A 57,671-nucleotide genomic window follows, 5' to 3' on the forward strand; every position below is an offset into this window, starting at 1 on the left:
AATGTAGGGAGCGGTGCTGTCGGGAATGTAGGGAGCGACGACGCCGGGAGTGTGGAAGGTGGTGACGCCGGGAGTGTGGAGGGGGAGCATGTGGCGCTGGCATCGCCGGAGATCGGGGCCGCCGAGGGGGCGAGACTCGACTCCACCGAATCCGCCGATCCGCCGTCCGGCTCAGCGATCCGTACGAAGTCTCCCTAGCGCTGGTACCGCGGTCCGTCATTCCGGCGCGCTCTCGGCCGGAATCCATGGACAAACAAAACGGCGGCGCCCTATCGGGCACCGCCGTGGAGCTGGGACGTCCTCAGCCGGCCGGGTTGATCACGAGGATCTGGGCCCAGTAGGCGGCCTGCTCGGGGCCGAGCAGCGGCAACAGGTAGTCGTAGACGATGGACGACATACGGTGCGGAACTCCCTTATTTCTCGACGATGGGGACAAGGTGGGGCGCGCGGGAAGATCGACTTCCCCCGGGCACACTGCGGGCCACAGTAACAGCGCGTGCACGCCCGCGCACTACCGGCGGAAATCGGTCGTTGAGCGGGAGTTCGGGCGCGATTCGCCTACCAAGACGCGACGGGTAGGCGGCGCCCCGGCGGCCCTCGGCGTTGCTGCCCGCGGCGACCCGTCGGGTGGGTGGCGCTCGCTCCGGTTCTCGGCGTTGCTGCCCGCGGCGACCCGTCGGGTGGGTGGCCCTCGCCCGGCCCCCGGCGTTGCTGCCCGTGGCGGAAGTTTCCGGATGGTGGGACCGACCCGGCCGTCCGTTCTGTCTGAAAACTGCCCGATTGTCCCGAATGTCATAGCCGTACGCTCTTGATCTTGAAGGCATGGCTTGCCCGGTGGTTGCGGTGGAAGGTCGCTGCTACCGTCGAAATCGCCGCCGGGATGCCCCGGAAGGTACGAAAGTCGACCGCCCGGTTCCTCTGATCGGCCGTTTACCCGGTCGCAGGTCTCGAGGGCCCGATGCGGTCGATATGGACGGCACGACCCGATGCGCTCGCGGAATTCGGTCATGCAACACCCGGAACCCGTAGCCGAGGGCGTGTCCGACGCGGCGATCCGTCGGTAACTGGCCGGATGGGTGATCGACGTCATAAAGTGTTGCGCGTTGGAAAGTTCCGTTGCTGGGGGTGGTAATGGGGCTGTGGGTGTCAACGAACGTCGGAAAGCAGGTTCTGTCTCTATGCGAGTAGTTCGCAAGCTGGTTGCCGGTGCGCTGATCGCCGGTGCTGCTTCGGTTTTGGGTGTGCTGGGGGCCGGGTCCGCCAATGCGGTCGCGGTTACCCCGCTGCCCGGTGGGATGCAGGTCGATCTGAACCACGGTGATACCCAGTGGGTGCACCAGAATCGCATCGGGCAGGCGCTCTCGGGCCTGCCGCATCCGTCGGCGGCCTCGTTCGGGCAGGCGCTCGACGCGGCATCGGGGCTGTCTTCGCAGTACCCGGACGGGCGCGTGGTGTTCACCGTGTACGGGCCGTTCGACAAGTTGAGCGGCACCATGCTGGCGCTGCAGTAGTTTCAGCGCATACGCGTGGAGCTCCATCAGAGGATCGTGTCGGCGCCGGTCGATTTCGGCGCCGTGCGAACCGAATTCGGGTTGGCCTCGGACTATCCGTCCGAGGCCGTCTCGGAGGCCCGCGACGCGGTCGACGCGTTCGCGGGCGCCCGGGTCGATCGCACCGACATCGCGTTGGTGACGATCGACCCGCCCGGCGCGCTGGATCTGGACCAGGCGCTGTATCTCGAACGCACCCCCACCGGCTTCCTGCTGCAGTACGCGATCGCGGACGTGGGCGCCGTCGTCGCCCCCGACGGGGCGCTGTCCCGGGAGTCACTGTCCCGGGGACAGACCTTCTTCATGCCCGACGGCGCCGTGCCGCTGCATCCACCGGTGCTGTCGGAAGGGTCGGCCAGCCTGCTGCCCGACCAGGACCGACCGGCCGCGCTGTGGACCATCGAATGCGATGAGCGGGCCGAGCCGATCCGATTCTCGGTGCGCCGGGCGCTGGTGCGCTCGCGGGCCCGGCTCGACTACACGGGCGTCCAGTCCGACGCCGACGCAGGCCGCCTGCACCCCTCGATCGCCGCGCTGCCCGAATTCGGGCGGCTGCGCATCGAGGCCGGGCTGGCGCGCGGAGCGATCGGGCTGCGGTTGCCCGCCCAGACCGTGGTGCGCGACGGCCACAACCACGCGCCGAACGGCGACGAGCACTGGCAGCTGATCGTGGAGCCCCGCACCGCCGCCGACGACTGGAACGAGCAGGTATCCCTGCTGACCGGCATCTGCGCGGCCCGAATCCTGCTGGGGGACTTCGGTACCGGGCCCGGTGACGGTTCCGGCAGTGGCGCCGATGTCGGTGACGGCTCCGGCGTCGACACTGGCGACGGCTCCGTCGGCGCTCCTTTCGAGCCGATCGGCGTGCTGCGCACCATGCCCGCACCGCCCCAGTCGGCGATCGACTCCATCCGCCGCACCGCCGCTGCCCTGGGTCTCGACTGGCCCGCCGATGCGTCCGTCGGCCGCATGCTCGCGGGCCTGGACCCGAATTCCCCTGCCGCCCTGGTGCTGATGTCGGAGGCCACCGGCCTGCTCCGCGGCGCCACCTACACCGTGCTGGCGGGCGAGGTCCCGGATGTGGTGCAGCACAGCGGAATCGGCGCCCCGTACGCCCATGTGACCGCCCCGCTGCGCCGCCTGGCCGACCGCTTCGTCACGGAAGTCTGCCTGGCCCGCTGCGCGGGAACCCCGATCCCGCTCTGGGCCCGCGACGGCCTCGCCCCCGCCGCCGACGCCATGCGCCGCAGCGACGGCATCGCCGGAAAACTCGAACGCGCCTGCCTGGACCTCACCGAATCCACGGTGCTCGCCGACCGCTTGGGTGGCGACTTCGACGCCGTCGTGGTCCGCGAGGGCAACGGCACCCGCCCCGCCGAGGTCTTCGTAGCCGACCCGCCGGTCCTCGCCAAATGTGTCGGCTCACCCCCCGAGGGCCAACGCGTCCGCATCCGCCTCATCGAAGCCGACCCCACCAAACGCACGGTCGTCTTCGAATTCCCCGCCCCCTGACACCGCGGCTTCCCGCACTCCCTGCCGGTTCGGTTCCCGCACCCCTGGCATGTTTCCGCACCACTTACCAAGCGCTGTAGCCGGTGCGGGAATCAGCGAGGGGTGCGTGGACGGGCGGGCCGCTTCGGGTCAGTTGCCGTATTTGTGGCGGAGGAAGGTGGCGGCTGCGGGGTATTGCTCGAGGGATTTGCGGGCGGCGTCGGATTCGGCCTCGTAGAGGCCCTCGTAGCCGGTGGTGTCGGTGCCTCGGGTGGCGGCGGTGACGGCGCGGGCGCGGATGGTGTCCATCGCCTCGACGGCGTCGCGGTGGTCGCCGAGGACGGACTGTAGCTTCTTCGCGCGGGAGGACAGCTCCTCGGCGGGGCCGCCGAGCACCGGTGCGGCGGCGTCGGCGGAATAGCGCAATCGCTTGGCGGCCTTGCGGATGTCGTGCATGTGCTCGGTGCGCTCGGACTCCTCGACCTCGGGCTCGTCGCGGACCAGGCGGCGCACGCGGCGGAAGTCGTCACGCAGCACCCCGGAGAAGTGCTTGGCGGCGTCCTTGCGGGCGCGCTTGCGGCGCAGCGGCGGACGGTTGCGCAGTCGATCGAGCCGCTCTCGCAGGCGGGCGTAGCGTTCGCCGTCGAGTTCGTCGACGACGGTGCGATGGGCGGTGGTGTACCGGGTGCGTTCCGCCTTGGCCAGCTGCCGCCCGGCGCGCCGCTGTGCTCCGGTCCGCTCGTCGGCCAGGGCGGTGAAGCGTTCCGCGCGCACCTCGGCGTCCCGGGCCTCCCCGAGTAACCCTGCGAGCCAGCGCAATTCGTCGCGAAGCTCGTCGGTCTCCGAGCGGCGGAGCACCTTCCGGTACGAGCGCAGCACGCTGCGCAGCCGCCGGGTCGCGACCCGCATCTGATGCACCGAGTCCGGAAGGTCTTCGCGCACATCGGGTTCGGCCGACAACAACCGGTCCACGTCGGCGTCGAGGGCGGCGCGGAGGGCGGGACCGGTTGTCGTCGTGCTCATCAGGTACTCCGGAACTTGTCGGTGGCCTCCACCAGATGGTGGGTGATGCCGGGCTCACTGGCGGCGTGACCGGCGTCACCGACGAGGTGCAGCGTCGAATTCGGCCAGGCCCGGTGCAGGTCCCAGGCGCTGACGGCGGGGCACACGATGTCGTGGCGGCCCTGCACGATCACGGCGGGAATGTGGGCGATGCGGTCGATATCGCGCAGCAGCTGGCCGTCGTCGAGGAAGCCGCCGTTGACGAAATAATGGTTCTCGATGCGCGCGAAGGCCAGCGCGAACCGGGGCTCGGCCGTCTCGGCGACCCGATCGGGTTGCGGCAGCAGCGAACTCGTCGCCCCCTCCCAGGTCGACCAGGCGACAGCTGCCGCGGTGGCGACCTCGGGATCGGGGGAGTGCAGCAGTTGGTGGTACGCACTCACGAGATCTCCCTGACGGTCCGATTCCGGCACCGGGGCCAAGAACTTTTCCCACTGGTCAGGATAGACGTAACCGGCCGAACCGTTGTAGTACCAGTCGATTTCCTTGCGCCGCAACAGGAATATGCCGCGCAGCACCAGCTCGGTCACCCGGTCCGGGTGGGTCTGGGCGTAGGCCAGCGCGAGCGTGGAACCCCACGAGCCGCCGAACACCTGCCACCGTTCGATACCCAAATGCGTTCGCAATTTCTCGATATCGGCGACCAGATGCCAGGTGGTGTTGGTCTCGAGGCTCGCGCCGTCGGCGATATGCGGGGCGGACCGCCCGCAGCCGCGCTGGTCGAACAGCACGATCCGGTACGCCTGCGGATCGAAGAACTGCCGATGGAAGGGCGCGGTGCCGCCGCCGGGCCCGCCGTGCAGGAACACCACCGGCTTCCCGGCGGGGTTGCCGCTCTCCTCCCAGTAGATCTGCTGACCGTCGCCGACGTCGAGCATGCCCTCGCGGCGCGGCTCCAGGGGCGGGTACAGCGTGCGCATCAGAACGCGATCCCCGAGGCCAGGTCCGGCAGCTCCAGCGCCTGGATGGCCTGGGTGCGGACGTCCGAGCAGCTCGCGGTGGTGATCCGGTCGACGACCGCCTTGTCGGCGAGCACCCGTCCGTTGATGCCGCCGTTCTGGGCCGCCCACTCGTGGACCGTGATGTTCCAGGCCACCCGGCCCAGGGTCGGGCCCTGCACCCGCCAATCCGACAGCTGCGGCTGGATCTTGTCGCACAGCGCCTTGGCGGCCTGGTCGGGCACGTCGACGGCCCCGGGCGTCGTGGTGCCGGTCGCGGTGGCCGAACTGCTGGTGCGTGCGGTGGTGGTCGCCGATCCGCTGGATCCGGCGGACTCCGGCGATCCGGTCGTGCCGCCCCCACATCCGGCGATCAGTGCGATGGCGGCCACCCCTGCCGCGCCCAGCGCCCCGCGAGTCATCCAACGGCTCTGCGACATCTGTTCCCTCTACTCGTTCATTCTCGGTCGGACACCGAGTCTGCCACCGATCGGCAAGCAACGCCGTTCCCGTGGTTGACGCTGCGCCGGTCCAGCGGCGGAATCACGGGGGATGCCGGTCGTTCAGGTGAGGTTTCGGCGGAGCTGGTCGACGAGTTCGGCGATGAACGGGGCGAAGTGGGCGGCCGGTGCGCCGGGGGACATGTCGATGGTGCGGAACGGGGCGAGGGCCGTGAGCGGGGCGAGGCGTTCGGCGAGGGCGGTCTCGGTATCGGTGACCGTGCTCACCGCGCGCCAGGCGTCGAAGTATTGCTCACGCTGCGGGTCGGCGAGGGTGCGCGCGGACAGGAAGGGGTGCGTGATCACGGCATCGCCCCAGTCGAACAGGTAACCGCCGGTGGCGAAGACATGGCCGGGGAACAGGTCGTTGTGCTCGAGGGTGAGGCGCTGGTATCGGGCGAGTTCGGCGGCGGTGCGCTCGATCGCCGGGCCCAGGCCGGGGGCCTGGTTCTCGTAATGGCGGTAGACATCGATCAGCCGCTCGGGTGGCAGATACGGCGTCCCGGTCTCGCGCAGTTCGGCGACGTGATCCGAAAGACGTTGCTGCAGAGCCGCGTAGGACCGCATCACCTCGTCCCAGCCCGCCGGACGGCCGGGGGCGACGTCGACGCCGTCGATGGGGAACAGCCCGCGGTCGGCCGGGCCCCGGCTCTTGGTGGCGCCGCCGTCCGGACTGATCAGCCAGCCGTTCTCCCGGTGCACCGCAAGGGGTTTCAGCACACTGCCCGGGGCCAGCCGGTCCAGCGTCTGCAGCAGCGGGCCCTCGTGCGCGAATGCCCGGGCGCAGGCCTTCACCCACACCGGCCCGGCATCGGTGGGCAAGAGCGTCAGCAGCGTCCAATCCCGGCGCCGCCGCTCCTCGCCCGGGCCGGTCACCGTGATCCCTTGCGCCACCAGCTCTTTCACCGCCCACCCGAGAATCGGCTCGACGGTTTCCTGCAGCAGAGTGTCGGGTGCGTTCATGCCGATGTCCCCCTGCATCATGATTCGCAAGGTACCGGATCCCGGCCAAAAGCACGCCGGGAATATGGGTGGGAGCACGCCGGGGAAATAAGGGCTGGAGTGTGCCGGGGAGTCGAGGGCGACTGTGCCGGGGAGACGAGCGCGTGTGTGCCCGGGCGCCGGAGGGTGCCCGGGATCGGGGGAGTGTGCCCCGGGAGACGAAGTTGGAGTGGGCCGAGAGGTGGGGTGTGCCGGGGATGGCGGGCGGGGTGTGCCCGGACGGCGTAACGGGGCGGCGGCCGCCCGTATGCACGAGCGGCCGCCGCACTCACACCTCGATCAGAAGCTGTGTTCCGGGGCCGGGAACACTCCGCGGCGCACCTCGTCGGCGTAGGTCGCGGCGGCGTTGCGGAGTTGGTCGCCGAGCTGGGCGAAGTGCTTGACGAACTTGGCGGTCTTGCCGCTGGTGTAGGCGGCCATGTCCTGCCAGACCAGCACCTGGGCGTCGCAGTCGACGCCCGCGCCGATGCCGACGGTCGGGATGGTCAGCTTGCGGGTGACCTGCCCGGCGAGCTCGGCCGGAACCATCTCCATCACGACGGAGAAGGCCCCGGCCTCCTGCACCGCGATGGCGTCGGCGATGAGCTGTTCCGCGCCGTCGCCGCGGCCCTGCACGCGGAACCCGCCGAGGGTGTTGACGCTCTGCGGGGTGAACCCGATATGCGCCATCACCGGGATACCGGCCGCGGTGAGCCGCGCGATGTGCTCGGAAACCCGTTCGCCGCCTTCGAGTTTCACCGCGTGCGCGCCGCCCTCCTTCATGAACCGGGTGGCCGAGGCCAGCGCCAGCTCGGGGGAGGCCTCGTAGCTGCCGAACGGCAGATCCGCGACCACCAGCGCATGCGGTGCGCCGCGCACCACTCCGCGCACCAGCGGGACCAGCTCATCGATGGTGATCGGCACAGTGGTGTCGTACCCGTACACCACGTTCGCGGCCGAATCGCCGACCAGCAGCACCGGAATGCCTGCTTCTTCGAACAACTTGGCCGTCGAGTAGTCGTAGGCGGTCAGCATCGACCACTTCTCACCCGCGGCCTTCATCTGCTGCAGGTGCTGTACTCGCGTCTTCTTGCGGGAAGTCGCCGGTGCGGCACCGTAGGCAGCGGTTTCTCCGGATGCGGACATCATCGTCCCTTTCGTCGTCTCCTCGAGGCCCGTGCGGGTCCCCGGGTTTTCATGACTCGTCCAAACCTGGACGTCTCCCAGTGTGCCACCGCCCCGACACCCCGATTAAGGCGTGCCGACCATGCAATTCGTCACACGGCGAGGTCTGGAAGGATTCTTCGCATGCCCTTGTCGCGTACCGGTCGTTTGACAGCCGTGCTGGCCCTGATCTGTGTGGCCGCCGGCTGCTCCACATCGACGAATGATCAGCCCGCCTCCCCGCCGGCGGGCTCCCCGTCGCCGGCCGGGCTGGAGAAGTTCTACACCCAGGCTCCCCAGTGGAGCGACTGCGAGGGCTTCGGCGACTCGTCGAGCCGGTTCCCCGAGGGCACCCAGTGCGCCCGCGTCACCGTGCCGGTCGACTACGCCAAGCCCGAGGGCGCCACCGCGCAGATCGCGATCTCGCGGATCAGGGCGACGGGGCAGCGCATCGGTTCGCTGCTGTTCAACCCGGGCGGCCCCGGCCAGCCCGGACTGTGGATGGCGCAGCAGGGTCAGGACACCCCGCTCGCGGAGCGGTTCGACCGGATCGGCTTCGACCCGCGCGGCCTGGGCGCGTCCACGCCGCTGATCGCCTGCCTGACCGGCGAGGAATGGGACCGCGAGCGCGCCGAGCCGCCCAAGGACAACACCCCGGCGGGCATCACCGCGGCCGAGGACGAGAACAAGCAGTTCGCCTCCCGCTGCACCGAGCGCACCGGCAACGAACTCCTCGCCCACGTCGGCACCCGCGAGGTGGTGCAGGACATGGACGTGATCCGCGCGGTGCTGGGCGACGAGAAGCTCAACTACGTCGGCTACTCCTACGGCACCCGGCTCGGTTCGGCCTACGCCGAGAAGTTCCCGGACCGGGTGCGCGCGATGGTGCTCGACGGCGCCCTGGACCCGAACGCCGACCCGGTGTCGGAGTCGGTGCAGCAGGCCGCCGGATTCCAGCAGGCCTTCAACGCCTACGCCGCCGACTGCGCGAGCAGGCCGGACTGCCCGCTGGGCGCGGATCCGGCGCAGGCGGTGACCAGGTTCCGCGAACTCGTCGGGCCGCTCTGGGACAAGCCCGCGACCACCGACGACGGCCGCGGTCTCACCTACGGCGACGCGATCACCGGCGTCCAGAACACCCTCTACGCCGACGACAGCTGGAATGTGCTCAGCGCCGGGCTCGCCCAGCTGACCGGCGGGAAGGGCGACATCCTGCTGCGGCTGGCCGACCTGTACGACGGGCGGCGCAAGGACGGCAGCTACGACAACTCGCAGGACTCGTTCATGGCGATCCACTGCGTCGACGACCCCGCGGTGAAGGATCGGGCGGTCGCCGACAAGCAGGACACCGAATACCGCAGGGTTGCCCCGTTCCTCGACGACGGCCACGCCACCGGGCAGGCGCCCCTCGAGCTGTGCGCGTTCTGGCCGGTGCCCAACTCCAGCACCCCGCACCGGATCTCGGCGCCGGGCCTGCCGAAGACGGTCGTCATCTCCACCACCCAGGACCCCGCCACCCCCTACCAGGCGGGCGTGAACCTGGCGCAGGAGCTGGGCGCGGCGCTGATCACCAACCGCGGCACCCGGCACACCGTGTTCCTGTCCGGCGGCGTGTCGTGCGTCGACGACGCGGCGTTCGCGTATTTGACGGATTTGCGGGAGCCTGCGCCCGGCCTCACATGCGGTTAATTAGCTCCACAATGGCTATGTAACACGGATTTAACGCCGGGTGCTTACGCTCGCGCGTATGGATCGCCAGAAGGAATTCGTGCTGCGGACGCTCGAGGAGCGGGATATCCGCTTCGTACGACTCTGGTTCACCGACGTCCTGGGGTATCTGAAGTCGGTCGCGATCGCTCCCGCCGAGCTGGAGGGCGCCTTCGAGGAGGGCATCGGATTCGACGGCTCGGCCATCGAGGGCTTCGCTCGCGTGTCGGAGGCCGATATGGTCGCCCGGCCCGACCCGTCGACGTTCCAGGTGCTGCCGTGGTCGTCCAGCAAGGGCCACCAGCATTCGGCGCGCATGTTCTGCGATATCGCCATGCCCGACGGCTCGCCGTCGTGGGCCGATCCCCGGCACGTGCTGCGGCGGCAGCTGAACAAGGCCGGTGACCTGGGCTTCAGCTGCTACGTGCACCCGGAGATCGAGTTCTTCCTGGTGAAGTCGGCGCTGCAGAACGGCACCCCGGTGCCGGTGGACAACGGCGGCTTCTTCGACCAGGCCGTGCACGACGAGGCGCCGAACTTCCGCCGTCACGCCATCGACGCGCTGGAGTCGATGGGGATCTCGGTGGAGTTCAGCCACCACGAGGGCGCGCCCGGCCAGCAGGAGATCGACCTGCGCTACGCCGACGCGCTGTCGATGGCCGACAACGTGATGACCTTCCGCTACCTCATCAAGGAGGTGGCGATCGACGAGAACGCCCGCGCGACGTTCATGCCGAAACCCTTTGCCGAGCACCCGGGTTCGGCCATGCACACGCATATGAGCCTGTTCGAGGGCGAGCAGAACGCCTTCGCCGACCCCGACGACCCGATCAACCTGTCGGAGACGGCGCGGGCGTTCATCGCGGGCATCTTGGAGCATTCGCACGAGATCAGCGCGGTCACCAACCAGTGGGTGAACTCCTACAAGCGGCTCATCCACGGCGGTGAGGCGCCGACCGCGGCGTCCTGGGGCCGCTCGAATCGCTCTGCGCTGGTTCGGGTTCCGATGTACACGCCGGACAAGCAGTCCTCGCGCCGCGTCGAGATCCGCAGCCCCGATTCGGCGTGCAACCCGTACCTGGCCTTCGCGGTGCTGCTGGCCGCGGGCCTGCGCGGTATCGAGAAGGGGTACACGCTGCCGCCGGAGGCCGAGGACGACGTGTGGTCGCTGACCACCGCCGAACGCCGCGCCATGGGCTTCAAGGAACTGCCGGGCAGCCTGGACGAGGCGCTCAAGGCGATGGAGCGCTCGGAGCTGGTGGCCGAGACCCTCGGCGAGCACGTGTTCGACTTCTTCCTGCGCAACAAGCGCCGGGAGTGGGCGGGCTATCGGGCCCAGATCACCCAGTACGAGCTTCAGGAGTACCTGGATCTGTAAAGGCCCCCGGAGAGCCCTGCGGCACGAAGTGAGAACACTTTCTCCACTGCCGGGGTATGCGGCCACGGTGGCCGGGGCCGACCATGTAATTTGAGAGCATGGTACGGCCACCGACTGCCCGTCCCGCGGTCCCCGGTGCCGGTCGGCTCGGACTGCTCGAGCCGACGGCCGCCGATTCGCTGCGAGAATTGGCCTGGGACAACGTCGATAGCATTCCGTTGCTGTGGGCGCTGTCGCGCGCACCCGATGCCGACCTCGCCCTGCTGACGCTCACCCGCCTGCGGGAGCGGCTCGGGTCCGGGTGGGCGGAGCTCGATGCGGCGCTGCGCACCGAAATCTCGTTACGCGGCAGGCTGTTCGCGCTGATCGGCTCCTCCAGCGCCTTCGCCGATCACCTGGTTGCCGAGCCCGACACGTGGCAGTTGCTGCGCCGCGCGGACCTGCCCAAGCGGGACGAGCTGATCGCGGACCTGCTCGGCGTGGTGCAGGCGGTGCCCGAGGACGGCCCGAATTCCGGGCCCCTGCTGTTTCGCGCGAAGATTGCCGGGCCGGAAGTTATCGCGTTGCTGCGCAAGCGGTATCGCGACGAACTGATGCAGCTGGCCGCCCACGACCTCGCCGCCACCGTGGAGGACGAGCCGGTCCTGCCCTATCAGCAGGTCGGCCGCCATCTCACCGATCTGGCGGATGCGGCGCTGACCGCCGCGCTGGCGGTGGCGGTCGCGCGGGTGTGCCCGGATCAGCCGGTGCCGGTGCGGCTGGCCGTGCTCGCCATGGGCAAATGCGGTGCGCGCGAACTGAATTACGTCTCCGACGTCGATGTGGTGTTCGTCGCCGAACCCGCCGACACCACCGCCACCCGGCTGGCCGCCGAGCTGATGACCGTGGCGGGCAGCGCCTTCTTCGAGGTGGATGCCGCGCTGCGGCCCGAGGGCAAGGCGGGCGCGCTGGTGCGCACGCTGGAATCCCATGTGGCGTACTACAAGCGGTGGGCGAAGACGTGGGAGTTCCAGGCCCTGCTGAAGAACCGGCCCGCCACCGGTGACCTGGCGCTGGGCGAGGAATACCGCGACGCGCTGATGCCCATGGTCTGGAATGCTTCGGAGCGGCCCGATTTCGTCGCCGAGGTGCAGACCATGCGCCGCCGCGTGGAGGATCTGGTGCCCGCGGACCTGCGCGAGCGCGAACTGAAACTCGGCCACGGCAGCCTGCGCGACGTCGAATTCGCCGTGCAGCTGCTGCAATTGGTGCACGGCAAGGCCGACGAGTCGCTGCACGTGCAGGAGACCGTGGAGGCGCTGACGGCGCTCGCCGCGGGCGGCTACGTGGGCCGTGATGACGCCGCGAACCTCACCGCCTCCTATGAGTTCCTGCGCCTGCTCGAGCACCGGCTGCAGCTGCAGCGGCTCAAGCGCACCCACACCCTGCCCGCCTCCGACGACGACGAGGGCATGCGCTGGCTGGCGCGCGCGGCCCACATGCGTCCCGACGGCCGCCAGGACGCGGTCGGCGTCCTGCAGAGCGAGATCAAGCGCAATGCCATGCGGGTGCGGCGGCTGCACGCCAAGCTGTTCTACCGCCCGCTGCTGGAATCGGTGGCCCGCCTGGACGCCGCCGCGCTGCGGCTGAGCCCGACGGCGGCCGTGCGACTGCTGGCGGCGCTGGGCTACGCCGCCCCGGAGAACGCCCTCGGCCATCTCAAGGCGCTCACCGGCGAGGTGGGTCGCAAGGGCCGCATCCAGGCGCTGCTGCTGCCGACCCTGCTGGAATGGCTCGGCGAAACCCCGAACCCGGACCAGGGCCTGCTCGCGTACCGGCGGGTGTCGGAGGGGCTGGAGAACCAGATCTGGTTCCTGCGCGAGCTGCGCGACGAGGGTGCCATCGCGGAACGCCTGATGATCGTGCTCGGCTCCTCGGCGTACCTGCCCGACCTGCTGATCAACGCGCCGGAGACGATCCGGATGTTCGCCGACGGGCCCAACGGCCCGCTGCTGCTGTCGCCCAAGCTCTACGACGTCCGCAACGGCATCCTCGCCGGAGCCGCCCGCTACGACGACCCCAAGCGCGCCATCACGACCGCCCGGTCGCTGCGCCGCCACGAACTGGCCCGCGTCGCCTCCGCCGACGTGCTCGGCATGCTCGACGTGCCGCGCGTGTGCCGGGCGCTGTCGTCGGTGTGGGTGGCGGTGCTCGAGGCCGCGCTGCTGGCGGTGATCCGGGCGAGCGAGGCCGAACTGGGCGGGCCCGCGCCCGCCGATATGGCGGTGATCGGCATGGGCAGGCTCGGCGGCAAGGAGCTGGGCTACGGCTCCGACGCCGATGTGCTGTTCGTCTGCGATCCCCGGCCCGGCGCCGACGAGACGACGGCGGTGAAGTGGGCGATCGGCGTCGCCGAGAAGGTGCAGCGCCTGCTGGGCGCGCCCAGCACCGATCCGCCGCTGCAGGTCGACGCGGGCCTGCGCCCCGAGGGCCGCAACGGGGCCCTGGTGCGGACGCTGGCCGCCTATCAGGCCTACTACCAGCAGTGGGCCCAGCCGTGGGAGGTGCAGGCGCTGCTGCGCGCACACCAGGTCGCGGGCGACCAGGCACTGGGCGTGCGGTTCCTGCACATGATCGACAAGGTGCGCTATCCCGAGGGCGGGGTCTCCGCCGACGCGGTGCGCGAGATCCGCCGCATCAAGGCCCGGGTGGACTCCGAGCGGTTGCCGCGCGGGGCCAATCCGGCGACACACACCAAGCTGGGGCGCGGCGGGCTGGCCGATATCGAATGGACCGTGCAGCTGCTGCAGCTGCGGCATGCGCACGAGGTGCCGTCGCTGCACAACACGTCCACGCTGGAGTCCCTCGATGCCATCGAGCGGGCAGAGCTGCTGGACGCCGAGGATGTGGAATTGCTGCGGGACGCGTGGCTGACGGCTACCCGGGCGCGGAATGCGCTGGTGCTGGTTCGAGGGAAACCCGCCGACCAGCTGCCGGGGCCGGGGCAGCTGCTGTCCGCGGTCGCTCGGGTAGCGGGGTGGCCGAACGACGACGGCAGTGAGTTCCTCGACCACTACATGCGGGTCACCCGACGGGCGAAAACCGTGGTCGAACGGGTCTTCGGCGGGTAGCGAGTTCCGCCCGGCCGACTACTGGGGTGTGGTGTTTCCCGCACCCTTGGTAGGTTCTCGCACTCGCTACAGCGGTTTGCAGAGGGTGCGGGAACGGGCTTGGGGTGCGTGGGTTGTGGTGTGGCGCAATGCATAAACCCGTTGCGGGAACAGGGGTGGGGGAGTATCGGTTGAAACCCGTGCACGTCTGTTTGCGGATTCATCCTATGATTTAAGGGTGGGTTGCCGCGGTTCGGCGTCGGTTGGGCCGGGTAGGGCCTGGGCGTGTGGAGTTCGGTGGGATAATTCCGACCGGAGGGTTTGTTCGGGATAGGTGGGACGGGAGCATCGGGAGGATGAGGATGGCGAGGGTGTTCGTGGACGGGCGGCGCGCCCACCTGCGTGGATGCCGGGGGTGGTGACGTGTCCGAACTGAACTCTGCCGTCGCCGGGTACCGAAGAACCTATCGGGACGCGGCCGTATCGCCCGCCCGCGCGATCCGGGTACCGCTGATCGTGGTGCTGCTGCTGGTGGGCGTGGTGCTGGTGTACGCGGCCGACCGGGCCTCGCGGGTCGGCGTCAACCACAGCTGGTTCGTCGCGGTGTCGCTGGCGGGGCTGTTCGTGGCCCGCGGACTGCATTTGCGGCGGCCGATCACGCTGCCCCATTTCGCGGTGGCACTGGTCGTGCTCGGCGTGTCCAATATCGCGTACCACAACGGGCATTCGGCCATCGGGTTCGTGAGCCTGGCCTCGACCGGATTCATCCTGATGCTGCCGGTGTCCTCGCGCCCGCAGCCGGAACAGCAGTACCGGGTGGCCGCGCTGGTCGACCGGACCACCGGCGACCCGCTGGCGCCGTTCGCCCTGCACTCGGCGAAGACCTACTTCTTCAACACGAATTCGACGGCGGCCCTCGGCTACCGGGCCCGCTTCGGCATCGCGGTGGTGGCCGGGGATCCGGTCGGCAATCGAGCCGACTTCGCCACGCTGATCCGGGAGTTCTCCGAATTCGCGATGAACCACGGGTGGCGCGTCGCGGTGCTGGGCGCCAGCCCGGACCTGACCGAACTGTGGCGTGGCAGCGCCGCGGAACACCATGGGCTGCGGGCGATTCCGATCGGCCGCGATGTGGTGATCGATGTGGCCCGGTTCGACATGGTGGGCCGCAAGTACCGCAATCTGCGCCAGGGCGTCAGCCGCACCCGCAACTTCGGGGTGACCACCCAGATCGTCAGGGAGACCGAGCTGGACCCGCGGCTGCGCGGCACCCTGTTCGACATCGTCGACGAATGGGGCAAGGGCCGGCAGACGCGCGGGTTCTCGATGATCCTCGACCACCTGCTCGACGGGCGGCACCCCGGCATGCTGGTGGTCATCGCGCGCGACGCGGACGGCCGCGTGGTCGGCTTCCAGCGTTACGGCGAATCCAACCACGGCACCGAGCTGAGCCTGGATGTGCCGTGGCGTCGTAGGGACGCGCCCAACGGCCTGGACGAGCGCATGATCGTGGATCTGGTCGAATACGGCAAAGACAAAGGCGTGCAGCGCATCTCGCTGGCGTTCGCGGCCTTCCCGGAACTGTTCGCCGACAAGCAGCGGACCCGCTCGCTGCAGGCGATCTACCTGGCCGCCCGCACCCTCGACCCGCTGATCCGCCTGGAGTCGCTGTACCGGTTCCTGCGCAAGTTCAACTCCTTCGGCGACCAGCGCTTCGTCCTGATCCGCTGGCGCGAGATCGTCTTCACCGCCGCCGCCCTGCTCACCCTGGAATTCGTCCCCCACCGCCATCAGGACTGAGCGGGAGTAGCGTCCGGGGTATGGGATTTGCGGTGGAGCGGTTCGACCACATCGTGATCAACTGCCGGGACGTGGCGGCGACCGCGGCGTGGTACGAGCGCGTGCTCGGGATGCGGGCGGAGAAGTTCGGCCCGGCCGGGCGGACGGCGCTGGTATTCGGTAACCAGAAGATCAATCTGCGGCCGGTCGGCGAGGATCCGGAGTGGGTCACCGGCGCGGTGTCGGCGGCCGGATCGGAGGATCTGTGTTTCGTCAGCGCCTCGACACCGGATGAGGTTCGCGCCCACCTGGTTTCGTGCGGGGTCGAGATCACCCAGGGCCCGGTCACCAAGGTCGGTGCGCTGGGGGAGATGACCTCGCACTACTGCCGCGACCTGGACGGCAACCTGATCGAGATCGCCGTCTACCCCTGAGCGACGCCGTGTAGATCGCGGATGCCCCCGAGTTGCGGCGCACGGTGAAATCCTGTCACGTGGAAGGGATTACACCGGAGAAAGGAACAGGATGGGCATCCGCTACCAGGTCGTCATCGATACGCCGGACCCGAACGAGCTGGCCCGGTTCTGGGCGCAGGCGCTCGGTTACGAGGTCGAGAACCACACCCCGCTGCTGCACCGGATGATGGACTCGGGCGAGATCGCGGCCGATCGCGTGGTGCGCGACGGGGATCGGCTGTACTGGCTGGATTTCTCCGCCATCCGGGAGCCGCAGGCGCCGGTCGACGAGACGACCGGCATCGCGAACGGCGACCGCATCGTGTTCCAGCTCGTGCCCGAGCCCAAGACCGCCAAGAACCGGCTGCACCTGGATGTCGAGGTCGGGCCCGAGCGCCGCGCGACCGAGGTGATCCGGCTCGAAACCCTGGGCGCAACCAGGCTCTACGACGGTGACCTCGGCGGCGAATGGACCACCATGGCCGACCCGCACGGCAACGAGTTCTGCGTTCAGTAGCCCTGCCGCCGCGCGGGATTACACGACCCGGAACCGGACCGGTTGTGCGAGTGGCTTGTTCGTCCCGTCGAGGTGGTGGACGACGTAGGCCCCGGCGGGAAGTGGTTCTGCGGCAGCGAGGCCACCGCTGCCGGAGGTGCCGCGCGAGGAAGGCCGCGTGCTGGATCCGGGCAGCGGCGAGGACAGTGTCATCGGCATTGTCACCTGGTCACGCGTGTTCCCGTTCGGCAGGTCCAGCGCACGCACCGGTTCGGCCCTCGGAACATCCAGGGAGACACCGGGATCGGCGTACACCGCCAGCCGATGCGCCGAAACCGCGCCTGCCACGCAATAGGTGACCACGAGATCGCGGCCGGACTCGTAGATCGAGCGGTCCAGTAGCAGCCGGTCGAACGGTGCGGCGTCGTCCGCGGTGACCCCGCGGGTGCCGTGGTCGACATAACCGCGCAGGCGGCGCAGGAACCCGGCGTCGACATCCGCGGTGACGGTCAGGTCGTACCAGCCGCGGCCCTGATCCTCGGTGTCCAGCACCCACTCTCGGCTGCCGGACCCGGCGGCGGGCACCTCGATCCGCCACGGACCGTCGCCGCGGTAGGCGTTGGACCGCACCAGGAATGCCACCGGCGTTGCCCCGGAGTTGGTGAATTCGAGGGAGATTCGGCGGGCGCCGCGGAGCGTGACGGTCGCGGTCACCTCCAGGGCGCCGCCCGGCGCGGTCAGGTCTCCGGCGAATCGCCGTTGGAATCCGTCGATTCCGTAGACGGTGTAGTCGTAGCGGCCGTCCGTCGCGGTGAAGTCGGCCGTGACCGCGGCCCCGGGGTCGATGTCGAACCGGGACGGGGTGTAGTCGGCGGCAAAGGCATTCGGGTGCACCGTGAAGTGGGTGGCGGCCGTACCGTCGTTGCCCAGCGTGATCGCGATGCCACCGGACCTCTGTTCGGCCCGGGCCGTGGGCCGGTAGGGCAACGGGATTCGCGTTCTGCTCCCGGCGGCCTGCGCGGGCAGCCGCTGCATCTCCGGAACCGGTTGTGGCGCACCCTCATCGGGCTGTGCCGCGGGCGGCTGCGCGGCCGGAACCACGGGCGCGACGGAACTGCCGAAATCGAGGGTCGCGGTCAGGTCGCCGCACATCTTGCGCCGCCATGCCGAGATATTGGGTTCCTCGACACCGGTCACCTGCTCCAGGAAGCGCAGCACCGAGGTGTGGTCGAACAGTTCCGAGCACACCGCCTGCTTGCTCCACGGCGACACGACCAGCAGCGGCACCCGGCTACCCAGACCGATATTGTGGCCGTACAGGTATTCGTCGGCGGTTCCCGGGGGCGGCACCGGGCCGGGGACGTGGTCGAAGTATCCGTCGTTCTCGTCGTAATTCAGGATGAAGACCGTCTTGTTCCACACGTCGCGATTGCCGCACAGCGCATCCAGCACGTCGCGCACCACGGCCTGGCCGTTGCGCGGTCCCATGGCCGGATGCTCGCACTGGTCGAACGGCAGCACGATCCACGAGACCTTGGGTAGCGCACCCGATTGCACGTCCGCGCGCAGCTTCTCGGCCAGCGTCCCGGTCGGCGCGCGCAACAGCGCGCGTTCCACCAGCTGACGATCCGCGGGCGCCAGCTCGCTCAGCCCGCGCTGCAGGGCGCTCTCGTGTTTTCGCTGCGCGCCGGGGTCGGCCCTGAGCTGGTTGTACATCGCCTTGAACGTCTCGAAGGGGACGCCGTCGCCGAAGTCGGTGTATTTCAACGATTCCCGTGCCACTCGCCGGAACGTCGCGAAGTACTCCAGCGAATTGTCACCGTAGTTGTCCCACTCCTGGTACACCTTCCAGCTCACCCCGCGGTCCTGCAGCCGTTCGGCATAGGTGGTCCACGGCAGCCCGTACACGGCCTCCGCCACGATGCGTTGTGCCGCAGTGGATTGCACGGCAGGCAAGGCGAACAGGAAGTTCGTCTCCGGCTGCCCGATCGCCTGCTCGACCGCCCGGACAACGGACTGCGGCAGCAGCGACGTGGAGCCGTTGAGCAGCGCGGCGAGCCCCGCGGCGACCGCGTCCGCCGGTTGCGACCGCATCCAGGAGGAGAGCTCCCTGCTGGTGAAGATCGTCTCCTGCAGGACGGAGGCGAAGTTGTCCATGGCGAGCGGATTCCGCGCGGCGCCGGTGAACAGGTACAGGCGATTGGGGTCGGTCGCTCCGTTCAGCGAGCAGTGGTAGTTGTCGCCGATCGTGAAGGCCTCGGCCAGCTGGTGATAGAACTCCAGCGAACCGCGGTCGTAGTGCACCATCGACCGCGCCCCCTTGGCGGCCACCCACCGGTCGTAGCGGCCGTCGGCCCAGGCGGCGTGACCACCGCCGGACGAGTGGTCGCAGCCCTCGTGATTCTGCAGGTCGGTGGCGAACGGCAGCACATAGCCGTCGCCGTCGGGCTGATGGAACACCGACCTGCCGCCGGGCAGCTGCAGGGCCGCGAGATCGCCGTAGCCGCGGACGCCCGCCACGGTGCCGTAGTAGTGGTCGAACGATCGGTTCTCCTGCATCAGGATCACCACGTGCTCGACGTTCGACAGTCCGCCCGACGGGGCGGGCTCGGCCCAGGCGCGGATCAGGCTGTCGGGCAACAGCGAGAGGGCGCCGATTCCGGTGGCGCCCGCCGTCCCACGAAGAAATCCGCGCCGATCCATTGCCGTCCAATCCGTATCGGGGAATTCGGAGCGACCGGACACTAGCCGTCATGGGCCGCGATATATCGCACCGCCACGCGGTGACCCAGCGACAGGGCCCGGCCTTGACTTCCGGCATTCCGGACCGGAGAGTACGCAGGTGCTCGACGACACCGATGTCTCCCGGACCACCCTGCGCAAGGTCGGCCTGCGCCTGGTGCCGTTCCTCGGACTGCTGTATTTCGTGAACTATCTGGACCGGGTGAACATCGGCTTCGCCGGGCCGAGCGGCATGAAGACCGAACTCGGGATGTCGGAGACGGTATTCGGTTTCGCCTCCGGCATCTTCTTCCTCGGCTATCTGGTGCTGGAGGTGCCGAGCAACCTGGCGCTGCACCGCTTCGGCGCGCGGCGATGGATCGCCCGGATCATGCTCAGCTGGGGTGTGATCGCCACGGCGATGGCCTTCGTGCCCAATCCGACGGTGCTGGTCATCCTGCGATTCGTGCTCGGGGTCGCGGAGGCGGGCTTCTTTCCGGGGATCCTGCTGTATCTGACCTACTGGTTCCCGCAGCGGTACCGGGCGCGGGTGGTGGCGCTGTTCATGACCGCGGTCCCGATCTCGACCGCGCTGGGCTCCACCCTGTCGAGCCTGATCATCCAGTACGGCGACGGGGTGTTCGGGCTGTCCGGTTGGCGGTTCATGTTCCTGGTGGAGGGGCTGCCCGCGCTGTTGCTGGCGGTGATGACCTGGTTCTATCTGACCGACCGTCCCGAGCGCGCCGGGTGGCTGGAGCCCGCCGAACGCGAGTGGCTGGCCACCGAACTGGCGCGCGAACAGGAGGAACTGGCGCAGGCCGAGCACTGGACGGTCCGCAAGGCGCTGACGCATCCGCGCATTCTCGGGCTCGCCGCCATCTACGGCGGCATCGCCTACGGGCTGTACGCGCTCGGCTTCTTCCTGCCGACGATCGTCGCGGGATTCCAGGAGCAGTACGGGGCGCACTATTCGGTGGTGCAGCGCGGGCTGATCACCGCGGTGCCGTACGTGATCGGCGCGGTGGCGATGGTGTGGTGGGGACGCCACGGCGACCGGACGGGGGAGCGGCGCTGGCATGTGGCGCTGCCCGCGATCCTCGGCGGCCTGGCGATTCCCGTCGCGCTGTATCTGGGCAACCCGTTCGCGGCGATGACCGCGGTGACGGTGTGCGCGGTCGGTGTGATGGCCGCGCTGCCCACGTTCTGGGCGCTGCCCAGCACGTTCCTGTCCGGTGCGGCAGCGGCCGGCGGTATCGCGCTGATCAACTCCCTCGGCAATATCAGCGGGTTCGCCGCGCCCTACGTCACCGGGTGGTTGAAGGACCTGACCGGCACACAGCGCGCGGGACTGTGGGTGGTCGGCGTGTACATGGTGCTGGCGGGACTGGCTGCGCTCGCCCTGCGTACCCGTCGGCTCGCCACCGAGCGGGTGTGACTCCCGGTCGCTTCGGTAGCGCTCGGAACGGCGGCGGCGCACGCTCGCACTCGGATCGATCTCCGGGCATGGATCGCAGAACACGCGTCGCGACGATGTCCGAGAATGGGAGACGGCTCCGACGTCTCTGCTGAGCGGTGCCACCCGGGCGCCGCGCGAAAGGAGCGGTCGTGAAGTACATGATCCTGAGCTACGGCTCGCAGCAGGACTACGACGGCATGGCGGGCAGCGGTGAATCCGCTTGGACGCCGAAGGATTTCGCGAAGATGGCGGAGTTCATGACGGCGTTCAACCAGGAGCTGGAGGCCTCCGGCGAGCTGGTGGAGACCCGCGGACTGGCCGCGCCGGTGCACACGCGGCGTGTGGGCAACCGCGGCGGCACGGCATTCGTCACCGACGGGCCGTACGCCGAAACGCAGGAGGTGCTCGCCGGATACTGGGTGGTCGAGTGCGAGAGCTTCGACCGGGCCACGGAGATCGCGGCGCGGCTGCAGGGGTGCCCGGCGCCCGCCGACGTCTACGCGAATGCCTACGCCGACATCCGGCCGATCATGGAGTCCGCGGACGAGATGTGAAGTCCCGCAGCGAAACCGACGACCTGCTGCGCTGCCTGGCGCCGCAGGTCCTCGGCGCGCTGGTGCGGCGGTACGGGCATTTCGACCTCGCCGAGGATGCGGTGCAGGAGGCGCTGCTGGCCGCCGCGACCCGGTGGCCGGAGGAGGGGCTGCCGGACACGCCGCGGAGCTGGCTGATCACCGTCGCCTCGCGGCGCCTGACCGATCTGCTGCGCAGCGAGCAGGCGCGGCGGGACCGGGAGGCGGCGGTGGCGCAGCGGCGGCTGCCCGGCGACTGGCTGTCGCCGCCGGCGGACCGGCCGTCGGCCGACGCCGACGACACGCTGATTCTGCTGTTCCTGTGCTGTCATCCGGCGCTGTCGCCGCCGTCTCGGATCGCGCTGACGCTGCGCGCGGTCGGCGGGCTGACCGCCGCCGAGATCGCCCGCGCGTTCCTGGTTTCCGAGGCGACCATGACCCGGCGCATCACCCGCGCCAAGCAGACCGTCGCCGACAGCGGGACGGTGTTCGCGATGCCGTCGACCGCCGACCGCGCCGAGCGACTGGCCGCCGTGCTGCACGTGCTGTACCTCATCTTCACCGAGGGCTACGCGGCCACCTCCGGTCCGGACCTGCAGCGTGCCGAATTGTCCTCCGAGGCAATTCGATTGGCACGCCTGCTGCATCGGCTGCTGCCCGGCGACAGCGAGGCGGCGGGCTGCTGGCACTGATGCTGCTGACCGATGCGCGCCGCGCCGCACGCACGGGCCCGTCGGGAGAGCTCGTCCCGATGGCGGAACAGGACCGAAGCCTGTGGCGCGCAGGCGATATCGCCGAGGGCATCGACATCATCACCGCGGCACTCCCGCGGGGCGAGGTCGGCCCCTACCAGCTGCAGGCGGCGATCGCGGCCCTGCACGACGAGGCGCCCGACTACGCCTCGACCGACTGGCCGCAGATCACCCTGCTGTACGAACGCCTGCTCGCCCTCGCCGACAACCCGGTGGTGTCGTTGAATCATGCGGTGGCGGTGGCGATGTCCCGCGGGCCGGAGGAGGGGCTGCGGCTGGTCGACCTGGTCGCGGACCGGCTGCGCGACGACCACCGCGTAGCCGCCGTGCGGGCCCATCTGCTGGAGATGCTCGGCGACGACACCGCGGCGCGGGAGTCCTATCGGACCGCCGCGAAGCAGGCGAAAAGCCTCCCGCAGCAGCGATACCTGAACGCCCGCGCAGCCCGGCTCGACTGATCTCCTCGAAGTCCGTTTGCGAGACCGGTGCGCCGGTGCGCCGGTTCACGGATACGTCGAAGCCGGGCAGCGGTATCGGACATCGCGAATTCCCCCTGGGCCGGGGCCCGTGCGCACGATCTCGCGACAATCGTTGGGCCGGTGCGGGGGATTGCGATTACGATGTGTGCGCTCGGAGACGGGGGGGCCGCTGTCGCGGATTCCGGATCGTCGTGGGATCCGGGTTTGTGACATCGGAATTCGGGGAGGCGAGACAATTTGATACGACACGTACGGCCGCGGCTTGCGTTGGCCGCGCTGCTGGTCCTGGGCGCGGCCCTGGCCGGATGCGGTGACGAGCCGAAAGGCACCGCGGCGCAACAGGTCGCGGCGGATGCGGGCGATCCGTGGGCGGTGGCCGGTGCGACCCAGAGCGGCGGGCCGAGCGGTCCGCGCCCGGGCGCCCCGGACGCACCGCTGCGGGCGGAGAACGGCGACGGCGGCGAGATGGATCGGCTGGCCCTCAATACGCTGTCGGACCTGCAGGAATACTGGGCTGCCGAGTATCCCAAATTCTTCAAGGGCGCTTTCGAGCCGGTGGACCGGTTCATCTCCTGGGATGCGCGCGCACCCAAGGAGCAGGCGGTCACGTTCTGCAAGTCGTCGACCTACAAGATGGTCAACGCCGCCTACTGCAAGCTCGACAAGACCATCGGCTGGGACCGGGGCAAGCTGCTGCCGCTGATCGCGGACAAGTACGGGAAGATGGCTGTGGTGATGGTGCTCGCCCACGAGTACGGTCACGCGCTGCAGGACCGGGCCCGGCTGAACGGCTTCTTCACCCCTGGCATCGTGCTGGAGCAGCAGGCCGACTGCTTCGCCGGCGTGTTCCTTCGGCAAGTGGCCGAGGGCAATTCGGCGCATTTCACCCTCAACACCACCGACGGCATGAACGGCGTGCTGGGCGCGGCCGTCGCGGTCCGCGACCACGATCCGGACAACCCGCGCAACGTGCACGGCTCGGCGTTCGAGCGGGTGACGGCCGTGCAGATCGGCTGGCAGGACGGCACCGAGGGCTGCAAGAACATCAACCGCAAGGAGATCAAGCAGCGGCGCGGCGAACTGCCCACCACCTTCGAGGAGGGCGACAAGGAGAACCAACTGCCTGTCGACAACGAGTCACTGGACCTGGTCGCCCAGGCGCTGGGCCGGATCTACCCGGTGCAACAGGCGCCGCAGTTCGACTACTCGGGCGTCGTGCGGAACTGCCCGGAAGGCACTGCGGCGGAACCGGTGTCGTACTGCCCGGCGAACAACAAGATCGGCGCGAATGTGCCGGGACTGGCCGATCGGGCCGGGGACCTGCCGGGCGCCGACGAGCCGCTGTCGGCGATGGTGGAGGGCAACTACAACGCCTTCCTCGTGTTCATCTCCCGGTACGCGCTGGCGGTGCAGCAGGACAGGAATCTGCCGCTGTCCGGAGCGGAGAGCGCGGGCCTGCGCACCGCGTGCCTGTCGGGGGTGATCACCACCAAGCTCAGCGATCCGGCCAGCGATCCGCGGTTGACCGCGGGCGATCTGGACGCGGCGGTGTCCGGGCTGCTCGCCGACGGCGCGGCGGCCGGTGATGTCGACGGCAAGGTCGTGGCCAGCGGCTATCAGCGGTTGGACGCGTTCCGATCCGGAGTGCTCGACGGTGAGGGCGCCTGCCTGGCGAATTACAAGTAGGCGGCGATCCATGCGGGCGCCATCTCGGATTAACCCGGGGCAACCAGGATGGGACAGGTGATCGCAACCGGGCCGGGGACGGCCGGCGGTGCGCTGGCGCTGCTGGCCGCCCTGCTGTTCGCGGTGTCGGCGGCCCTGCAGCAGGGCAGTGCCCGCCGCGCCGCGCTGGCGGCGGGCGGCGATGCGGGGGTGCTCGCGGTGGCCGGGATCGCCCGGACGCTGCTGACCAGTCGCCGCTGGCTGATCGGGCAGGGGTTCAGTGTCGTCGGATTCCTGTGTCATGCGGTGGCGCTGCACGTCGGGGCGATCTCGATGGTGCAGGCGCTGCTGGTGACCCAATTGCTGTTCGCGCTGCCGTTCGCGGCCGGGCGGCGGCGGTCGCGGCTGTTGCGGCGGGACTGGGTGGGGACCGCCGCCGTGTGCGGCGGGCTGGTTCTGCTTGTGGCGCCGGGTGTTCCGCACGGTGAGATCCGCGTGGATCGGATTCCGGTCGCGGCCTGCACCGCGGTGGTGGCGGTGGCGGCGCTGCTGGCCGTCGGCCGTCTCGTCCGGGCGCCGCAGCTGCGTTCGGCGTGCACCGCGATGGCGGCGGGCTGGTGCTTCGCGACGACCGCGGTTCTGGTCACGGTGGCGACATCGGCACTGCCGCAGTTGAGTTGGGCGTGGCTCGGGGTGCCGTTGTCCACGGTGGTCGGCGGGATCCTCACGCAGGAGGCGTTCGCCCGCGGCTCGCTGCCTACCGCGCTGACCACCATGACGATCACCGACCCGGTACTCAGCTACACGGCGGGCCTGACCCTGTTCGCCGCCACCACGCACCCGCCCGCTGTCCCGATCGTCGCCGCGGCGGCCCTGGTGATCGGAGGCGTTGCGCTGCTTGCCAATTCACCCACCTTGCACGACGAACGCCCGAAGCCGGAACCCGTACCGGCCGAGTGCACCTCCCACCGGTAGGCCCGGCCGACTTCGGATGCGGGATGGGCGGGTGAGATCGCGGCGATGCTACGCCGTGCGCAGGCCGGGCTCGAAATCTGCGTAGAGGCCGAGCATTCCGGTGACCGTGCGTGACCAGGGGAAGCGTTCGGCGCTGACGCGGGCGGCGTGGCGGCGGTGTTCGGCGGGGGCGGACAGCAGCGTCCGGGTGGCAGCGGCGATACCTTCCGGGGTTCCGTCGCAAGCGATGCCCGAGCCGGGCGGCCCGAGCAGTTCGCGGGCCGCCCCGTCGCGCGGGACGATCACCGAGGTGCCACAGGCGAGGGATTCGAGGACGGCGAGGCCGAAAGTCTCTGCGGGAGAGGGGCACAGCGCGATGTCGGCGGCGGCGATCATGGCCGCCACGACCTCGCGGTCGGAGATGTGCCCGGCGAATCGCACGGGGAGGCCGCGGGCCAGCAGTTGCAGGTCGTCGCCGAGGGGGCCGTCGCCCGCGACGGTGAGTTCGGCGTCGATCCCGTTGTGCCGCAGCAGGCGCAGGGCCTCGATCGCGCGCTCGGGATGCTTCTCCCGGGACAATCGGCTCACCAGGATCAGGCGCGGTGCCCCGGAATTCCCTGTGGGACCTTCACTCTCGTTCGGACGGAAGACCTCCAGATCGACGCCGAGCGGGATGCGATGCACATTGCGGGCACCGATGCGGGTGAATTCCGCGCGGGCGAATTCCGAGGTGACGACGATGTGTTCGACGCGGTTGGCCAGCCTCCGGTTGGCCAGGTCGGCGGCGGTGGTGAGCGGGAAGCCCGGCGGTACGCGGGTGCGCAGAATGGCGTCGATGCGCTCATGGGAGAACAGCACCAGCGGCACACCGGCGCGCCGGGCCCACGGCGCCAGCCAGCGCATGCTGAGCTTGTCGCTGCATTCCAGGACGTCCGGCCGCAGCCGTTCGAGCAGCGGACGGGTGCGCCGGGCGGTGAGCACGTGATATCCGGCGGTACCGAAACGCGGCCCCCGCACCGTGATTCGGCGCCCGGCCGGCGTGAGCTCGTCGGCATCCGCCAGCCCCGGCACCACCAGCACGCGGTCGTGCCCACCGGCCAGATAGCCGCGGCCGATCTCGTCGACGCAGGTGCGCAGTCCACCCGAGGCCGGTGTATAGAAGTTGGCCAGCTGCACTATGCGCATCAGCCGACAATCTCGGCGTAGGTGGTGGCGTGGGCACCGCCGGACAGCGCGAGGTCGATGGCGCGGAGGGCGGCATCTCGCAGGCCCGGTCGTCGCAGCTCGTCGGGATGCAGTGCGATGCGGACGAATCCGCCCCGCGCGGCCGTGCGCCGAGCCTGTACCTGCAGCAGCCGCGCGGCGATGCGCTCGCCCACGCCCCCGGGCCGCTGCGACAGCGCGAATCCGCGCACCCTCCGGCCGGTGCGCAGATCCCGCACGCCGAAATGGTCCGTGGTGTGCGAGAACCCGGTCCGGATCAGCGCACGTTCGGCGGCGGGTGAGATCAGCCAGCCGGGCGGGGTGAAGCCGGTGGTGGCCAGCCCCTGCTCGTCCATCACCGCGACGGCCTGCCGCAGCCGTGCTTCGGCGCCCGCGGAATCGAGGGTGGCGAATTCGGCCGCGCCCCGCGCGACCAGCCGGGCCACCGCGCGGCGTTTCAGCGCGCCCTCGCGGGTCGCGCGATGGTCCCAGCCGTGCACCATGACCTCGTCGCCGTGGTCGCGGCGCCGGCGCAGGAACGCCGCGAACTCGGGCGCCTCGGACAGGCCGGCGCCGCGCCACGGCCCGGGAATCACCAGCAATGAGACGGGGATACCGAACGCATCGGCGTCGGCACACCAGCGTTCGGTCTCGGCGGCGGTCGCCGGAGCCACGTCATGGACACTTACCACCAGGCGTGCAGGCACGCGCGCACGGTAACAGTCCACGGTTGCCGCTGGTTGAACAGTTTTCGTCGCATTGCGGGCCGGTTCGCGAGCGGTCGGCGGCGAACCGGGACGGACCGTTACGCCGCGGTGTTGCTGCCGCTGAGCGAGCGATCCGCGGTCTCGAGCACCTTCCCGAAGACGTAGGAGATGATCGGCCGGGCCAGCGCCCGGGTGATGAGGCCGCCGACGAACGGCATCGGCACCTCCGCGGTGGTGGTCCAGACGACCCGCGTCCCGCCGGGCACCTCGGTGAAGACGAGCCCGCCGCCGTCGTGCCGGGCGGACGGGATGCTGCGCTCGACGAAATAGTCGAAGCCGTGCGGCGGGTCGTACGCGGTGATGCGTTCGCGGAACCAGCCGATGACCCAGGTGAGGTCACGTACCGCATCGCGTCCGTAGGGTGCGTCGGCGCCGGGCCGAACCAGCCGCCGACGCAGGACGACCGAGGAGCGGGTGTAATTGTCTGCGTTGGACAACCATTCGAAGACGTCCTCGATCGGTGCCGCGATGGTGCGTTCTACGGTAATGGTTTCCATGTGCGACCTTCCCCGGGGTTGCAGTACTACACGCCATAGTAGACACCGGGTGGCGGCCGCGTAAACCGTTCGGCGCCGGCGCTTGCCGCCCGGAGGCGCTACGGGACGATGTGCTTGTCGAGCCAGTCGACCAGGTCGGTGAGGACCTTCTCCCGTTCGGGTTCATTGAAGATCTCGTGGTAGAGGCCCGGATAACGGTCGACGGTAAGGTCTTTCGCGCCCGCTCGCTGCTCGATCAGGTCCGCGCTCGAGGGTGCCGCGATGGTGTCGGCGCCGCCGTGCAGCACGAGCGTCGGGACGGTGAGCCGGGGCAGTCGCCGCACGACGGTTTCGGTGGCGCGCAGGATCTCGGCACCGGTGCGGGCGGGGAGCTTGCCGCTGAATACCAGCGGATCGGCGTCGTAGGCGCGCACCACCTCGGGATCGCGACTGATGGCCGATGAATCCAATTGCAGCACACCCAGTTTCGGTGCCCACCGGCTCAATACCGGTGCAAGCAGTCGTTGTACCGGGTTACCCGCCTCGATCACCAGCGGCGGGGCCGATACGGCGATTCCGGCCACGTCCAGCGGCGCCCGGGTCGCGAGGTAGAGGGTGACCAGACTGCCCATACTGTGCCCCACGACGAACCGGGGAAGGCCCGGATGCCGCTCGGTAGCGATCTCGAGCATGCGGGCGACATTGTCGGCCGCCCCATCCATGGAGTCGATATTCGCCTGCCCTCCGGCCGACTGCCCATGCCCGATGTGATCGAGCGCGTACACACCGAACCCGCTGCGCGCCAGCCGTTCCCCCACATGCTCGTACCGCCCCGAGTGCTCGGCCACCCCGTGCACGAGCACCACAACCCCGCGCACCTCCCCCTCGGGCACCCACGCACGCCAGAAAATCCCCCCACCCCGCCCATCGAACCGCCCACTCTCACTCCGACCCATAACACCTCTCCGTCCACTACCCACCCCACCGAGCCATTCTCCACCCCCACGCCACGTTCCGCCCCACCTCCGTGCGTTCTCGCACCCCGTGCGCGTGTTCGCACCCCGGGCAGGCGCTGTAGAGGGTGCGGGGATAGGTGCGGGGTGCGGGAAGGGCGGGTCAGGGGGTGGTCAGGTGGGTGAGGAGGTGGGTGTTGAAGGTGATCAGGCGGGCGTAGTTGGGGCGGGAGAGGCGTTCGTCGGTGCCGTGGATGCGTTCGAGGTCGGCCTTGTCGAGGATGATGGGGGCGAAGTTGCAGCGGGTGGCGGCGAGGTCGTCGTAGTAGCGGGAGTCGGTGGCGCCGGGGACGAGTCCGGTGCTGATCACCGCCTCGGGCACGACGGTGCGGGCGATATCGGCGAGGACGTCGAAGTCCGGGCCCGGCCCGGTGATGTCGGAGGGCTCCGACGACAGGCCGACGGGCTCGATCGCGACCCCGTCGTCGCGCACCACGCGCCGGCAGTGCTCGAGCACTGCGGCCACCGAATCACCGGGCAGGATACGGAAATTCACCAGCGCCTCGGCCGACTGCGGCAGGACGTTCGCCTTCACGCCGCCGCGGATGACCGTGGGCGCGGTGGTGGTGCGCACCAGCGCCTCGGTCTGCGGGTGCGCCGCCATCACGCGCGCCACCGCGGCACCCGCCCTGGGCAGCAAACCCACTGCGGCGCGGCGGAATCCGGACATGGCGGGACGGGTCCGGGTGAGCATGTCCTCGATCGCGGGCGTCATGCGCAGCGGCATCGGATTGTCCTGCAGCCGCGCCACCGCCCGCGCGATCCGCCCGACCGCGGTCTGCCGCCCCGGCATCGAGGAATGCCCGCCGACGTCGGTCACCGCCAGACGCACTGTGGCCAAGCCCTTCTCGCCGAGCATCAGGAACGCGACGGGCCGCCGCACCCCAGGCGCGATGCCGGTGGTGACCACGCCGCCCTCGTCCACCAGCAGGTCCGCCCGGACGTCGAGCGATCGCAGATGTTCGGACATCCGGGCGGCGCCCGTGGTCCCGAACACCTCCTCGTCGTGCCCGAATGCGAGAAATACCGTGCGGCGCGGCCGTTTTCCCGCCGCCAGCGCCGCCTCGACGGCCTCCAGGATCGCCATCACGCGGCTCTTGTCATCGATCGCCCCACGGCCCCAGACGAACTCGTCGTCGACCACCCCGGCGAACGGCGGATGCGTCCAGCGCGCTTCGTCGTCGACCGGCACAACATCCATGTGCGCCAACAGGATCGCCGCCGTGCCCGTCTCGGTGCCCGCCCAGCGGTAGAGCCGGCTGTGCCCGAAGCGCCGCAGCTCCAGCTCGGCGTGCACGAGCGGGTAGCAATGCTCGAGGTGCGCCGCCAGTTGCTCGAATGCGGCGTCGGCCGTGGTCGGGCCGGTGTCGGCGGAGACGGTGGCGCAGCGCAGCGCCTGTGCCAGCCGCTCGGCGGTGTCGTCGTCCACGCCGGTTGCCAGATGCGTACTGCTGGTCATCGATCACCGCCGCGGTCGGGGAAGGGGTCGGTCACCGTAGCATTCTTCAACACGCCGAGGCAGGTAACGGGGAACTACGCCGTACACGGAGCGAGCGAGTCGAGCGGCCGGACGGGTGCCCGCCGCCCCGGTCAGCTCAGAGCGGCCGCAGGTCGATCATCTTGCGCAGCCGGGCCCGGTCGCGCTCGAGGCGGCGGGCCTCGTAGGCGATGGGGAAGTAGCGGATCCGCTCGGGCAGCAGCGGGAGGGTGCGGCCGATCACCCAGCCCAGCGCCCGCAGCTTGCGCTCGTCGGCGGCCGTCCAGGTCAGGCCGAGCTTGCGGCGGGCGACCTCGGGCGTGGTGCCGACGGTGAAGAAGTACTGCATCCGACTGACCGGGGCGGCCGCCACGTTCCAGGCCGGTGCCAGGGCCCGCGGCACGAACGTCGGTCGCGCGATCTTACGGCTCACCCGCAGATAGTCCTCGGCGACAGTGGTTGCCGCCAAATGGTTTTCGACGGTGTCGGTGAAGAACTTCTCCCACTCGGCGTAGGTGGGCGGAATTTCCTTGGGCGGCACCGAGAAGTTGCGCATCAGCTGCACCACCTCGCGGTAGTACTGCTCCTTGTCCGCGTCGGTCAGGGGCTTGCGGGTGAAGTGGCGATTGCCCTCGGTATAGGCGTAGATGGCGGTGTGCAGCACCCAGGCCCACGGGCCCGAGGACAGCGCCTTGTGCTGAACTCCCTGGGCGTCGACGGTATTCAGGGTCGCATGCATGGTGCGCAGCCGATCCGCCTCGGCCAGCGCCTCCTCGCCGCCGTAGATCCACATCATCACCGAGGCGACGCTGCGCAGCGCCCGGCCCATCGGGTCGGTGCGGAAGGTCGAGTGCTCGTCCACCACCGCGGCGATCGTCGGCTCCATGGTCTGCAGCAGGAACGCCGAGCCCGCGGTGAGGGAGAACGTGATCAGTCCGGTCTCCTCCCACATGATGTTGCCCGGGCCGAAGGGCTGCCGGGGCGGGAGTTCCCGGGTGGTCCTATCGATACGTGCGACCGACGCGGTCATGGTGATCTCCTTTGACCACTAGATAAGCTGAGAGACTTACTGGCGAATCATCTCATTGTATCGGGGAGTCGGCAACCGTCCAGGTGATTGAACGGAAATTTGACGGGCATACGGGCGGTATGGGTGGAAGAATGGGTCTTCCCCACGATCGGAGAGGGGGAGTGTGATGAACCTCCGGGTCCACTTCCACCACGTCGAGCATCGTGCGCTCCTCCCGGCGCTGCGCGATTACGCCCGCCGGTCGCTGCGTTTCGGTCGCACACCGCCCGAGCACGTCCATCGGGCCGCGACGGATCGCCGCCCGGCCGTCTACAGCGCATCCCTGGGCTGTCACCCGCACCTCTGAGGACTGCGGCATCGCTTACGCCGCAGCCGAATTGGTCAGGTCGCTAGGCGTGATCGGCCGAGACTTCCAGCGTCCCGGCGGATGTCGGAGACAGCGCGCGCCGGGCCAGCGTCAGCCATCTCGATTGCATTGCCTGCGTGGCATTGTCGGCCGGGGCGGTGGCCAGCAGTAGTACCACGTCATCGACCGTGACGTCCGGGTACAGGGCGCGCTCCCGGTGCGCCGCGGCGACCAGCCCCCGCACCGCCGCGGCCGCGCCGTCTCGCAGCCGCCGCAAGGAATCGTCGGCGAGCCCGGTGACGGCGTGGCGCAGTAGCCGCTCCTCGCGCAGCTCCACGGTGACCTGCCGGAGCAGGCCGATGATCTCGTCCAGCGCGGCGGACTCGCCCGCGCGGACGCGGGCCGCCGAGGCATCCAGCGAGGCGGTGATCCGCGCCTCCAGTTCGGTGACGATCGCCTCGATCAGGTCCTTCTTGGTCGGGAAATGCCGGTACAGCGTGCCGACGGCCACGTCCGCGGCGGCGGCGATCTCGTCCATCCCGACCTCCGGCCCGTGGGCGATGACCAGGTCGCGGGCGGCGCGCAGGATCGCCTCCCGATTGCGCTGCGCATCGGCTCGGCGAGGGGTCGGTGTAGCCATGGCTTGACAGTACATGAACCAGTCGTTCATCTTAAATATGAACGATTGGTTCATGTTAGGAGTGAGCGATGAGCAAGTGGACAGCGGCCGATGTGCCGGAGCAGCGCGGCCGGGTGGCCGTCGTCACGGGGGCCAATACGGGCATCGGCTACGAGACCGCCCGGGCGCTCGCCGCGCGCGGCGCCGCCGTGCTGCTGGCCTGCCGGGACGCCGACCGGGCGAAGGCGGCGGCCGAGCGGATCGCCGATTCGGCGCCGGGCGCCGAGGTCGGCACGGTGCGGCTGGATCTCGGCTCCCTGGCCTCGGTGCGGGCCGCCGCGGACGAGATTCGCGGTCGGTACGAACGGATCGACCTGCTGATCAACAACGCGGGGGTCACCGGCTTGCGGGGCCGCACCGCCGACGGTGTCGAAATCCAGTTCGGGGTGAACCATCTCGGCCATTTCGCCCTCACCGGCCTGCTGCTGGACCTGCTGGCGCCGGGTGCGCGGGTGGTGGCCGTCAGTAGCATCGGTCACCGTTTCGGCCGTTTCGACGATGCGGGAAATCCGTGTGGCACAAGCGCATACGCGGACTCGAAGCTGGCGAACCTGCTGTTCACCCACGAGCTGGACCGGCGGTTGCGGGCGGCGGACCGGCCGGTGTCGGCGCTGGCGGCCCATCCCGGCGGGGCCAGCACCGAGGTGTTCCGGTACTCGCCGCCGTGGTTCCGGATCCCGAATCTGGCCGTTGCCAAGCTGTTCGGCCGCACGCCCGCGATGGGCGCGCTGCCGACGCTGCGGGCGGCCACCGATCCTGCCGCCCGGGGGAGCGAATATTACGGCCCGGACGGGTTGTTCGAGATCCAGGGTCATCCGACGGTGGTGAAATCCAGTGCGCGATCGCAGGACTCGCGGCTGCGGGCGCTGCTGTGGTCGGCCTCGGAGGCGGCGACGGGCGTGCGCTATCTCGGATGACGCCGGGCCCGGCCCGGCCGCCGCCGGCGTGATAGCTCCGGGGCTGCTGGAATTAGTCGGTACAATGCGCGGTCGCTCATCACTCGGGAGTGGCGGCGGATTGCCGAATAATCGTCGATATCAATTGTGCATTGCACGTGCCGCAACGTCCCGGTTGATCCTCGGTACCGCCCTGACCTGGTCGTGAGAAACGCGGTGTGCGATGGCCGCGCCCGATCGCTATGATTTCGCAGGTTGCCGTGTCGCTTTGTTGTGTTGTGTGTTGTGCGGCAACATCGATCGGTCGGATAAGGTGCTCAGCGAATGATATGTGACGGACGAGGGTTCGGCGCGGGGAACGGACGGGGAGGCCCCTCTGCCGTCGCAAACGCGGACCCCCGCCCCTCGCTGCCGCAGCATCCGGCCGTGATCGACGCGGCGCCGCCGGTCCGGATCGGTTCCGCGGTGCGCCAAGACAATTCGCGGTTTTCCCGAAATATATTTCCAGTATTGGGAATGCGCGAGAAGGTTGCCGAATTCGGAGTGAATAATACGACTCGTGTCGATATCCGGGTCCGCCTGTGAAACGTATTTTCGTTCGGGGCAATGATTTTCGTGCGAGTAGAGCTGGTATGAGGCAAGAGGTGAAGCGCCAAAGTGGGTAGGGATCGTCGTTCCTCGCGTGGTAGTCGTCGTCGGGGCGGCGGCCTGCTCTTCGGGAATTTGCTCACCGCCGCGGTGGAATCCGCAGCCGACGCCGTCGCCGTGCGGGTCCCGCCGTCCGGCGCGGGAACCGCGGCCCGGGAGCTGACCTACCGGGAGCTCGACGAGTCCTCCTCGCGGCTGGCCCGCGAGCTCATCGACCGCGGGATCGGCGCCGGTGACACGGTCGCGATCGGCATCGCGCGCAGCATCGAATCGGTGCTGGCCGTCTGGGCGGTCGCGAAGACCGGCGCGGCCTACGTGCCGGTGGATCCGGCCTACCCGCCCGAGCGGATCGCGCACCTGCTCTCCGATTCCGGTGCGGCGCTCGGCCTGACCACCACGACGCACCGTCCGGCACTCGGCGCCGACGTCGACTGGCTCGAGCTGGACGAGCCCGCGCAGGCCGCCCGGATCGCCGAACGGCCGTCGCATCCGATCTCCTACGCCGACCGCGTGCGCCCGCTCACCGAGCAGCATCCGGCCTATGTCATCTACACCTCGGGGTCCACGGGGCGGCCGAAGGGCGTCGTGGTCACCCACGCCGGGCTCGGTGCGCTGGTGGCCTTCGTGCGCGAACGCTTCGGGGTGAGCGGGGATTCGCGGATGACACACGTGTGCTCGCCGAACTTCGACCCTTCCGTGCTGGAGTTGCTGGCCACCTTCTCCTCGGGCGCGACGCTGGTGGTGCCGCCGCCGGAGGTGTTCGGCGGCGCCGACCTGACGGAGCTGCTGCGGCGCGAACGCGTGACGCACCTGCTGATCACGCCCGGCGTCCTGGAGTCGGTGGATCCGGCGGAGCTGAGCGACCTCGCGGTCGTGATGGTCGGTGGGGACCGGCTCGGCCCGGAGCTGGTCGGGCGGTGGGTGCGGGACGGCCGGTCGTTCGCCAACGTCTACGGCCCGACCGAGGCCACGATCTGGGCCACCGCCACCGCGCCGATGGCGGCGGATGAGCCGATCACCATCGGTACCGCGCTCCCGGGGTTCGGTGCCTTCGTACTCGACACGCGGCTGCGCCCCGTGCCGTCCGGCGTCACGGGCGAGTTGTATCTGTCGGGTCCGGCGCTGGCGCAGGGGTATCTGGGGCGGCCCGGTTTGACCGCGGAGCGGTTCGTCGCAAGCCCGTTCGGCATCGATATCGGAAACCCGGGCACCCGGCTGTACCGTACCGGAGACCTGGTGCGGCGCAACGAATCCGACGGCACGATCGAATATATCGGCCGCTCGGATTTCCAGGTCAAGATCCGCGGCTTCCGGATCGAGCTGGGCGAGATCGACAACGCGCTCACCGCCCATCCCGATATCGACTACGCGGCCACCATCGGCCACACCCAGCCCTCGGGCGCCGCGGCGCTGGTGTCCTACGTGCTGCCGCGCGCCGGAACCGCCGTCGACACCGCCGCGCTGGCGGAGTTCCTCGCGGAGTCGTTGCCCGCCCACATGATTCCGGCACTGATCATGGTGCTGGACGAGATCCCGCTGACCCCGATCGGCAAGCTCGACCGCGCCGCTCTGCCCGCACCGGTCTTCGAGACGCAAGAATTCCGTGCGCCCGCCACCGCGGACGAGACCGTCCTGGCCGAGCTGTTCGCCGCCGTGCTCGGCGTGGAGCGGGTGAGCGTGGACGATTCGTTCTTCGCGCTGGGCGGCGACTCGATCCTGTCGATCCAGCTGGTGTCGCGCGCCAAGTCCCGCGGCATCGTGTTCAGCGCGCAGGACGTCTTCCAATACCGCACGGTGGCGGCGCTGGCCGAGATCGCTTCCCGCGCAGGAACATCTGTGCGGGAGGAGCTGGCAGAGCTGCCCGGCGGCGGCGTGGGGGAGATCCCGCTGACCCCGCTGATCGCGGCGACCGTGCGCGGTGGCACGTCGTATGAGCGGTACTCGCAGTCGATGTCGCTGCGTCTGCCGGAGGGCATCGACCGCGACATCCTGGTCGCGACGCTCGGCGCGGTGTTCGATCATCACGACATCCTGCGCGCCCGGTTGCGCGGTTCCGCGGAGCAGGGCTGGACCTTCGAGGCGCTGGAGCACGGCGCGGTCGATGCCGATGCGCTGCTGCATCGCGTGGAGGTGCCCGCCGATATCGACGACGCCGAGCTGTCGCGGCTGGCGAGCGCGGAATACGATGCGGCACTGGGACGCCTGGACCCGGCCGCGGCCGCGATGGTGCAGTTCGTCTGGTTCGCCTTCCCGGGACAGGACACTCGTCGCGACGTGCTGCTCGTCGTCGCGCACCACTTCGTCATGGACGGCGTGTCCTGGCGGATCCTGATCCCGGATCTCGCGGTGGCGTGGCTGCAGCTGGCGGCCGGTCAGCCGGTGTCGTTGCCCGCCAACGGAACCTCGGTGCGGCGCTGGGCGCACGCGCTGTCCGACGCCGCCGAGGATCCGGCGCGGATCGCGGAACTGCCGTTCTGGCAAGAGGTTTCGCAGACCCCCGATCCGCTGTTCGGTACCCGCCCACTCGATCCCGCCGTCGACACCTTCGCCACGCTCGAGCGGGTGCAGGTGACGGTTCCGGCCGCGGTGACCGATGCCGTGCTGACCGCGATCCCGGCGGCGTACCGCGGCGGCGTCAACGACGGCCTGCTGTCGGCGCTGGCGCTGGCGGTGAGCCGCTGGCGCGGCGAGACCACCGGCCGTCCCGCACTGGTCAAGCTCGAGGGGCACGGCCGCGAGGAGGACTTCGCCCCGGGCGCGGATCTGTCCCGCACGGTCGGCTGGTTCACCAGCGCGTATCCGGTCCGGATCGATCCGGTGGGCGCCGACCTCGCCGAGGCGTTCGACGGCGGGCCCGTGCTGGGGTCGGTGCTGAAGGCGGTGAAGGAGCAGCTGCTGGCGGTGCCGGACCGGGGCATCGGCTACGGCCTGCTGCGCCACCTGAATCCCGAGACCGCCGGGCAGCTGCCCGACGCCGGTCAGATCACCTTCAACTACCTGGGCCGCATCTCGGCCGGGGGCGCCGCCGACGCGGGCGAGGCCGCCGAATCCGGCTGGGTGCCGGTCACCGACCTGGGGTCGCTGGACGCGGAGCTGGATTCCGATATGCCCGCGAACGGGGCGATCGACATCAACGCGATCGTCACCGACGGCTCCGAGGGGCCGCAGCTGGGCGCGTCGTTCGCCTTCCCGGCCGGGCTGCTGACCCGCGAGCGGGTGCAGGAGCTCGCAGACCTGTGGGTCGAGGCGCTCACCGCGCTGGCCCGGCACGCGCGGCGGCCCGATGCCCATGGCCGCACGCCGTCGGATCTGCCGCTGGTCCGGGTCACCCAGCCGGATATCGAAGGGTGGGAACGCGATCACCCGGCGCTGGCCGACGTGTGGTCGCTGTCGCCGCTGCAGTCGGGCCTGCTGTTCCACGCCCTGATGGCGCAGGCGACGGTGGACATCTACACCACCCAGGCCCGGGTGGACCTGGGCGGCACGCTGGACGCCGGGCGGCTGCGCGCCGCCGCGCAGGCGATCGTGGACCGCTACCCGAATCTGCGGGCCGCCTTCGTCCCCGACTCCGGCGGGCACGCCGTACAGCTGATCATGGACTCGGTCGAAGTGCCTTGGCGCGAGGTGGATCTGACGCACCTGCCCGAGCCCGAGCGGGCGGCGGAGCTGGAGCGGCTGGTGGTCGCCGAACGCGAAACCCGATTCGACATGGCCGCAGCGCCGCTGATGCGCTTCGTCCTGTACCGCACCTCGGCGGTCGCCGACGGGCGGTGGCACCTGGCGATCACGTCCCATCACATCCTGCTCGACGGCTGGTCGGTACCGCTGCTGATGCGGGACCTGTTGCTGCTGTACGCAACTCGCGGTGATCAGTCCGCGCTGCCGCGGGTGGCGTCGTACCGCATGTTCCTGGACTGGCTCGCGAGCCGGGACCGCGAGGCGTCGCTGCGAGTGTGGGAGCGCGCGCTGTCCGGCGTGGACGAGCCGACCCGGCTCGCGCCGCCCCCGCGCGGCCCCCAGGGACACGCGATCGGCAAGCTGGCCACCGAGGTCGACGCCGAGCGCACCCGCCGCCTCACCAAGCGCGCCGCCGACCTCGGCGTCACGGTGAACACCGTCGTCCAGGCGGCGTGGGGCATCCTGCTGAGCCGGCTCACCGGCCGCGACGATGTCGTGTTCGGCGCCACGGTATCCGGTCGCCCGGCCGAGCTGACCGGCGTGGAATCCATGGTGGGCCTGTTCATCAACACGCTGCCGGTGCGGGTCCGCGTCGACGATCGCGTGGCGCGCGGCGAGGTGCTGCGACGGTTGCAGGCCGAGCAGGCCGAACTGTTCGACCACCACTACGTCGGCCTGCCCGACATCCAGCAGATCGCCGGTGCCGGAGCGCAATTCGACTCCCTGATCATTTTCGAGTCCTACCCGATCGACCGGGACGCCATCGCCGCCGCCAGCTCCATCGACGGCCTGTCGGTGACCGGCGTCGGCATGCACGACGAGACGCACTACCCGCTGACGCTGATGGTGCTGGCGGATTCGACGATCGAGCTCACCTGGAAGTACCTGGACAGCCGGTTCACCGCCGACGAGGTGGAAACCCTTGCGGCACGGATGTTCCGGGTGCTGGACGCGCTGATCGACGACCATGACGCGCCGGTGGGCGAGATCGACATCATGCGTTCCGCCGCCGAGCGGGACCGAATCATCCTGGACCGCAACGATACCCGGCATCCGGTGCGGCCCGGACTGCTGCTGGACGGCTATCGGCGCGCGGTGGCCGAGCATCCGGACCGGGTCGCGGTGGCCTTCGAGGGCCGGGAGCTGACCTATCGCGAATTCGACGAGCGGGTCAATCGACTTGCCCGCCTGCTGATCTCGCGCGGTGTGGGCGCGGAGTCGCTGGTCGGCCTGGCGGTGCGGCGCTCGCTGGATCTGGTCGTCGGTATGTACGCGATCGTCACCGCGGGCGGCGCGTACGTGCCGGTGGACCCCGATCACCCGGACGAGCGCATCGGCCATGTGCTGAGCACCGCGCAGCCGGTGTGTGTGCTCGGCACGACCGCCGACGCCGTGGCGGTGCCGGACGGAATTCCAGTGCTGCACATCGACACCGCGGAGACCGGCGAGTTCGACGGCGGCCCGGTGCGGGCGGCGGAACTGCTGCGGCCCGTCCATCCGGGCAACCCGGCCTACGTGCTGTTCACCTCGGGCTCGACCGGCCGCCCGAAGGGCGTCGCGGTCTCGCACGGCGCGATACACAACCAGATCGAATGGATGCTGGCCGAGTACCCGATGGGTGCCGACGACGTCTACTTCCAGAAGACCGCCACCACCTTCGACGTCTCGCTGTGGGGCTACTTCCTGCCGCTGCGCGCCGGGGCGAAGCTGGTCGTCGCCACGCACGACGGTCATCGCGACCCCGCCTACCTCGCGGAAACGATGGCCGCGCAACGGGTTACCGTCACCGACTTCGTTCCCTCCATGCTCACGGTCTTCGCCGCGCACACCGCGCCGGGATCGGTGCCCGCGCTGCGACGGGTGTTCGCGATCGGCGAGGCACTGCCGCCCGAAACCGTCACCGCGCTGCGGTCGGTGTCGGACGCCGCGGTGCACAACCTGTACGGGCCGACCGAGGCCGCGGTCTCGATCACCTACTGGCCCGCCACGGGCGAGGAGCGCTCCAGCGTGCCGATCGGCCTGCCGGAGTGGAATTCTCACGTGTACGTGCTGGATTCGCGGCTGCGCCCGGTGCCCGAGGGTGTCACCGGTGAGCTCTACCTGGCCGGTGATCAGCTGGCCCGCGGCTATGTGTCGCGCCCGGACCTGACCTCGGACCGGTTCGTGGCGAATCCGTTCGCCGCGAGCGAGCGGATGTACCGGACCGGCGATCTGGTGGTGTGGCGCGAGCAGGCGCTCGAGTACCTGGGCCGCACCGACTTCCAGGTCAAGTTCCGCGGCCAGCGCATCGAACTGGGCGAGATCGAATCGGCGCTGCTGGCGCAGCCGTCGGTGAGCCAGGCCGTGGTCACCGTGGTGTCCTCGGAGCTGGGCGACCAGCTGGTGGCGTACACGGTGCCCGCACCCGGTGCGCGGATCGATTCCGATCAGCTGCTCCCGGCGCTGCGGCGGACCCTGCCCGTCTACATGGTTCCGGCGGCGATCGTGGAGCTGGCCGAGTTCCCGCTCAACACCAGCGGCAAGCTGGACCGGAAGGCCCTGCCGCGGCCGCGATTCGCCGCCCGCGAGTTCCGCGCGCCCGCCACCCCGATCGAGGAGATCGTGGCCGGGGTGTTCGCCGACGTCCTCGGCATGGACCGCGTGGGCGCCGACGACGACTTCTTCGCCCTCGGCGGCAATTCGCTGATCGCCACCCAGGTCGTGGCCCGGCTGAGCGCGGCGCTCGATACGCGGGTGTCGGTGCGGGCGCTGTTCGACACGCTGTCGGTGGCCGCGCTGGCGGCCGGGATCGTGCCGGGCGCTGGCGACGCGTCGGATCGTCCGCCGCTGACCCGGGCCGCTCGGCCGGAGTTCGTTCCGCTGTCGCTGGCGCAGCAGCGCATGTGGGTGCTCAACCAGGTCGACCCCGAATCCCCTTCGTACAACCTGCCTTTCGCCATCCGCCTCACCGGCGACCTGGACATGCCCGCGCTGCGGCAGGCCGTCACCGATGTCCTGGAGCGGCACGAGGCGCTGCGCACGCGGTTCCCGGTGCGCGGACCCGGCGGGGAACCGTACGAGGAGATCCTGCCGGTCGCCGCGGCGCTGCCGGACGGGCTGGTGGTCGAGGCCGCCACGCCCGGCGATCACGACCGGGTCGCCGCGCTCATGTCCGCGGGGTTCGATGTCACCGCGCAGCCGCCCGTGCGGGCCCGGCTGTTCTCCGACGCGGCCGCGGGTGAGCACCTGCTCGTCGTTGTCGTGCACCACATTTCGGCCGACGGTGTGTCTTTGGCGCCGCTGGCCCGGGATCTGGTCACCGCGTACCTGGCGCGGACCGGCGGCACGGCGCCGGGCTGGGCCCCGCTCGCGGTGCAGTACGCCGACTTCGCGATCTGGCAGCGGTCCGTCATCGGTACCGACGAGGACGAGACGTCGATCGCGGCAGGACAATTGGACTATTGGCGGCAGCAGCTCGCCGGTGTGTCCGACGCCGCGCGGCTGCCGCTGGACCGTGCGCGTCCGGCGCGTCCGTCCGGGCGTGGCGCGTCGGTCGTGACCGTCGTACCCGCGGCCGCGCACGCCGGGCTGGCCGGTATTGCGCGCGAACACAATTCGTCGCTGTTCATGGTGGTGCACGCCGCGCTGGCGGGGCTGCTGGCCCGCCTCTCCGGCGGTTCGGACATCACGGTCGGCACGCCGATCGCGGGCCGGGGCGCCGCGGTCCTCGACGATCTCGTCGGCATGTTCGTCAACACCCTGACCCTGCGCGTGAACGTCGACCGGGCCGCCCCGTTCGCGGCACTCGTCGACCGCGCCCGCGAGACCGACCTGTCGGCCTTCGCCCATGCGGACATCCCGTTCGAGCGGGTGGTCGAGGCGGCCGGTGCGGACGGCCCGCCGTTCCAGGTGATGCTGTCGTTCCAGAACCTCGAACAGCCCGCGCTCGAACTGCCGGGCCTGACGGTCGCGGCGGTGGATACCGGCGAGATCGTGGCCAAGTTCGATCTGCAGGTCACGGTCGAGCCGCGCTATGCCGAGGACGGGACCCCGGACCGGCTCGTCGTCGAATTCGCCTACGCGACCGACATTTTCGACGAAGCCACCGTGCAGGGCCTGGGGCGGCGGTTCGAGCGGCTGCTCACCGCGGTCGCCGCGGACCCGCAGGCGATCGTCGGTGACGTGGACCTCCTCGACGCCGCCGAACGCGACCGGGCGCTGTCGGCGCCGGTACCCGCCCGGCCGGAATCGGCGGAGCAGGACGCGGTGGCGCTGCTGCCGCAGTTGCTGGCCGACGCCGTCGACGACAACCCGGACGGCATCGCGGTCGTGCTCGCGGACGCCTCGCAGCGGCTGGACGAGCTGGAGTACGTCGACCTCGACGAGCGGTCGACGCGGCTGGCGCGACTGCTGATCGGCCGCGGCATCGGCCCGGAAGACCTGGTGGCCGTTGGCATTCCGCGCTCGGTGGAGTCGGTGCTCGCGGTCTGGGCGATCGCGAAGACCGGCGCCGGATTCGTGCCCGTGGACCCGAACTACCCGGCCGATCGGATCGCGCACATGGTGGCGGATTCGCATGCGGTACTGGGACTCACGGTCGAGCAGCTGGCCGCGGGTCTGCCCGGTGAGCTGCCGTGGCTGGCCATCGACGGCGGCGACATCGATCGCGAACTCGACGGCTGTTCGGCCGATCCCGTGACCGACGCCGACCGTCTGCGGCCGTTGCGCGCCGAGCATCCGGCGTACGCCATCTACACCTCCGGATCGACCGGCAAGCCCAAGGGCGTGATCGTCACCCAGGCCGGGCTGGCGGGCTTCTGCGCCGAACAGCGCGAGCGGTACCGGGTGACGAGCAGCTCCCGCACACTGCATTTCGCGTCCCCGTCGTTCGACGCCTCCGTGCTGGAACTGCTGCTGGCCGTCGGCGGCGCCGCCACGATGGTGGTGGCCGCGCCGACCGTCTACGGTGGCGCGGAACTGGCCGCCCTGCTGCGCCGGGAGCGCGTGACGCACTCGTTCATCACGCCGTCGGCGCTGGCGTCGGTCGATCCCGAGGGCCTGGACAAGCTGCGGGTGGTGATCGCCGGTGGCGAGGCTTGCCCGCCGGACCTGGTGCAGCGCTGGGTGATTCCGATCTCGGGCCGACGCACCCGGGAGCTGTACAACGGGTACGGGCCGACCGAGACCACCATCATGACCAATATCAGCACGCCGCTGGTGCCGGGGGAGACCGTCACCATCGGCGGTCCGATCCGCGGCATCACCGAATACGTACTGGACGAACGGCTCTCACCGGTGCCCGATCGAGCCGTCGGCGAGCTGTACATCACCGGCGCGCAGCTGTCGCGGGGGTATCACGAGCGTCCCGGGCTGACCGCGGCCCGGTTCGTGGCCGACCCGTTCGACCCCGACGGCGGGCGGCTGTACCGGACCGGTGACCTGGTGCGGCGGACCGGTGACGGGGATGTGGAGTACCTGGGCCGCAACGACTTCCAGGTCAAGATCCGCGGGTTCCGCATCGAACTCGGCGAGATCGACGCGGTTCTCGCCACACACGACGCGGTCGACTTCGCCGTCACCGTCGGGCATGAACTGCCCAGTGGTGCAACGATTCTCGTCTCCTATGTGCACGCGTCCGCAGGGTCCGAGGTGGCGGTCGAGGACCTGACCGCGCTCGCCGAGGCCAGCCTGCCCGCGCACATGGTGCCGACGACCGTCATGCTGCTCGACGAGATCCCGCTGACCCCGGTCGGCAAACTGGACCGCGCCGCGCTGCCCGCGCCCGTCCTGCACACCCGGGAGTTCCGGGCGCCGTCCGGTCGGCTGGAAGAACTGGTCGCGGACGTGTTCACCGAATTGCTCGGTCCCGCAACGCCCGTCGGCGCCGACGACGACTTCTTCGAACTCGGCGGCAACTCGCTGATCGCGACCCGGCTGATGGCCCGGCTGGGCGCCGCGTTGAACCTGCGCGTCCCGGTCCGGCTGCTGTTCGAGGCGCCGACGGTGGCGGCGCTGGCGGCCCGCCTGGACGAGCAGTCCACCGCCGACGACCGCCCCGCCCTCACCGCGGGCCCACGGCCGGAACAGATTCCGCTGTCGCTGGCGCAGCAGGGCCTCTGGCTGCTCAATCGCCTCGATACCGCCTCGGTCGCCTACAACGTGCCGCTGGCGGTGCGGCTGACCGGCACCGTGGACGCCGAGGCGCTGCAGGCCGCCATCGCGGACCTGGTGACCCGGCACGAGATCCTGCGCACGGTCTACCCGCCGAGGGAGGTGCCGGACGGGAGCGGGCGCGATGCCGCCGTGCAGGTGATTCTGCCTGCGTCGCAGGCAGTTCCGCAGCTGCGGGTCGTGCCAGTCGATCCGGCCGAGCTGATGGAGGAGCTCGCCGCGCTGGCGCGGACGGTGTTCGATCTCACCGCCGAGGTGCCGGTGCGGGTCGTGCTGTTCGACCTGGGCGCCGCGAACGCCGGTGGGCGGGAGTACGTGCTGGCGATGGTGGTGCATCACATCGCCGCCGACGGCTCGTCGATCGGCCCGCTGGCCCGCGACCTGATGACCGCCTATGCGGCACGCGGCGCGGGGGCGGCCCCGGAGTGGGCCCCACTGCCGGTGCAGTACGCCGATTTCAGCATCTGGCAGCGGTCCGTGGTCGGTTCCGAGGACGATCCGCGGTCGCTGGTGTCCGAGCAGATCGCCTACTGGCGGGAGGCGCTGGCCGGGCTGCCCGACCAGCTGGACCTGCCGTCGGATCGGCCGCGTCCGCTGGTGCGGTCCATCGCCGGTGGCCGGGCCGAGGTGTCCATCGATGCCGAAACCCACCGTGCGCTGGCCGAATTGGCGCGCGCCGAGGGCGCGACGCTGTTCATGGTCGTGCACACCGCGCTGGCGGTGCTGCTGGCGCGGCTGTCGGGCACCGACGATATCGCGATCGGCGGACCGGTCGCCGGGCGCGGCAACGCCGCGCTGGACGACCTGATCGGCATGTTCATCAACACCCTGGTGTTCCGCACCCGCTACGACGGCGATGCGAGCTTCCGCGAGCAGTTGGCCCGGCAGCGCGAATCCGACATCCAGGCATTCGCGCATGCGGACGTGCCGTTCGAGCGCCTGGTCGACGCCCTGAATCCGGTGCGGTCGACCGCCCGGCACCCGCTGTACCAGGTGGCGCTGTCGTTCCAGAACCTGGGCTCGGTCGAACTGGAACTGCCCGGGCTGACCGTGGCGAGCCTGGACGTCGGCGCCGAGGTCTCGCAGTTCGACCTGCACTGGATGATCGGCGACACCTACGACGCGGCGGGCGCCCCGGCGGGTCTCGGCGGCATCGTCACCTACGCCACGGACATGTTCTCCCACGACACCGTGCAGGGCTTCGTGGATCGGTTCGTGCGCCTGCTCGCGGCGATCGCCGCCGACCCCGCCGCCGTGGTCGGCGATATCGACCTGCTCGACGCGGGCGAGCGCCCGCGACTGCTGTCCGACACCGCGCATCCCGTGGCGGGAGAACTCCTGCTGACCGGCTTCCGCCGCGCCGCGGCCGCGACACCGGACGCACCGGCCCTCGTTTCCGGCGAAACGGCTTGGAGCTACCGGGAATTCGATGCGCGGGTGAACCGCCTGGCGCGGTACCTGATCGCGCAGGGGATCGGTCCGGAATCCGTGGTGGCACTGGCCATGCCGCGTTCGCCGGAGCTGCTGGTGGCGATGTACGCCGTGCTGACGGCGGGCGGCGCCTACCTGCCCCTGGACCTCGACCATCCGGCGGGCCGCATCGCATATGTGCTGGAGACGGCCGAGCCCGTCTGCGTGCTGACGACCGGCGGTGATCCGGTACCGGGGTCCGGCGTGCGGGTCGTCGAGATCGATGCCCTCGAATTGTCCGAGTACGTAGCCGATTCCGTCGCCGCCCGCGAACTGCGCGCCCCGCTGCGCCCGGACCATCCGGCGTACGTGCTGTTCACCTCCGGATCGACCGGCCGTCCCAAGGGCGTGCTGGTCTCGCACGGCGCGATCACCAATCAGATCGAATGGATGGTGGCGCACTACGGATTCGGGCCCGGCGACACCTACCTGCAGAAGACGGCGACCACGTTCGACGTATCGCTGTGGGGCTTCTTCGCTCCGCTGTGGGCGGGTGCGCGGCTGGTGCTCGCGGCGCCGGACGGCCAGCGCGACCCGGGCTACATCGCGGGCCTGATCGCCACGCACGAGGTCACGCTCACCGACTTCGTCCCGTCGGTGCTGCAGGTCTTCCTCGCCGCCGCGCGGCCGGAGCAATTGTCCTCGCTGCGTGACGTTTTCGTCATCGGCGAGGCGCTGCCGCCGGGTACAGTCGCCGAATTCGCCGCGCTGTCCGACGCCGGGCTGCACAACCTGTACGGCCCCACCGAGGCCGCCGTCTCGGTCACCTACCGGCAGGCCTCGACCCGCGACCGCGCGACGGTGCCGATCGGTGTGGCGCAATGGAATACGCGCACCTACGTGCTCGACACCCGGCTGCACCTGGTGCCCGCCGGAGTGGTCGGCGAATTGTATTTGGCGGGAGACCAGTTGGCGCGCGGCTACATGCGCCGCGCGGAGCTGACCGCGGACCGTTTCGTCGCCGACCCGTACGGCCCTTCGGGCGCCCGGATGTACCGCACCGGCGACCTCGTTCGCCGCGACGCCGACGGCGTACTGGAATACCTGGGCCGCAGCGACTTCCAGGCCAAGATCCGCGGCCACCGCATCGAACTCGGCGAGATCGAGACCGCCCTGCTGGCCGAGCCCACCGTCGCCCAGGCCGTGGTGGTCGCGGCGGCCACGGAGACCGGCGACCAGCTCGCCGCCTATGTGGTCCCGGCAGCGTCGACCGGCCCAGCCTCCGCGGGCACCCTCTCGGTGGACGCCCTGCGGGAAGCGCTGGGGCAGGTGCTGCCGTCGTACATGGTGCCTTCGGTGATCATGGTGCTCGACTCCTTCCCGACGAACGACGCGGGCAAGCTGAATCGGGCGGCGCTGCCGCGGCCGGTCTTCCGGGCCCGCGAGTACGTCGAACCGGCCGGCGTCACCGAACGTCTTGTCGCCGAGGCGTTCTGCGAGGTGCTCGGCGTGGCCCGCGCGGGCGCCGAGGACGACTTCTTCGATCTCGGTGGCACCTCGCTGCTCGCGTTCACGCTGCAGCGCGCGCTGACCGCCCGGCTCGGCGTGGACGTGCCGATGGCCGCGGTGTTCACTGCGCCCACGGTGCGCGGCCTCGCGGCCCGCATCGACAACCCGGACGAACCGGCGGTCGCGGTGCCGCCGGTCGACTTCGCCACGCTCGCCGCCGATGCCGTGCTCGACCCGGATATCGACGGCGCGGGCGCCGCCCCAGCCCGCACGCGGGCGCCCCGGGACGTGCTGCTCACCGGCGTCACCGGATTCGTCGGCGCGCATCTGGCGCGGGAACTGTTGTCCGGCACCGACGCCCGGGTGTGGTGCCTGGTGCGGGCCGACGACGAGGAGCAGGCGCACAAGCGGATTCGCGACGCCCTGGAGAAGTACCGCATCTGGGACGACGCCGACCGCCGCCGGATCGTCGCGGTGCCGGGCGATCTGGCTTCGCCCAGGCTCGGGCTGGACGGACCCGAATACGCCCGCCTGGCCGACCAGATCGAGGCGATCTATCACAACGGCGCCCGCGTCAACCACATCGAGCCCTATGCCCGGCTGCGGGCGGCCAATGTGGCGGGCACCCGCGAGGTGCTGCGGCTGGCGACGCTCGGGCGGATCAAGCCCGTGCACTTCGTCTCCACCGTCAACACCGTCGTACCGGCCGCTCCCGCACCGGATTTCATCGGCCGCGAGGACGCCCACCTGGACGTTCGCGACGTCGCCGCGAACGGGTACGTAGCCAGCAAGTGGGCGGCCGAGCAGCTGATCCGGCAGGCGGGGGAGCGCGGTGTCCCGGTGAGCATCTACCGCCCCGGAATCGTGAGCGGTGACCCGCGAGTCGGTGTGAACAGCGTCGACGACTCGTTCTGGAACATGATCCGGGCCGCCGCCGTGCTCGGACTGGCGCCCGACACCGGCGATGCCGCCATGCCGCTGGTGCCGGTGAACTACGTCGTGCAGGCGATCGTGGCGCTGTCCGCGCTGCCCGCGGACGGGTCGGCATACCACCTGGTGCACTCGGAGTCGGTGGCGATCGCCGACATCTTCGAATCGTTGCGCGGCAACGGGATTGCGGTCTCGGTCGCGCCGATCGAGGAGATCGCGACCCGCCTGGCCGAGGAGGCCGCCACCCGCGATGCGTCCGGCGACGATTCGCTCGTGCGCGCGGTGCTGGTCAGCGGCAACTACGGTGGAACCGTCGCCCCCGTGGACGACACCCGGACGCGGGCGGCGCTGCGCGGCGAGGGCATCGACTGCCCGCCGATCGACGCGGCGGCGCTGGATGCCTATGTCCGGTCCTTCATCAACTCGGGCTTCTTTCCCAGCCCCGACTGATCAGCCATCCCCGTTCGGAAGGAATCTATGACCACCCAAGCCGACTCGCGTCCCGCCGCCGCCTCGGGCACCTTCGCCCTCGGCGGCGATCTGCCCGTGCATCGCCTGGGCTACGGTGCGATGCAGATCACCGGTCCCGGTGTGTGGGGTGATCCGAAGGATCCGGAGGAGGCGATCCGGGTGCTGCGCCGGGCCGCCGAACTGGGTGTGACCTTCATCGACACCGCGGACTCCTACGGCCCCTTCGTCAGCGAGACGCTCATTCGCCATGCGCTGCACCCGTATTCGGACGATATGGTCATCGCGACCAAGGGCGGTCTGAGCCGTCCCCGCCCCGGTGAGTGGATTCCGGTCGGCCGTCCCGAGTACCTGCGCCAGCAGCTCGAACTGAGCCTGCGCCACCTGGGTGTGGAGCGCATCGACCTGTACCAGCTGCACCGCATCGACGCGCAGGTGCCGCTGGCCGATCAGGTCGGCGAGCTGGCGGCGCTGCAGAAGGAGGGGAAGATCCGGCACATCGGGCTGTCCCAGGTCACGGTCGCCCAGCTGGCGCAGGCGCGCAAGATCGCCGAGATCGTCTCGGTGCAGAACCTGTACAACCTGGCCGACCGCAGCGCCGAGGACGTCCTCGACTACGCCGAGGCGAACAATATCGCGTTCATTCCCTGGTTCCCCATGGCCACCGGCGATCTCGCCCGCCCGGGCGGGCCGCTCGACACCTTCAAGCGCGAGGACGCCACCCCGTCCCAGCTCGCGCTCGCCTGGCTGCTCCGCCGCTCGCCGGTGATCCTGCCCATCCCCGGCACCTCCAGCGTCGCGCACGTGGAGGAGAACATCGCCGCGGCCACCCTCACCCTGACCGACGACGAGTATGCCGCGCTGTCCGCGGTGAACAAGCCCGCGACCGCCGCCAAGGGCCCGCGCTTCCGCCTGCCCAAGCTGGGCCGCTGATCCCGGCCGAAAGCATGCCGGGATAGACGGGAGGCCGGGACGCCGGGAAGGTGGCGCGCGGCCCCGCCTCTATCGAGGCGGGGCCTGCCTTCCTATCGTTGTCAGCCGACCAGGTTCTTGCGGAGTTTCAGGATGGTTCCCGGGTCCAGGCCCAGGCCCTGGGTGAGGAACTTGCCGAAGTCGCCGTAGGTCTGTTCCAGCTGGCGGATGGTGGTGTCCAGGTATTCGTTACGCACCTCCTGCAAGGGGATCAGCAGGTCCGGGTTCTGCATGTATCCGGCCTGCTTGACCTGCTCGCGCAGCTTGGCGTCGGCGGCCGCGCGGTACTCGTTGGACAGCAGATAGTCCTGGCGCGCAGTCGATTCCGGCACGCCGACGGCCCGCAGCACCACGTAGGTGGTCCAGCCCGTCCGGTCCTTGCCCGCGGTGCAGTGGTACAGCGTGGGCTTGCCGGTGGCCGCGAGATCCTTGATGGTCTGGCCGAACTTCGCCCGCGAATCATCGGACAGGAAGCTGCCGTACACCTGCCGCATGATGCGCTCGGCGCCGCCGTTGCCGAGCAGCTGCTCCTGCTTCACCGGATCCTTGGACTGGATCACCTGCATCATCTGCTGGAACAGGCCGGTGTCGTCGATCGGGCGGGATACCAGGGGTACGCCGGGCGGCAGCTTGTCCGGTCCCATGAACTGCACCTCGCCCGGAGTCCGCAGATCGATGGCCGCCTGCAGGCCCAGCGAACCCAGCTTCTGGATATCGGCATCGGTCAGTTTCTCCAGCGAATCGGCGCGAATCGCCTTGCCCGCCTTGGTGGTCTTGCCGTCGTAGGTGCGGTAGCCGCCGATATCGCGGACATTGACCGCGCCCTGCAGGGTGATGCGCCCGGCGGCGGCACTCGCCACCGACGGCTCGTCCGCGGACTGTCCTTCCGCCGACGGCGCCTCCGGCACGACGGGGTCGGTGGTCGACGGTTCGCCGGTCACCGACGGATTCGCGGGCGCCGACGGCGGGGCCGTCACCGAGGGTTGGGTCGTCGACGGGTCGGCCGTCGCCGGACCGGCGGTCAGGGCGACGGCCGTAACGGCCGCGCCGAGAAGGGAAATGAGGGAAATCTTCATGGCGGGCGACGTTAGAACCGGTTGCACCCACCGCGACAGCTTTCCCGCCTATCTCGCCGCCCTTGCCTCACTCACCGGGACTACCCACGCACTCACCGGGATTCACTATCGACAACACAAACCCCCCACGCCCCCAACGCATCCGAAGTGTCGCGTATGCCGGTACGGCATATACCCACTCGAATTCGGCTATCGTACAGCGACTTCCGCCCCGCGAGTGATTTGCCGGAGCACTGTTACCCGATAGCAATCGCCGGAAATTCGGGAAGGCTGTTCTCGAAACGGCCGGAGCCCCAGCCGAATTCGGCTGGGGCTCCGGGAGAACGCTTGCGGTACAGCGACTTACACGTCGTAGTACAGCTCGAACTCGTAGGGGTGCGGACGCAGGTTGACCGGGGCGATCTCGTTGTCGCGCTTGAGCGAGATCCAGGTCTCGATGAGGTCCTCGGTGAAGACGTTGCCCTCGGTGAGGTACTCGTGGTCCTCCTCGAGCTTGTTGATGACCGACTCCAGGCTGGTGGGGGCCTGCGGGATGTTCTTGGCCTCCTCCGGCGGGAGCTCGTAGAGGTCCTTGTCGACCGGGGCCAGCGGCTCCAGCTTGCGCTTGATGCCGTCCAGGCCGGCCATCATCATCGCGGCGAACGCCAGGTACGGGTTGCCCGAGGAGTCCGGCGCGCGGAACTCGATGCGCTTGGCCTTCGGGTTGTTGCCGGTGACCGGGATGCGGACCGCGGCGGAGCGGTTGCGCTGCGAGTACACCAGGTTGATGGGGGCCTCGTAGCCCGGCACCAGCCGGTGGTAGGAGTTGATGGTCGGGTTGGTGAAGGCCAGCAGCGACGGGGCGTGGTGCAGGATGCCCGCGATGTAGTGCCGCGCCAGATCCGACAGGCCGCCGTAGCCGGCCTCGTCGTGGAACAGCGGGCTGCCGTCCTTCCACAGCGACTGGTGGGCGTGCATGCCCGAGCCGTTGTCGCCGAACAGCGGCTTCGGCATGAAGGTGACGGTCTTGCCCTCGGCCCACGCGGTGTTCTTCACGATGTACTTGAACAGCTGCAGGTCGTCGGCCGCCGCCAGCAGGGTGCCGAATTTGTAGTTGATCTCGGCCTGGCCCGCGGTGCCGACCTCGTGGTGGCCGCGCTCCAGCTCGAAGCCGGCGTTCTGCAGGTTGGTCGCGATCTTGTCGCGCAGGTCGACGTAGTGGTCGTACGGCGCGACCGGGAAGTACCCGCCCTTGTTGCGGACCTTGTAGCCGCGGTTGAGGGTGCCGTCCGGGTTGAACTCGGCGCCGGTGTTCCACGAGCCGGAGACGGACTCGATCTCGTAGAAGGAGCCGTTCATCGCCGAGTCGTAGCGGATGGAGTCGAAGATGTAGAACTCCGCCTCGGCGCCGAAGAAGGCGGTGTCGGCGATGCCGGTGCTCTTCAGGTACTCCTCGGCCTTACGCGCGACGTTGCGGGGGTCGCGGCTGTAGGCCTCGCGGGTGAACGGGTCGTGCACGAAGTGGTTGAGGTTCAGGGTCTTCGCCGCGCGGAACGGGTCGATGCGAGCCGTGCTGAAATCGGGCAGCAGGAGCATGTCCGACTCGTCGATCGACTGGAAACCGCGCACCGACGATCCGTCGAACGCCAGGCCCTCTTCGGCCAGGTCGGCCGTGAAGGCCTTCGCCGGGATCGAGAAGTGCTGCTGCACACCGGGGAGGTCGGTGAACCGGACGTCGACGTACTCGACCTCCTCCTCCTTGATGTACTTGATGACCTCGTCGGCCGTGCTGAACGCCACTTAGTACTCCTTACGGATCGGTTCCCAGCCTGTGCCGATTGCTGGGCGTCGTCGATGAACGCTATGGACGCGGTGTTTCCCGACAATCAAGACTGTGTTTCGCCAGTGTTACACGTAGCGCCGACCGCGCACCGCGGCGTCCCGGAGCCGTGCACGGGGCCGGGGTCGACGCCGATCGTTGCTCGACCAGCACGCATATCCTGCCACTCCGCGGAAGCCGGCGGTCGCGGAGGTCCGTAAATATGTGTTACGAATCGCGCCTCGAGTGCCGCGGCGCGCTGAGAGTTTCCCGCGCGCAACCTGCCCACCGTCATTCCCGGCATGTTCTTGCCCGGAATCGACCGAGAGATCCCGGCCAAAAGCATGCCGGGAGTGAGGGCAGCGGCATGCCGAGGGTGGGAGCAGCGGGCATGCCCAAGGGGTGAGAGCGGGCGTGCCGGAGTGAGAGCAGCGGCATGCCGAGGGTGAGAGCAGCGGGCGTGCCCAGGGGGTGAGAGCAGCGGGCGTGCCGGGAGTGAGGGCAGCGGCATGCCGAGGGTGAGAGCAGCGGGCGTGCCCAGGGGGTGAGAGCAGCGGGCGTGTCCAGGGGGTGAGAGCAGCGGGCGTGTCCAGGGGTGAGAGCAGCGGGCGTGCCGGGAATGACAGCAGTGGGCGTGCCGGGTGTGACGTGGCCCGTTCGAGCCTGGTGCCTAAGCTGGGGGCATGGCGCGAATCACCGGTTCCTGGCTGTCCGGACCTGATGCGGCGGACCCGGGTGGCCCTGGGCCGGACGAGTATCCGGGCAAGCTGCTCGGGCTGCCGGAGTCCGGCGCGGGATCGCTGGTGTCGATGATGCGGCGCATCGCCGGACTCTTCATCGACTGGTTCATCGCCATGGGGATCGCGGCGATCATCACGCGCGGAGGATCGATCAACACCCTCACGCTGCTGGTGTGGTTCGTGCTCGGCGTGGGGTGCGTGACCCTGTTCGGGTTCACGCCCGGCCAGTTCTTCCTGCGCATGCGGGTGATCCGGGTGGACGCCGAAGCCACGGTCGGTTTCGTCCGCGCCCTGGCCCGCCAGGTCCTGCTGATCTTCGTGGTCCCCGCCCTGTTCACCGACTCCGACGGCCGCGGCATGCACGACCGCGCCACGGGAACGGCCCTGGTCCGCTCCCGCTAGCCAGCCCAATTCCCGGCATCGCCTTCGGCAGCGCCGCCCCACCTCCCGGCCTGGCACCCCGCCATTCTTGGTGTGCACCCCGTCATTCCTGGTGTGGTGCCCCGCCATTCCCGGCCTGGTGCCCGTCATTCCCGGCCTGGCGCCCATCATTTCCCGGCATGCTCTTCGCCGGGACGAACTCAGCGGCGGCGGATGGTGCGCTGGACGCCGCGCATCTTGGCGCCCGTGGGCAGCGGGCCCTTCGGCAGGGCCGGGCCGCCGCGCGTGGCGAGTGCCGCCAGGCGGCCCTCGATGAGCTCCATGCGCTTGGCGTCGATATTGCGGGGGAGCTTGGTCAGGTAGCGCTGCAGGCCCTTCAGCGGGACCTGGCCCTCGTCATTGCCGATGACGACGTCGTAGATCGGGGTGTCGCCGACGAGCCGGGCGGTCTTCTTCTTCTCCTGTGCCAGTAGCGACTTCAAGCGTGACGGGGAGCCCTCGGCGACCAGGATCACGCCCGGCAGGCCGATCACGCGGTGCACGGCGTCGAGCTGGGTGGTGGCCGCGACACCCTGGGTGACGCGCCACTTGCCCTGCAGGTTGTCCAGCACCCAGGCGGCCGCGCCGGCCTGGCCCTCGGCCCGCGCGTACACGTTGCGCTGCACCCGCCGCCCGAAGATGATGAACGCCACCAGCGCGCCCAGCAGCAGTCCGACCGGCAGGAAGAACCACTGCAGGCCCACGATCAGGCCGATCACGAACAGCACCACGGCGATGCCGACGAATGCGCCGATCATCAACGGCAGCAGGAGCTTGTCTTCCTTGCGCTGCATCTGGAACGCCTGCCAGAGCTGCTGGCGTCGCTCCTTCGACGCCTGCTTGCGCGCCGCCTTTGCCGCGGCCTTCGCTTCCTTGGACGGCTTCCCGCCCTTCCCTGCTGCCATGGCACTCAGGATATCGGGAATGCCCGATAGCTTCGGCGGCGGGAGGGACCGCGTGCGCCTCGGCCGTTCCGGTCGTGACGGGAGGCTGTTTGGGAGCCACCTGGGCGGCTACCCCGGGGACGAGTCGGTCGAACCGGACACCGGTGGGCCGGTGGGCGTTGTGACGAGTGACCGGGGTGCAGGGGCCCGATCGGCAGGTCCGAAGGGTACGAGGCGTATGGCGAATTCTGAAATCGTTTGGGTGCGAACAGAGTTCGAGGGCTGTTCGATCATCCGGCCGCGGGGCGAGCTGAATTCGCTCAACTACCGGCATTTCAGCGACGACCTGGTGAAATTCGCCCTGGACGAGCCGCGAGCCGTCGTCGTGCCGGTGGACGACCTCGCGATCCCCTCCGATCTGTCGCTGACGGCGTTCTCCAGTGCCTGGATGCGCACCGGTACCTGGCCTGCGGTGCCGATCCTGCTGGTCGCGACGTCGGCGATGCTGCGTGCCCGCCTCCGGTCCAGCGTCGTCGATCGCTTCGTGCCGGTATTCGCCACGGTCGAGGCGGCAGTGGCGGATCTCGCCGATACGCCGCCCCGGCGGCGCGCCACGATCAAGCTCACCCGAGCTCCGCCGTCCGGGCGGCGGGCCCGGCAATTCATCGAGGAGGTTGTCGAGCGGTGGGCCGTGCCCGAAGTGCGCGCCGATGCCGCCCTGGTCGTGACGGAACTCGTGGAGAACTCGCTGATACACGCGGACAGCCACGACGAGATCGGGTTGCGGTTGGAACTGTGCAAGGGAGTGTTCACCGTGGCGGTGTCGGACAGCGACCCGCGCGCGGCTGTCCTGCGCGAGCCCGTGCCGGGGCCGGATCAACCGGGCTCCTTGCATATCGTGGCGCGGCTGGCGCTGGCCTGGGGGTGTACGCCGCGTCGTCCGCTGGGCAAGGTGGTGTGGGCGGCGCTGCCGGTTGCCGCACGGTAGCCCGTCCGGTCGGCAGGTTTCGGTGGCTGGAACATGGGCTACTCGAAACAGAAGGATTCGTCTTCAGATCGGCAGGGCGGATCGAATATCGAGCGCTGTGGCGCCGACTATCGGGAGGGCGCTGTGAGCCCCACCGTCTCCGCTGTGACGAACCACCGAAGGCTCGGTGAGCCGAACCTGTCCGGAACATCCCCCATCTCCTCGTGGCTCACGGGAAACGTCGAATTTCGAGGCTGGGACGTGCTGCTGCGCGCACAAGGGGAAGTGGACGCGTGCACGTTGCCGACATGGAAGCATCTGCTGGGTGCGGCCGCCGCGCGGGTGACACCGCCCGGTCGGCTCGTCATCGATCTCGAGGACCTCGACTTCATGGGTTGCCGTGCATTTGCCGCTCTGGCCGACGAGGCCATCCGGTGCCAACGGCAGGATATCGACGTGCACCTGGTCAGCACCGCCTCGATCGTGCGGCGCATCGTCGCGGCCGCCGACCTCTCCGGATTGCTGCCCGTCCATCCCAGCGTCGAGACCGCGTCGTCCGTCAGGTGACCGCCGACCCCCACCAGTCCACGCGATCGGAGGCCGGATGTGACCGAATCACCCTCGCATGTGGTCGTCGTCGGTGCCTCCGCGGGAGGGATCACGGCACTGCGCGATCTCGTCGCCGGGCTGCCCCTCGAGTTGCCCGCCGCGGTGCTGGTCGTGCTGCACCTGCCGCCCGGAGGCACCAGCGTCCTGGCCTCGATTCTGGGGCGGGCGGGGCCGTTGCCGGTATCGGTCGCCGCGGACGGGATGCCGTTGGAGGCCGGAACCATCTACACCGCGGTTCCCGATCGTCATCTGCTCGTCGACGACGGCCGCATCCGATTGTCGCGCGGTCCGACCGAGAACCGGCACCGGCCGGGTGTCGACGTGCTGTTCCGTTCGGCGGCCATCGAGTGGGGGCAGCGCGCCGCCGGTGTGGTGCTGTCGGGCGCTCTCGATGACGGGACGACCGGTCTGGCCCTGATCAAGGCGCGGGGCGGGTTGGCTGTCGTACAGGACCCCGACGAGGCCGACTATCGGAGTATGCCCGAGAGCGCGTCGGCCGCGACACCGGTCGACCATGTGCTTCCCGCGGGCAAGATCGGCCTCGCATTGCACGCGGAAATGCGGAACCCGGCGCCGGTGTCACCGTCGCCCGTCTCCGACTCCGACCGGCTGGAAGCGCGCATCGACGCCGGAGAACAGCGGGGGCCCGAGGAGGTGCCGAACATGATGCCACCGTCCGGGCTGGCGTGTCCCGACTGTGGTGGCGCGTTGTTCACGGCCGATTCCGGACGATATCGATGCCGGGTCGGTCATGTCTGGACGGGACGTGCCCTGCTGGAAGAACAAGACCTGGAGATACAGCGGTCATTGTGGACCGCCTATCGAGCGCTGGAGGAGAAGCAGCAACTCGCCGAGCGAATGCGTGCCCACGCCGGGCGCAGCGGACAGCCGCGCGTCGCCCAGCGGTACGCGAAGCTGGGCGAGGAGCAGGGCCGCGCCGCCGAGGTGCTGCGCCGCCTGCTGTTCGATCCCGAGGGGTTTCCGAAGGACGACGACAGGCTGCCGGAGGGCTAGGCCGAGGCCTGGGCCCGGATGCTCTCGGCCAGTTGCGACGGCATCGGTTCGTGGCGGGTGTAGCTGCGGGAGAACTGGGCGCCGCCGTGCGCCAGGGAGCGCAGATCTATTGCGTAGCGGCTCAATTCGAGTTCGGGGACCTCGGCGCGGATCACGGTGCGGCCCGCGGTGGTCGGCTCGGTGCCGAGCACGCGGCCGCGGCGGCCGGACAGATCGCTGAGCACGGCCCCGACATAGTCGTCGGACACCGTCACCCGGACCTCGGCGATCGGCTCCAGCAGGCTGATGCGGGCGGTCGCCGCGGCCTCGCGCAGTGCCAGCGCACCGGCGGTCTGGAAGGCGGCGTCGGAGGAATCGACCGAGTGCGCCTTGCCGTCGAACAGCGTCACCCGCACATCCACCAGCGGATATCCGGCGGCCACCCCGCGCGCGGCCTGCGCCCGCACACCCTTCTCCACCGACGGAATGAACTGTCGCGGAACGACTCCGCCCACCACCTTGTCGACGTATTCGATGCCCGAGCCCTCCGGCAGCGGCGCCACCTCGATCTCGCAGATGGCGTACTGGCCGTGGCCGCCGGACTGCTTCACGTGCCGCCCGCGCCCGGATGCGGTGGTGGCGAACGTCTCTCGCAGCGCGACCCGGTGGTCGACCGTATCGACCTGCACCCCGAACCGGGACCGCAGCCGCTCCAGGGCGACATCGCGGTGCGCCTCGCCGAGGCACCACAGCACCAGCTGATGGGTCTGGCCGTTCTGCTCGAGCCGCACCGTCGGATCCTCGGCGACCAGCCGCGCCAGGCTCTGCGACAGCTTGTCCTCGTCGGCCTTGCCGTGCGCCCGAATCGCCACGGGCAGTAGCGGTTCCGGGATCGGCCACGGTTCGATCAGCAGCGGCGCGTCCTTCGCCGACACGGTGTCCCCGGTCTCCGCGTGGCCGAGCTTGCTGACGCAGGCGATATCTCCGGCGATGGCCTGGCCCAGCGGCCGCTGCTGCTTGCCGAACGGCACCGACACCGCGCCCACCCGCTCGTCGACGTCGTGGTTGCGCTCCTCGACCGGGCCGTGGCCGCAGACGTGCACCGTCTCGTCCGCGCGCAGCGTCCCGGAGAACACCCGCACCAGCGACAGCCGCCCGACGTAGGGATCCGACGCGGTGCGGATCACCTCCGCCGCCAGGGGGCCGTCCGGATCGCAGGACAGCGGGGCGGGGCGCGCGCCGTCGAGCCCCGACGCCGACACCGGATGCTCTGCGGGAGTGGGGAATCCGCGCGTGATGAGGTCCAGGATCTCCACCATGCCCAGGCCCTCGCGCGCGCCCTC

Annotated in this window: 38 protein-coding genes and 1 pseudogene (1 of these 39 running past the window's edge); 22 read left to right on the forward strand and 17 right to left on the reverse strand. The window is 69.9% G+C overall.

Going from position 1 to position 57,671, the window contains the following annotated elements; all coding sequences use genetic code 11:
* The first annotated feature begins 1,178 nt into the window (after positions 1–1,178).
* Both NM1_RS19805 and NM1_RS19810 read left to right on the forward strand, forming a co-directional pair.
* Positions 1,179–1,511 (forward strand): hypothetical protein, encoded by a 333-nt coding sequence (locus NM1_RS19805; RefSeq protein ID WP_068021682.1) that lies wholly within the window; start codon positions 1,179–1,181, stop codon positions 1,509–1,511.
* A gap of 15 nt (positions 1,512–1,526) precedes the next feature.
* Entirely contained in the window at positions 1,527–3,062 is a 1,536-nt protein-coding gene (locus NM1_RS19810) for an RNB domain-containing ribonuclease (RefSeq protein ID WP_068021684.1), read from the forward strand.
* A 129-nt stretch (positions 3,063–3,191) separates the two neighbouring features.
* Here the strand turns inward: NM1_RS19810 and NM1_RS19815 are convergent, their stop codons facing one another.
* The 5 genes from NM1_RS19815 to panB form a co-directional block, all read right to left on the reverse strand.
* The gene (locus NM1_RS19815) at positions 3,192–4,064 is read right to left on the reverse strand and encodes a CHAD domain-containing protein (RefSeq protein WP_068021686.1); all 873 of its coding nucleotides are present in this window, start codon (positions 4,062–4,064) and stop codon (positions 3,192–3,194) included.
* Positions 4,064–5,023, reverse strand: a complete 960-nt coding sequence (gene pip / locus NM1_RS19820) for a prolyl aminopeptidase (protein ID WP_068021689.1) — start codon at positions 5,021–5,023, stop codon at positions 4,064–4,066. The genes NM1_RS19815 and pip overlap by 1 nt, the downstream gene beginning before the upstream one ends.
* Positions 5,023–5,481, reverse strand: coding sequence for a hypothetical protein (locus tag NM1_RS43060; protein WP_068021691.1), 459 nt, complete (start codon positions 5,479–5,481; stop codon positions 5,023–5,025). The genes pip and NM1_RS43060 overlap by 1 nt, the downstream gene beginning before the upstream one ends.
* 123 nt (positions 5,482–5,604) lie before the next feature.
* On the reverse strand, positions 5,605–6,525 hold the full coding sequence (locus tag NM1_RS19830) for a phosphotransferase (RefSeq protein ID WP_068021693.1): 921 nt from the start codon (positions 6,523–6,525) through the stop codon (positions 5,605–5,607).
* 297 nt (positions 6,526–6,822) lie between these two features.
* Positions 6,823–7,671, reverse strand: a complete 849-nt coding sequence (panB, locus tag NM1_RS19835) for a 3-methyl-2-oxobutanoate hydroxymethyltransferase (RefSeq protein WP_068021696.1) — start codon at positions 7,669–7,671, stop codon at positions 6,823–6,825.
* Positions 7,672–7,830: 159 nt separating this feature from the next.
* On the opposite strand from panB, the gene NM1_RS19840 reads away from it, so the two are divergent.
* The 6 genes from NM1_RS19840 to NM1_RS19865 all read left to right on the forward strand — a co-directional run bounded on the left by NM1_RS19840 (position 7,831) and on the right by NM1_RS19865 (position 16,611).
* The gene (locus NM1_RS19840; RefSeq protein WP_068021698.1) at positions 7,831–9,375 is read left to right on the forward strand and encodes an alpha/beta hydrolase; all 1,545 of its coding nucleotides are present in this window, start codon (positions 7,831–7,833) and stop codon (positions 9,373–9,375) included.
* Positions 9,376–9,433: 58 nt separating this feature from the next.
* A complete protein-coding gene (gene glnA, locus NM1_RS19845; RefSeq protein ID WP_068021699.1) occupies positions 9,434–10,771 on the forward strand; it encodes a type I glutamate--ammonia ligase in 1,338 nt (445 codons plus the stop codon).
* A 98-nt stretch (positions 10,772–10,869) separates the two neighbouring features.
* A complete protein-coding gene (locus NM1_RS19850) occupies positions 10,870–13,881 on the forward strand; it encodes a bifunctional [glutamine synthetase] adenylyltransferase/[glutamine synthetase]-adenylyl-L-tyrosine phosphorylase (RefSeq protein WP_068021701.1) in 3,012 nt (1,003 codons plus the stop codon).
* Between the two features lie 402 nt (positions 13,882–14,283).
* A complete protein-coding gene (locus NM1_RS19855) occupies positions 14,284–15,660 on the forward strand; it encodes a bifunctional lysylphosphatidylglycerol flippase/synthetase MprF (protein ID WP_068021750.1) in 1,377 nt (458 codons plus the stop codon).
* A gap of 20 nt (positions 15,661–15,680) precedes the next feature.
* Positions 15,681–16,073 (forward strand): VOC family protein, encoded by a 393-nt coding sequence (locus tag NM1_RS19860; RefSeq protein WP_068021703.1) that lies wholly within the window; start codon positions 15,681–15,683, stop codon positions 16,071–16,073.
* Between the two features lie 91 nt (positions 16,074–16,164).
* On the forward strand, positions 16,165–16,611 hold the full coding sequence (locus NM1_RS19865; protein WP_068021705.1) for a VOC family protein: 447 nt from the start codon (positions 16,165–16,167) through the stop codon (positions 16,609–16,611).
* Positions 16,612–16,629: 18 nt separating this feature from the next.
* On the opposite strand, the gene NM1_RS19870 is transcribed toward NM1_RS19865, so the two are convergent.
* Complete coding sequence (locus NM1_RS19870; protein WP_068021707.1) at positions 16,630–19,293, reverse strand: alkaline phosphatase family protein; 2,664 nt, start codon at positions 19,291–19,293, stop codon at positions 16,630–16,632.
* A 139-nt stretch (positions 19,294–19,432) separates the two neighbouring features.
* Here NM1_RS19870 and NM1_RS19875 point away from each other — a divergent pair, with 139 nt between their 5' ends.
* From NM1_RS19875 to NM1_RS19895, 5 genes and pseudogenes are all read left to right on the forward strand, one after another.
* Positions 19,433–20,746: an MFS transporter gene (locus NM1_RS19875; protein ID WP_068021710.1), complete on the forward strand. Its 1,314-nt coding sequence runs from the start codon at positions 19,433–19,435 to the stop codon at positions 20,744–20,746.
* Between the two features lie 179 nt (positions 20,747–20,925).
* Complete coding sequence (locus NM1_RS19880; protein WP_246011402.1) at positions 20,926–21,321, forward strand: YciI family protein; 396 nt, start codon at positions 20,926–20,928, stop codon at positions 21,319–21,321.
* Positions 21,322–21,383: 62 nt separating this feature from the next.
* A pseudogene (locus NM1_RS19885) lies at positions 21,384–22,549 on the forward strand (RNA polymerase sigma factor).
* Between the two features lie 258 nt (positions 22,550–22,807).
* Positions 22,808–24,256 (forward strand): neutral zinc metallopeptidase, encoded by a 1,449-nt coding sequence (locus NM1_RS19890; RefSeq protein WP_246011384.1) that lies wholly within the window; start codon positions 22,808–22,810, stop codon positions 24,254–24,256.
* Between the two features lie 57 nt (positions 24,257–24,313).
* Positions 24,314–25,210 (forward strand): DMT family transporter, encoded by an 897-nt coding sequence (locus NM1_RS19895; protein ID WP_246011383.1) that lies wholly within the window; start codon positions 24,314–24,316, stop codon positions 25,208–25,210.
* Between the two features lie 48 nt (positions 25,211–25,258).
* Here NM1_RS19895 and NM1_RS19900 read toward each other — a convergent pair whose 3' ends face one another.
* From NM1_RS19900 to NM1_RS19925, 6 genes are all read right to left on the reverse strand, one after another.
* Positions 25,259–26,374 carry a glycosyltransferase gene (locus tag NM1_RS19900; RefSeq protein WP_068021714.1) on the reverse strand — a complete coding sequence of 372 codons (1,116 nt, stop codon included), beginning with the start codon at positions 26,372–26,374 and terminating at the stop codon, positions 25,259–25,261.
* Positions 26,374–27,120 (reverse strand): DUF2334 domain-containing protein, encoded by a 747-nt coding sequence (locus NM1_RS19905; protein ID WP_307719324.1) that lies wholly within the window; start codon positions 27,118–27,120, stop codon positions 26,374–26,376. Before NM1_RS19905 ends, NM1_RS19900 begins: the two co-directional genes overlap by 1 nt.
* Before the next feature lie 77 nt (positions 27,121–27,197).
* Positions 27,198–27,656 carry an SRPBCC family protein gene (locus NM1_RS19910; RefSeq protein WP_068021715.1) on the reverse strand — a complete coding sequence of 153 codons (459 nt, stop codon included), beginning with the start codon at positions 27,654–27,656 and terminating at the stop codon, positions 27,198–27,200.
* Positions 27,657–27,754: 98 nt separating this feature from the next.
* Positions 27,755–28,528, reverse strand: a complete 774-nt coding sequence (locus NM1_RS19915) for an alpha/beta hydrolase (RefSeq protein WP_246011381.1) — start codon at positions 28,526–28,528, stop codon at positions 27,755–27,757.
* A gap of 223 nt (positions 28,529–28,751) precedes the next feature.
* Positions 28,752–30,107 (reverse strand): M20/M25/M40 family metallo-hydrolase, encoded by a 1,356-nt coding sequence (locus NM1_RS19920; RefSeq protein ID WP_068021717.1) that lies wholly within the window; start codon positions 30,105–30,107, stop codon positions 28,752–28,754.
* A 136-nt stretch (positions 30,108–30,243) separates the two neighbouring features.
* A complete protein-coding gene (locus NM1_RS19925; protein WP_068021718.1) occupies positions 30,244–31,155 on the reverse strand; it encodes an oxygenase MpaB family protein in 912 nt (303 codons plus the stop codon).
* 166 nt (positions 31,156–31,321) lie between these two features.
* Between NM1_RS19925 and NM1_RS19930 the strand changes: the two genes are divergently transcribed.
* Positions 31,322–31,501, forward strand: coding sequence for a hypothetical protein (locus NM1_RS19930; RefSeq protein WP_068021719.1), 180 nt, complete (start codon positions 31,322–31,324; stop codon positions 31,499–31,501).
* A gap of 43 nt (positions 31,502–31,544) precedes the next feature.
* Here NM1_RS19930 and NM1_RS19935 read toward each other — a convergent pair whose 3' ends face one another.
* On the reverse strand, positions 31,545–32,141 hold the full coding sequence (locus NM1_RS19935) for a TetR/AcrR family transcriptional regulator (RefSeq protein WP_068021758.1): 597 nt from the start codon (positions 32,139–32,141) through the stop codon (positions 31,545–31,547).
* A gap of 68 nt (positions 32,142–32,209) precedes the next feature.
* Here NM1_RS19935 and NM1_RS19940 point away from each other — a divergent pair, with 68 nt between their 5' ends.
* From NM1_RS19940 to NM1_RS19950, 4 genes are all read left to right on the forward strand, one after another.
* Complete coding sequence (locus NM1_RS19940; protein ID WP_068021725.1) at positions 32,210–33,097, forward strand: oxidoreductase; 888 nt, start codon at positions 32,210–32,212, stop codon at positions 33,095–33,097.
* 405 nt (positions 33,098–33,502) lie between these two features.
* Positions 33,503–33,661, forward strand: a complete 159-nt coding sequence (locus NM1_RS42375) for a hypothetical protein (RefSeq protein ID WP_157123964.1) — start codon at positions 33,503–33,505, stop codon at positions 33,659–33,661.
* Between the two features lie 153 nt (positions 33,662–33,814).
* Positions 33,815–47,851, forward strand: coding sequence for a non-ribosomal peptide synthetase (locus tag NM1_RS19945; protein WP_169814294.1), 14,037 nt, complete (start codon positions 33,815–33,817; stop codon positions 47,849–47,851).
* A gap of 27 nt (positions 47,852–47,878) precedes the next feature.
* Positions 47,879–48,802, forward strand: coding sequence for an aldo/keto reductase (locus NM1_RS19950; RefSeq protein ID WP_068021729.1), 924 nt, complete (start codon positions 47,879–47,881; stop codon positions 48,800–48,802).
* Positions 48,803–48,903: 101 nt separating this feature from the next.
* Here NM1_RS19950 and NM1_RS19955 read toward each other — a convergent pair whose 3' ends face one another.
* Together NM1_RS19955 and glnA (NM1_RS19960) are read right to left on the reverse strand one after the other, a co-directional pair.
* Positions 48,904–49,917: a tyrosine-protein phosphatase gene (locus tag NM1_RS19955; RefSeq protein WP_084519810.1), complete on the reverse strand. Its 1,014-nt coding sequence runs from the start codon at positions 49,915–49,917 to the stop codon at positions 48,904–48,906.
* 342 nt (positions 49,918–50,259) lie between these two features.
* Complete coding sequence (gene glnA, locus NM1_RS19960; protein WP_068021732.1) at positions 50,260–51,696, reverse strand: type I glutamate--ammonia ligase; 1,437 nt, start codon at positions 51,694–51,696, stop codon at positions 50,260–50,262.
* Positions 51,697–52,398: 702 nt separating this feature from the next.
* Between glnA (NM1_RS19960) and NM1_RS19965 the strand changes: the two genes are divergently transcribed.
* Positions 52,399–52,857 carry an RDD family protein gene (locus tag NM1_RS19965; RefSeq protein ID WP_068021735.1) on the forward strand — a complete coding sequence of 153 codons (459 nt, stop codon included), beginning with the start codon at positions 52,399–52,401 and terminating at the stop codon, positions 52,855–52,857.
* A gap of 179 nt (positions 52,858–53,036) precedes the next feature.
* On the opposite strand, the gene NM1_RS19970 is transcribed toward NM1_RS19965, so the two are convergent.
* On the reverse strand, positions 53,037–53,780 hold the full coding sequence (locus tag NM1_RS19970) for a DUF4191 domain-containing protein (protein ID WP_068021737.1): 744 nt from the start codon (positions 53,778–53,780) through the stop codon (positions 53,037–53,039).
* A gap of 241 nt (positions 53,781–54,021) precedes the next feature.
* Between NM1_RS19970 and NM1_RS19975 the strand changes: the two genes are divergently transcribed.
* The 3 genes from NM1_RS19975 (at position 54,022) to NM1_RS19985 (ending at position 56,349) form a co-directional block, all read left to right on the forward strand.
* On the forward strand, positions 54,022–54,747 hold the full coding sequence (locus NM1_RS19975; RefSeq protein ID WP_147289002.1) for an ATP-binding protein: 726 nt from the start codon (positions 54,022–54,024) through the stop codon (positions 54,745–54,747).
* A 144-nt stretch (positions 54,748–54,891) separates the two neighbouring features.
* Entirely contained in the window at positions 54,892–55,293 is a 402-nt protein-coding gene (locus NM1_RS19980; RefSeq protein WP_169814295.1) for an anti-sigma factor antagonist, read from the forward strand.
* Between the two features lie 39 nt (positions 55,294–55,332).
* The gene (locus tag NM1_RS19985) at positions 55,333–56,349 is read left to right on the forward strand and encodes a chemotaxis protein CheB (protein WP_068021741.1); all 1,017 of its coding nucleotides are present in this window, start codon (positions 55,333–55,335) and stop codon (positions 56,347–56,349) included.
* Here NM1_RS19985 and NM1_RS19990 read toward each other — a convergent pair.
* Positions 56,346–57,671 carry the 3' portion of an elongation factor G-like protein EF-G2 gene (locus tag NM1_RS19990; RefSeq protein WP_068021743.1) on the reverse strand. It continues 867 nt past the right edge of the window, so only the last 1,326 of its 2,193 coding nucleotides appear in the window; its start codon lies off the right edge, out of view; it ends in the stop codon at positions 56,346–56,348. The genes NM1_RS19985 and NM1_RS19990 overlap by 4 nt on opposite strands.

Origin of the sequence: Nocardia mexicana NBRC 108244, assembly GCF_001613165.1 — a bacterium.
In the GTDB taxonomy this organism is placed as follows: domain Bacteria; phylum Actinomycetota; class Actinomycetes; order Mycobacteriales; family Mycobacteriaceae; genus Nocardia; species Nocardia mexicana.

Excerpts from the sequence above, each read along its gene's own strand:
- NM1_RS19805 (WP_068021682.1), top strand. The coding sequence starts at position 1,179 with ATGCGAGTAGTTCGCAAGCTGGTTGCCGGTGCGCTGATCGCCGGTGCT.
- NM1_RS19815 (WP_068021686.1), bottom strand. The coding sequence starts at position 4,064 with ATGAGCACGACGACAACCGGTCCCGCCCTCCGCGCCGCCCTCGACGCC.
- pip (WP_068021689.1), bottom strand. The coding sequence starts at position 5,023 with ATGCGCACGCTGTACCCGCCCCTGGAGCCGCGCCGCGAGGGCATGCTC.
- NM1_RS43060 (WP_068021691.1), bottom strand. The coding sequence starts at position 5,481 with ATGTCGCAGAGCCGTTGGATGACTCGCGGGGCGCTGGGCGCGGCAGGG.
- NM1_RS19830 (WP_068021693.1), bottom strand. The coding sequence starts at position 6,525 with ATGATGCAGGGGGACATCGGCATGAACGCACCCGACACTCTGCTGCAG.
- panB (WP_068021696.1), bottom strand. The coding sequence starts at position 7,671 with ATGATGTCCGCATCCGGAGAAACCGCTGCCTACGGTGCCGCACCGGCG.
- NM1_RS19840 (WP_068021698.1), top strand. The coding sequence starts at position 7,831 with ATGCCCTTGTCGCGTACCGGTCGTTTGACAGCCGTGCTGGCCCTGATC.
- glnA (WP_068021699.1), top strand. The coding sequence starts at position 9,434 with ATGGATCGCCAGAAGGAATTCGTGCTGCGGACGCTCGAGGAGCGGGAT.
- NM1_RS19850 (WP_068021701.1), top strand. The coding sequence starts at position 10,870 with ATGGTACGGCCACCGACTGCCCGTCCCGCGGTCCCCGGTGCCGGTCGG.
- NM1_RS19860 (WP_068021703.1), top strand. The coding sequence starts at position 15,681 with ATGGGATTTGCGGTGGAGCGGTTCGACCACATCGTGATCAACTGCCGG.
- NM1_RS19865 (WP_068021705.1), top strand. The coding sequence starts at position 16,165 with ATGGGCATCCGCTACCAGGTCGTCATCGATACGCCGGACCCGAACGAG.
- NM1_RS19870 (WP_068021707.1), bottom strand. The coding sequence starts at position 19,293 with ATGGATCGGCGCGGATTTCTTCGTGGGACGGCGGGCGCCACCGGAATC.
- NM1_RS19880 (WP_246011402.1), top strand. The coding sequence starts at position 20,926 with ATGATCCTGAGCTACGGCTCGCAGCAGGACTACGACGGCATGGCGGGC.
- NM1_RS19900 (WP_068021714.1), bottom strand. The coding sequence starts at position 26,374 with ATGCGCATAGTGCAGCTGGCCAACTTCTATACACCGGCCTCGGGTGGA.
- NM1_RS19910 (WP_068021715.1), bottom strand. The coding sequence starts at position 27,656 with ATGGAAACCATTACCGTAGAACGCACCATCGCGGCACCGATCGAGGAC.
- NM1_RS19920 (WP_068021717.1), bottom strand. The coding sequence starts at position 30,107 with ATGACCAGCAGTACGCATCTGGCAACCGGCGTGGACGACGACACCGCC.
- NM1_RS19925 (WP_068021718.1), bottom strand. The coding sequence starts at position 31,155 with ATGACCGCGTCGGTCGCACGTATCGATAGGACCACCCGGGAACTCCCG.
- NM1_RS19930 (WP_068021719.1), top strand. The coding sequence starts at position 31,322 with ATGAACCTCCGGGTCCACTTCCACCACGTCGAGCATCGTGCGCTCCTC.
- NM1_RS19935 (WP_068021758.1), bottom strand. The coding sequence starts at position 32,141 with ATGGCTACACCGACCCCTCGCCGAGCCGATGCGCAGCGCAATCGGGAG.
- NM1_RS19940 (WP_068021725.1), top strand. The coding sequence starts at position 32,210 with ATGAGCAAGTGGACAGCGGCCGATGTGCCGGAGCAGCGCGGCCGGGTG.
- NM1_RS19950 (WP_068021729.1), top strand. The coding sequence starts at position 47,879 with ATGACCACCCAAGCCGACTCGCGTCCCGCCGCCGCCTCGGGCACCTTC.
- NM1_RS19955 (WP_084519810.1), bottom strand. The coding sequence starts at position 49,917 with ATGAAGATTTCCCTCATTTCCCTTCTCGGCGCGGCCGTTACGGCCGTC.
- NM1_RS19965 (WP_068021735.1), top strand. The coding sequence starts at position 52,399 with ATGGCGCGAATCACCGGTTCCTGGCTGTCCGGACCTGATGCGGCGGAC.
- NM1_RS19970 (WP_068021737.1), bottom strand. The coding sequence starts at position 53,780 with ATGGCAGCAGGGAAGGGCGGGAAGCCGTCCAAGGAAGCGAAGGCCGCG.